Source organism: Eubacterium sp. BL-380-WT-2B (assembly GCF_009696115.1).
Taxonomy (GTDB): domain Bacteria; phylum Bacillota; class Clostridia; order Eubacteriales; family Eubacteriaceae; genus Eubacterium; species Eubacterium callanderi.
The window spans coordinates 1-56,908 of the sequence record NZ_VUMP01000006.1 but is presented as its reverse complement, the minus strand read 5'-3'; the positions used below and the strand labels follow the sequence as shown (position 1 = coordinate 56,908).

The 56,908-nt window shown below is 44.0% G+C and carries 54 protein-coding genes, 1 rRNA gene, 1 other RNA gene, 1 pseudogene and 1 riboswitch (1 of these 58 cut by a window edge); of the genes and pseudogenes, 40 read left to right on the top strand and 17 right to left on the bottom strand.

The window, feature by feature from the left end; translation table 11 throughout:
* Positions 1–242, top strand: partial view of an ABC transporter permease gene (locus tag FYJ53_RS12720; protein ID WP_013381282.1) — the 3' end only. The gene continues 553 nt to the left of window position 1, outside the view; only the last 242 of its 795 coding nucleotides appear in the window; its start codon lies off the left edge, out of view; its stop codon occupies positions 240–242.
* 87 nt (positions 243–329) lie between these two features.
* Positions 330–1,130, top strand: coding sequence for an ABC transporter permease (locus FYJ53_RS12715; protein WP_013381280.1), 801 nt, complete (start codon positions 330–332; stop codon positions 1,128–1,130).
* 29 nt (positions 1,131–1,159) lie between these two features.
* Here the strand turns inward: FYJ53_RS12715 and FYJ53_RS12710 are convergent, their stop codons facing one another.
* Positions 1,160–1,654, bottom strand: a complete 495-nt coding sequence (locus FYJ53_RS12710; protein ID WP_013381279.1) for a class I SAM-dependent methyltransferase — start codon at positions 1,652–1,654, stop codon at positions 1,160–1,162.
* Positions 1,655–1,801: 147 nt separating this feature from the next.
* Here FYJ53_RS12710 and FYJ53_RS12705 point away from each other — a divergent pair, with 147 nt between their 5' ends.
* The 5 genes from FYJ53_RS12705 to FYJ53_RS12685 all read left to right on the top strand — a co-directional run bounded on the left by FYJ53_RS12705 (position 1,802) and on the right by FYJ53_RS12685 (position 6,141).
* Positions 1,802–2,308, top strand: coding sequence for a YcxB family protein (locus FYJ53_RS12705; protein ID WP_013381277.1), 507 nt, complete (start codon positions 1,802–1,804; stop codon positions 2,306–2,308).
* 65 nt (positions 2,309–2,373) lie between these two features.
* Positions 2,374–3,285, top strand: coding sequence for a DUF2268 domain-containing protein (locus tag FYJ53_RS12700; protein ID WP_013381276.1), 912 nt, complete (start codon positions 2,374–2,376; stop codon positions 3,283–3,285).
* 242 nt (positions 3,286–3,527) lie between these two features.
* Positions 3,528–4,361: a DNA-formamidopyrimidine glycosylase family protein gene (locus FYJ53_RS12695; RefSeq protein ID WP_013381275.1), complete on the top strand. Its 834-nt coding sequence runs from the start codon at positions 3,528–3,530 to the stop codon at positions 4,359–4,361.
* 88 nt (positions 4,362–4,449) lie between these two features.
* Positions 4,450–5,067 carry a transglutaminase family protein gene (locus tag FYJ53_RS12690; RefSeq protein ID WP_148427973.1) on the top strand — a complete coding sequence of 206 codons (618 nt, stop codon included), beginning with the start codon at positions 4,450–4,452 and terminating at the stop codon, positions 5,065–5,067.
* A 12-nt stretch (positions 5,068–5,079) separates the two neighbouring features.
* Positions 5,080–6,141, top strand: coding sequence for an alcohol dehydrogenase (locus FYJ53_RS12685; protein ID WP_207639658.1), 1,062 nt, complete (start codon positions 5,080–5,082; stop codon positions 6,139–6,141).
* Positions 6,142–6,151: 10 nt separating this feature from the next.
* On the opposite strand, the gene FYJ53_RS12680 is transcribed toward FYJ53_RS12685, so the two are convergent.
* From FYJ53_RS12680 to msrB, 3 genes and pseudogenes are all read right to left on the bottom strand, one after another.
* The gene (locus FYJ53_RS12680) at positions 6,152–6,412 is read right to left on the bottom strand and encodes a hypothetical protein (protein WP_013381272.1); all 261 of its coding nucleotides are present in this window, start codon (positions 6,410–6,412) and stop codon (positions 6,152–6,154) included.
* A 125-nt stretch (positions 6,413–6,537) separates the two neighbouring features.
* A complete protein-coding gene (locus tag FYJ53_RS12675) occupies positions 6,538–8,532 on the bottom strand; it encodes an alpha-amylase family glycosyl hydrolase (protein ID WP_013381271.1) in 1,995 nt (664 codons plus the stop codon).
* Between the two features lie 81 nt (positions 8,533–8,613).
* Positions 8,614–9,060, bottom strand: a pseudogene (gene msrB, locus FYJ53_RS12670) (peptide-methionine (R)-S-oxide reductase MsrB); the annotation flags it as partial.
* A gap of 196 nt (positions 9,061–9,256) precedes the next feature.
* A riboswitch (M-box (ykoK) riboswitch) is annotated at positions 9,257–9,415 on the top strand.
* A gap of 272 nt (positions 9,416–9,687) precedes the next feature.
* Here msrB and mgtA point away from each other — a divergent pair.
* The 3 genes from mgtA (at position 9,688) to FYJ53_RS12655 (ending at position 14,233) form a co-directional block, all read left to right on the top strand.
* The gene (gene mgtA / locus FYJ53_RS12665; protein ID WP_013381268.1) at positions 9,688–12,339 is read left to right on the top strand and encodes a magnesium-translocating P-type ATPase; all 2,652 of its coding nucleotides are present in this window, start codon (positions 9,688–9,690) and stop codon (positions 12,337–12,339) included.
* A 209-nt stretch (positions 12,340–12,548) separates the two neighbouring features.
* Positions 12,549–13,355: a helix-turn-helix domain-containing protein gene (locus FYJ53_RS12660; RefSeq protein WP_013381267.1), complete on the top strand. Its 807-nt coding sequence runs from the start codon at positions 12,549–12,551 to the stop codon at positions 13,353–13,355.
* Between the two features lie 11 nt (positions 13,356–13,366).
* A complete protein-coding gene (locus FYJ53_RS12655) occupies positions 13,367–14,233 on the top strand; it encodes a PhzF family phenazine biosynthesis protein (RefSeq protein WP_073383568.1) in 867 nt (288 codons plus the stop codon).
* 55 nt (positions 14,234–14,288) lie between these two features.
* Here the strand turns inward: FYJ53_RS12655 and FYJ53_RS12650 are convergent, their stop codons facing one another.
* From FYJ53_RS12650 to FYJ53_RS12640, 3 genes are all read right to left on the bottom strand, one after another.
* Complete coding sequence (locus tag FYJ53_RS12650; RefSeq protein ID WP_148427975.1) at positions 14,289–15,545, bottom strand: MFS transporter; 1,257 nt, start codon at positions 15,543–15,545, stop codon at positions 14,289–14,291.
* 138 nt (positions 15,546–15,683) lie between these two features.
* Positions 15,684–16,334, bottom strand: a complete 651-nt coding sequence (locus FYJ53_RS12645) for a TetR/AcrR family transcriptional regulator (RefSeq protein ID WP_013381264.1) — start codon at positions 16,332–16,334, stop codon at positions 15,684–15,686.
* An 84-nt stretch (positions 16,335–16,418) separates the two neighbouring features.
* Positions 16,419–17,051 (bottom strand): CatB-related O-acetyltransferase, encoded by a 633-nt coding sequence (locus FYJ53_RS12640; protein WP_013381263.1) that lies wholly within the window; start codon positions 17,049–17,051, stop codon positions 16,419–16,421.
* A 140-nt stretch (positions 17,052–17,191) separates the two neighbouring features.
* On the opposite strand from FYJ53_RS12640, the gene FYJ53_RS12635 reads away from it, so the two are divergent.
* Complete coding sequence (locus FYJ53_RS12635; protein WP_013381261.1) at positions 17,192–17,746, top strand: GNAT family N-acetyltransferase; 555 nt, start codon at positions 17,192–17,194, stop codon at positions 17,744–17,746.
* 2 nt (positions 17,747–17,748) lie between these two features.
* Complete coding sequence (locus FYJ53_RS12630) at positions 17,749–18,261, top strand: GNAT family N-acetyltransferase (RefSeq protein WP_200805556.1); 513 nt, start codon at positions 17,749–17,751, stop codon at positions 18,259–18,261.
* 30 nt (positions 18,262–18,291) lie between these two features.
* Here FYJ53_RS12630 and FYJ53_RS12625 read toward each other — a convergent pair whose 3' ends face one another.
* A complete protein-coding gene (locus FYJ53_RS12625; protein WP_013381259.1) occupies positions 18,292–18,648 on the bottom strand; it encodes a helix-turn-helix domain-containing protein in 357 nt (118 codons plus the stop codon).
* 208 nt (positions 18,649–18,856) lie between these two features.
* On the opposite strand from FYJ53_RS12625, the gene FYJ53_RS12620 reads away from it, so the two are divergent.
* On the top strand, positions 18,857–19,015 hold the full coding sequence (locus tag FYJ53_RS12620) for a hypothetical protein (protein WP_013381258.1): 159 nt from the start codon (positions 18,857–18,859) through the stop codon (positions 19,013–19,015).
* The gene (locus FYJ53_RS12615; RefSeq protein ID WP_013381257.1) at positions 19,012–19,344 is read left to right on the top strand and encodes a helix-turn-helix domain-containing protein; all 333 of its coding nucleotides are present in this window, start codon (positions 19,012–19,014) and stop codon (positions 19,342–19,344) included. The genes FYJ53_RS12620 and FYJ53_RS12615 overlap by 4 nt, the downstream gene beginning before the upstream one ends.
* A 70-nt stretch (positions 19,345–19,414) precedes the next feature.
* Here FYJ53_RS12615 and FYJ53_RS12610 read toward each other — a convergent pair whose 3' ends face one another.
* Positions 19,415–19,630: a hypothetical protein gene (locus FYJ53_RS12610; RefSeq protein WP_090415326.1), complete on the bottom strand. Its 216-nt coding sequence runs from the start codon at positions 19,628–19,630 to the stop codon at positions 19,415–19,417.
* 174 nt (positions 19,631–19,804) lie between these two features.
* On the opposite strand from FYJ53_RS12610, the gene FYJ53_RS12605 reads away from it, so the two are divergent.
* Positions 19,805–20,320 (top strand): PadR family transcriptional regulator, encoded by a 516-nt coding sequence (locus tag FYJ53_RS12605; protein ID WP_013381255.1) that lies wholly within the window; start codon positions 19,805–19,807, stop codon positions 20,318–20,320.
* Between the two features lie 151 nt (positions 20,321–20,471).
* Positions 20,472–22,013 carry an MDR family MFS transporter gene (locus FYJ53_RS12600; RefSeq protein WP_041689897.1) on the top strand — a complete coding sequence of 514 codons (1,542 nt, stop codon included), beginning with the start codon at positions 20,472–20,474 and terminating at the stop codon, positions 22,011–22,013.
* A 270-nt stretch (positions 22,014–22,283) separates the two neighbouring features.
* Here FYJ53_RS12600 and FYJ53_RS12595 read toward each other — a convergent pair whose 3' ends face one another.
* Positions 22,284–22,538 carry a hypothetical protein gene (locus FYJ53_RS12595; RefSeq protein WP_148427977.1) on the bottom strand — a complete coding sequence of 85 codons (255 nt, stop codon included), beginning with the start codon at positions 22,536–22,538 and terminating at the stop codon, positions 22,284–22,286.
* Between the two features lie 1,343 nt (positions 22,539–23,881).
* Here FYJ53_RS12595 and FYJ53_RS12590 point away from each other — a divergent pair.
* The 9 genes from FYJ53_RS12590 to FYJ53_RS12550 all read left to right on the top strand — a co-directional run bounded on the left by FYJ53_RS12590 (position 23,882) and on the right by FYJ53_RS12550 (position 31,171).
* On the top strand, positions 23,882–24,463 hold the full coding sequence (locus FYJ53_RS12590) for a hypothetical protein (RefSeq protein ID WP_013381247.1): 582 nt from the start codon (positions 23,882–23,884) through the stop codon (positions 24,461–24,463).
* Positions 24,464–24,531: 68 nt separating this feature from the next.
* Positions 24,532–25,383 (top strand): TlyA family RNA methyltransferase, encoded by an 852-nt coding sequence (locus FYJ53_RS12585; RefSeq protein ID WP_013381246.1) that lies wholly within the window; start codon positions 24,532–24,534, stop codon positions 25,381–25,383.
* Complete coding sequence (locus FYJ53_RS12580; protein WP_013381245.1) at positions 25,373–26,269, top strand: NAD(+)/NADH kinase; 897 nt, start codon at positions 25,373–25,375, stop codon at positions 26,267–26,269. The genes FYJ53_RS12585 and FYJ53_RS12580 overlap by 11 nt, the downstream gene beginning before the upstream one ends.
* Positions 26,270–26,274: 5 nt before the next feature.
* Positions 26,275–26,727 carry an arginine repressor gene (locus FYJ53_RS12575; RefSeq protein ID WP_013381244.1) on the top strand — a complete coding sequence of 151 codons (453 nt, stop codon included), beginning with the start codon at positions 26,275–26,277 and terminating at the stop codon, positions 26,725–26,727.
* Positions 26,728–26,775: 48 nt separating this feature from the next.
* Entirely contained in the window at positions 26,776–28,479 is a 1,704-nt protein-coding gene (gene recN / locus FYJ53_RS12570) for a DNA repair protein RecN (RefSeq protein WP_148427979.1), read from the top strand.
* A gap of 132 nt (positions 28,480–28,611) precedes the next feature.
* Positions 28,612–29,271, top strand: a complete 660-nt coding sequence (gene pduL / locus FYJ53_RS12565; RefSeq protein WP_013381242.1) for a phosphate propanoyltransferase — start codon at positions 28,612–28,614, stop codon at positions 29,269–29,271.
* Positions 29,272–29,294: 23 nt separating this feature from the next.
* Positions 29,295–30,074, top strand: coding sequence for a prolipoprotein diacylglyceryl transferase (gene lgt / locus FYJ53_RS12560; RefSeq protein WP_013381241.1), 780 nt, complete (start codon positions 29,295–29,297; stop codon positions 30,072–30,074).
* 164 nt (positions 30,075–30,238) lie between these two features.
* Positions 30,239–30,619 carry a BMC domain-containing protein gene (locus tag FYJ53_RS12555; protein ID WP_013381240.1) on the top strand — a complete coding sequence of 127 codons (381 nt, stop codon included), beginning with the start codon at positions 30,239–30,241 and terminating at the stop codon, positions 30,617–30,619.
* Positions 30,620–30,634: 15 nt separating this feature from the next.
* Positions 30,635–31,171, top strand: coding sequence for a EutP/PduV family microcompartment system protein (locus FYJ53_RS12550; protein ID WP_013381239.1), 537 nt, complete (start codon positions 30,635–30,637; stop codon positions 31,169–31,171).
* 37 nt (positions 31,172–31,208) lie between these two features.
* On the opposite strand, the gene FYJ53_RS12545 is transcribed toward FYJ53_RS12550, so the two are convergent.
* The gene (locus tag FYJ53_RS12545; RefSeq protein WP_143074450.1) at positions 31,209–31,826 is read right to left on the bottom strand and encodes a homing endonuclease associated repeat-containing protein; all 618 of its coding nucleotides are present in this window, start codon (positions 31,824–31,826) and stop codon (positions 31,209–31,211) included.
* Positions 31,827–32,102: 276 nt separating this feature from the next.
* On the opposite strand from FYJ53_RS12545, the gene FYJ53_RS12540 reads away from it, so the two are divergent.
* Both FYJ53_RS12540 and FYJ53_RS12535 read left to right on the top strand, forming a co-directional pair.
* The gene (locus tag FYJ53_RS12540; protein ID WP_013381237.1) at positions 32,103–34,844 is read left to right on the top strand and encodes a PAS domain-containing hybrid sensor histidine kinase/response regulator; all 2,742 of its coding nucleotides are present in this window, start codon (positions 32,103–32,105) and stop codon (positions 34,842–34,844) included.
* Between the two features lie 171 nt (positions 34,845–35,015).
* Positions 35,016–35,267, top strand: coding sequence for a hypothetical protein (locus tag FYJ53_RS12535; protein WP_013381236.1), 252 nt, complete (start codon positions 35,016–35,018; stop codon positions 35,265–35,267).
* A gap of 1,276 nt (positions 35,268–36,543) precedes the next feature.
* On the opposite strand, the gene FYJ53_RS12530 is transcribed toward FYJ53_RS12535, so the two are convergent.
* Positions 36,544–37,548 (bottom strand): LacI family DNA-binding transcriptional regulator, encoded by a 1,005-nt coding sequence (locus FYJ53_RS12530; RefSeq protein WP_013381229.1) that lies wholly within the window; start codon positions 37,546–37,548, stop codon positions 36,544–36,546.
* Between the two features lie 350 nt (positions 37,549–37,898).
* On the opposite strand from FYJ53_RS12530, the gene FYJ53_RS12525 reads away from it, so the two are divergent.
* The 9 genes from FYJ53_RS12525 (at position 37,899) to FYJ53_RS12485 (ending at position 47,010) form a co-directional block, all read left to right on the top strand.
* On the top strand, positions 37,899–38,969 hold the full coding sequence (locus tag FYJ53_RS12525; RefSeq protein ID WP_013381228.1) for an Ldh family oxidoreductase: 1,071 nt from the start codon (positions 37,899–37,901) through the stop codon (positions 38,967–38,969).
* A 31-nt stretch (positions 38,970–39,000) separates the two neighbouring features.
* Positions 39,001–39,810, top strand: coding sequence for a creatininase family protein (locus tag FYJ53_RS12520; protein WP_013381227.1), 810 nt, complete (start codon positions 39,001–39,003; stop codon positions 39,808–39,810).
* Between the two features lie 159 nt (positions 39,811–39,969).
* The gene (locus FYJ53_RS12515; RefSeq protein WP_148427981.1) at positions 39,970–40,794 is read left to right on the top strand and encodes an SDR family NAD(P)-dependent oxidoreductase; all 825 of its coding nucleotides are present in this window, start codon (positions 39,970–39,972) and stop codon (positions 40,792–40,794) included.
* Between the two features lie 27 nt (positions 40,795–40,821).
* Positions 40,822–42,249, top strand: coding sequence for an L-fucose/L-arabinose isomerase family protein (locus tag FYJ53_RS12510; protein ID WP_148427983.1), 1,428 nt, complete (start codon positions 40,822–40,824; stop codon positions 42,247–42,249).
* Between the two features lie 22 nt (positions 42,250–42,271).
* A complete protein-coding gene (locus FYJ53_RS12505) occupies positions 42,272–43,162 on the top strand; it encodes an SMP-30/gluconolactonase/LRE family protein (RefSeq protein WP_013381223.1) in 891 nt (296 codons plus the stop codon).
* Between the two features lie 11 nt (positions 43,163–43,173).
* Entirely contained in the window at positions 43,174–43,947 is a 774-nt protein-coding gene (locus FYJ53_RS12500; RefSeq protein ID WP_090415344.1) for an HpcH/HpaI aldolase/citrate lyase family protein, read from the top strand.
* A gap of 97 nt (positions 43,948–44,044) precedes the next feature.
* Entirely contained in the window at positions 44,045–45,085 is a 1,041-nt protein-coding gene (locus tag FYJ53_RS12495; protein WP_013381221.1) for a TRAP transporter substrate-binding protein, read from the top strand.
* Positions 45,086–45,099: 14 nt separating this feature from the next.
* Positions 45,100–45,717: a TRAP transporter small permease gene (locus FYJ53_RS12490; RefSeq protein ID WP_013381220.1), complete on the top strand. Its 618-nt coding sequence runs from the start codon at positions 45,100–45,102 to the stop codon at positions 45,715–45,717.
* Positions 45,718–47,010 carry a TRAP transporter large permease gene (locus tag FYJ53_RS12485; RefSeq protein WP_148427988.1) on the top strand — a complete coding sequence of 431 codons (1,293 nt, stop codon included), beginning with the start codon at positions 45,718–45,720 and terminating at the stop codon, positions 47,008–47,010.
* A 39-nt stretch (positions 47,011–47,049) separates the two neighbouring features.
* Here FYJ53_RS12485 and FYJ53_RS12480 read toward each other — a convergent pair whose 3' ends face one another.
* Entirely contained in the window at positions 47,050–47,925 is an 876-nt protein-coding gene (locus FYJ53_RS12480; protein WP_148427990.1) for an AraC family transcriptional regulator, read from the bottom strand.
* Between the two features lie 261 nt (positions 47,926–48,186).
* On the opposite strand from FYJ53_RS12480, the gene FYJ53_RS12475 reads away from it, so the two are divergent.
* From FYJ53_RS12475 to FYJ53_RS12465, 3 genes are read left to right on the top strand one after another with little or no spacing between them, the layout of a single operon-like run.
* Positions 48,187–49,392, top strand: coding sequence for a uroporphyrinogen decarboxylase family protein (locus tag FYJ53_RS12475; RefSeq protein WP_013381217.1), 1,206 nt, complete (start codon positions 48,187–48,189; stop codon positions 49,390–49,392).
* 15 nt (positions 49,393–49,407) lie between these two features.
* Positions 49,408–50,043: a corrinoid protein gene (locus FYJ53_RS12470; protein ID WP_013381216.1), complete on the top strand. Its 636-nt coding sequence runs from the start codon at positions 49,408–49,410 to the stop codon at positions 50,041–50,043.
* A 13-nt stretch (positions 50,044–50,056) separates the two neighbouring features.
* Complete coding sequence (locus tag FYJ53_RS12465) at positions 50,057–51,490, top strand: four-carbon acid sugar kinase family protein (protein ID WP_148427992.1); 1,434 nt, start codon at positions 50,057–50,059, stop codon at positions 51,488–51,490.
* Between the two features lie 893 nt (positions 51,491–52,383).
* On the opposite strand, the gene ssrA is transcribed toward FYJ53_RS12465, so the two are convergent.
* From ssrA to FYJ53_RS12445, 4 genes are all read right to left on the bottom strand, one after another.
* Positions 52,384–52,780, bottom strand: a transfer-messenger RNA (tmRNA) gene (gene ssrA, locus FYJ53_RS12460).
* Positions 52,781–52,799: 19 nt separating this feature from the next.
* Positions 52,800–53,258 carry an SsrA-binding protein SmpB gene (gene smpB, locus FYJ53_RS12455; RefSeq protein ID WP_013381200.1) on the bottom strand — a complete coding sequence of 153 codons (459 nt, stop codon included), beginning with the start codon at positions 53,256–53,258 and terminating at the stop codon, positions 52,800–52,802.
* Between the two features lie 89 nt (positions 53,259–53,347).
* On the bottom strand, positions 53,348–55,501 hold the full coding sequence (gene rnr / locus FYJ53_RS12450) for a ribonuclease R (protein WP_148427994.1): 2,154 nt from the start codon (positions 55,499–55,501) through the stop codon (positions 53,348–53,350).
* A gap of 122 nt (positions 55,502–55,623) precedes the next feature.
* Positions 55,624–56,259: a flavodoxin family protein gene (locus FYJ53_RS12445; RefSeq protein ID WP_013381198.1), complete on the bottom strand. Its 636-nt coding sequence runs from the start codon at positions 56,257–56,259 to the stop codon at positions 55,624–55,626.
* Between the two features lie 449 nt (positions 56,260–56,708).
* Between FYJ53_RS12445 and FYJ53_RS12440 the strand changes: the two genes are divergently transcribed.
* Positions 56,709–56,908 (top strand): 16S ribosomal RNA (locus tag FYJ53_RS12440); the annotation flags it as partial.

Sequence of the window (56,908 nt, the reverse complement as noted above, 5' to 3'; positions counted from 1 at the left end):
TGGGGGGCTTTGGTGTCGCGAGTACCAGCTTTACAAGCGGAAACTTCACCAATCCGCTGCTCACCATTCTGCCTGTCCCGCTCATCTGGCGCTGGCAGGTGCTGGCCATCCAGGGCGGCGCGGCCGCGGCGGCGGTCAAAGAAACGGCGGTTTCCCTGCCTTTGGCGGCCGGAGTTGTCGGTCTGATCGCGGTGCTGTCCATCGTGGGTATTCTGTTTATCTACGGAAAACGTGAAAGTTGAGGTGCGCTGTGAGAAAACTAAAGTGGATTTTGTGTGTTGCGGCGGTTTTTATTTTTATTTATTTGACCGGCGGGAGGGAGAAGAAAAATGCTGAAATTGATTAAGACAGAATTACTGAAGCTCAAGCGCTACCCCATTGTCTGGGTGGCGGCAGCCGCCATGCTCTGCGGCCCGCTGCTTTCCTGGTTTACCATCTCCATGGATACCAGCGGAACCTATGCCTTTCCGGATTTCTCAGACAATGTTATCTGGACAAATTTTGACGCGGTCAATCCTCTGGTTTTTACGCTGTTGGCAGGTTATATTATCTCCAGAGAGTGGACAGATGATACCCTTAAAAACCTGCTGACCATACCCGTCCCCTTCAGTAAGCTGCTGACCGCTAAGCTTTTGGTTATCGCGGCTCTGGTGGCGCTGTCGGGAGTCGGCAGCTTCCTGGTAACCGTACTGTTTGCCGGAATATCCGAGCTGGAAGGCTTTACGGCAAATCTGGCAGTGCAGTCGCTTGTGCAGATGGTGGTCATGAACCTGTGCGTGTATATCGCGGTACTGCCCATCATTGTTTTTACCAGTAAAAAGCCGGGCGGCTTTGTCGCGGGCGTGGGCTTTGCCTTCTTTTACGGGGTCTGCGGCGGTCTGGTGGCAGGCCACGGACTCGGAAATGTGTATCCGCTCACAGCGGGCTTTGCCCTTATTAATTACAGAATTGATCCAGGCGCCTTTTCAGAAGGCTTTGCCTATAACCTGCCCCTGTGCTGTACGGTGCTGGCGCTGACACTGGTTCTATCCATTGTGCTGATGCTGAGAACCGGTAAGCATGTGCAGAAAAACAGTCATCGGCAGAGGGCGGCGGCTGCGGCAGTTGGTTCAAAAAGCAAAAAGAGATGATGCGGCGTTTCGCCGCATCATCTCTTTTATTATTTTCTGGTGATCTTTGTGCGGGACAGATTTTCACGAATGGTGCTGCGGGTTATTTCAAACTGCTCTTTTGGCAGAATATCCTCAATATAGGGGAGGGAAGGGGCGTAAATAAAGGAGCCGCCCTTTTTAAGCGCTGTCAGAATAGATTTATAGCATTTTACCCATTCCAGGTCACTGCCGTCCTGTGCGGCCATGGCGGCAGACATTTCTTTAATAAAGGCCAGGGGGGAGAGAATACTGCCCCAGTAGTCCTTACCATAATCGACATGTAAAAAATCGGATGCGCGCGTAACATCGGTATCCTCTGCGCTGGGGTCAATGCCGCAGGCGCGGTGGCCCTGTGCGTTTAAAAAGAAGACGAGGTTCCCTGTAGCGCCGGAACCCACCACTAAAATGGGGTCTTCCAGCTTATCCATATCTAAATCCAGGAGTTCAATCTGAAAGCCTGCGGAGTATTCAGAGTTCAAATTGATGGTATTGTTGTTATCCATGATCTTTCCTTTCTGAAATTGATGATGTAAAACTTATACCCATTATAACGAATTTAGGACGGAATGCCCAGATAAAAATTAAATTTACCATTTGGGGAAAAGTTGGTGTATAATAAAGCCATTATCGAAAAAATAGAAGGATAAAAAATGAAAATTTTATTTGAAAACACAACCATTTACAGCAAAAAAATTTATCTTGAGGCGCAGGGAAAATGGTATCAGAAAAACGCTCTGAAAAAACGCTGGTTCTATTTACTTATGGCTGCTTTTTGTTTTGTTTGCGCCTATTATTATCTGTCGCGAGCGTCCTGGCCGGCAGGCGTGATATTTATAGTGATGGGAATACTGCTGGTGCTTGTCTATTTTCAGGGATACCGCTTTTCGGCAGAGAGAGCCTACAATGAGCAAAAAGATATTTTTCCGGCCAGTGGCTTCAAATGGACCATCACCAAGGATAAGATGGTTTGGAAAACAGCTGAGGCAGAACGGCCTGTTTTTTACAAACAGATTGAAAAAATCTATGAGACAGGGCATACCTTCGTGCTTGTGGCTGGCGGAAAAATGCATATTCTTGACAAGGATGGCTTTACGGCCGGCAGTGCTGCTGATTTCAAAAGTTTTTTAATGAAGAAATGTCCTCAGGCTTTTAAATAAAGCTTGACCCTTACGCGGCGTTATCCCTTAAACTGAGATTAAGACACGAAAGGAGATGACGTTTTATGAAAATCAATGCCATTTATTCTGGAAAAATTTATGAAAAGATGATGAACGCTTCTGACGGAAAAAGAGATGACCTTTACCGTTATGAGATGATGAAGCCTTTTGAGTACAAGTGGGCATGTATCAATGTGCCGATTAAGGCTGCCCGGAAAGGCGGCTACGATGTGGTGATGGCCTCTGAAATGATGGGGCTTTTCCCACCAGAAAGGGTGGATCATTCACAGAAAGAAGCGGTGGAGTGGCTTAAAGAAGAAAGTCTTTGGTCTGCCAGTGAGGAAGCGATAAAGAAATCCCTGGATTGTTTTGTAAAGGCGGGTATCGAACTGCCGGTTCAGGAATACTTTTTTACCCTTCTTCTGGCCAATCCGGATAATCCATATACACAGATGAGTGAGGGGTACTGCGGGGACGGCGGCATTCCAGGCTATATTTTGGGCTCATTGGTGCCGAGTGAAACGACGGTCGCCAGGATGCCTGCGGCCCTGGCCCATGAGTGCAACCACAATGTGCGGTTTCAATTCCAGAAATGGCGGCCGGATATTACGCTGGCCGAAATGATGGTAAGTGAGGGACTGGCCGAAAATTTTGCCGCGGCTCTCTACGGCGAAAAAGCCGTTGGTCCGTGGGTAACTAAAACAGATGCGTCAGTTTTGGAAGAGGTGATAAAACCAAAGATTGTTGAAGCCTTTGATGTAACCGGCTTTGACGGTATTACACCCTGGCTTTACGGTGACGAGATAGCAGAGATACAGCATTTCTTCCCGGTGGGGATGCCCTATTGCGCGGGGTATGCCTGCGGTTATCATATGATCCGCCATTATCTCAAAAAAACGGGCGTCCCTATTGCGGAAGCAACCCTGAAACCAGCCGCTGAGATTATGGCAGAATGTTCAGATTTTTGGGGGCATTGACAGGGAAGCCTGGCCTTTCTATGATAAAAGCAGAAAAAATAAAAGTGATGTAAGGCCGTGGACATTGTCTGTCCGCGGCCTTTTTCAATGGTTTAAAACAGAGTCCGGGGATGAGATGCTCTGCCACCGTTAATTTCAGCGGCTTTGGGCATTTATTTACTGCAAAAGAGCAAATTTCAGTGAAATATGACAAAACCTGTCAGTATTTATAGGGTATAATACAGGAAAAGAGGAGGTGCAGTATGCTGGAATTACCAGAAAGCTATACCATAGCTGGACAATTAGACGAGATCGTTAAAGGAAAACAGATTGAGCAGGTGGTTGCGGGAGCATCACCACATAAATTCGCCTTTTTTAATGGCGAGCCGGAAGCCTGCCGTGGGCAGCTTCTGGGGATGAAAGTAGACAGGGCCACGTCGTACGGCGGCTATGTTGAAATTGAATTTGGGGATAAGCGGCTTTTGCTGGGGGACGGTGTCAATATACGCTATCTGGAGGCAAAGGAAAAAAAGCCCAAAAAGCATCAGCTGCTGCTGACCTTTGAGGATGAGAGCGCTCTGGTCTTTTCGGTGGCGATGTACGGGGCAATCTGGGCATATACAGAAGGAGAAAATGACAATTATTACCATCAGGTTGCCAGAGAAAAGCCATCGCCCTTAAGCGGAGAATTTAACTGGGAATGGTTTGAAGGCATTGTGGCTGCGGCTAAGAAGAATACCAGCGCAAAGGCTCTTCTGGCAACGGAACAGCGGATTCCCGGTCTGGGCAATGGCTGCCTGCAGGATATTCTTTTTAACGCTCGAGTGAACCCCAGAACAAAGCTGGAATATCTGACGGAAGAGGAACTCAGCCGTCTGTTTGACTCTGTTAAAGCCACTCTGCATCAGATGACTGTAAAAGGAGGGCGGGATACCGAGAAGGATATTTTTGGCATGAAGGGCGGCTATAAAAGCATTTTATCCAAAAATACTTATAAAGCGCCCTGTCCGGTCTGCGGCGGTGCCATTGTCAAGGAAGCCTATCTGGGCGGCAGCGTTTATTACTGTCCAAACTGCCAGCCCAATAAAAACTGTTAAAGCAAAAGAAGTAAAAGACCGGTTGTTCCGGTCTTTCTATGCTATAATATTTTCAATAGATAGGGAAGACTAAACTTCGGGAGGCGAAATGAAACTCATACCGAAAAGCGGAAATTTGAAAGATTATTTAGAAGAAAGTTTTTATGTTAATTACAGTGACAGTACCATTGTGGATAAGTCAGAAAGCCTGTACAGGCTTTCTGAAAATAAACTGGAGTATATTGAAAAGGTTTTTCTTTTTGTTCGGGATACCATTGATCATTCCTGGGATATTCAGGGGCACAGGGTAACACGGACGGCCTCTGAGGTGTTGGAGGCTGGTGAAGGTATCTGCTATGCTAAATCGATGCTGCTGGCGGCTTTGCTAAGAGTAAAAGGGATACCGTCCGGCTTTTGTTATCAGCGTCTGACCATTGGTGACACACCGGATACCGGCCATTGTATACACTGCCTTAATGGTGTGTACCTGGAGGGAGAAAAGCTGTGGATACGTATTGACGCTCGGGGAAATACCTTTGGAAAGAATGCTCAGTTTAATAAAGCGCATCCAGAAAGGGAGCAGTTAGCTTTTCCTGTCCGACCAGAGTGTGGTGAGAAAGACTATCCAGAAATCTATGTCAGCCCGGCGCCTGCTATCATAAAGGCTCTCGAAACAAATGAGGATGCTCTTGATATGATCTTACATGGCCTGCCAGAAGCTATATGAGGGAGGAATAAAATGAAGTCAGAAAAAATGATGAAAGGGCTTGTCTGTCATAAGGACGGCGCCATCGAGCTTTTGGATATGCCGTTTCCAAAGCTTGAGGAAGACACTGATGCCATTGTCCGTGTGACACTCTCAACCATTTGCACCAGCGATCTTCACATCATGCATGGAGCAGTTCCAAGGGCTGTTCCAGAAAAGGTGCTTGGCCACGAGTTTGTGGGTGAAGTTGTTGAGGTGGGGAGAAATGTTAAAAAGTTAAAACCAGGAGCGCGCGTTGCGGCCAACTGTATCACTTTCTGCGGAGAGTGTGCGTACTGCCGGCAGGGCTTTATCAACAACTGTGAAAAAGGAGGCTGGGAGCTGGGATGCCGGATTGATGGCTGCCAGGCCGAATATGTAAGAGTCCCCTTTGCAGATATGGGGCTGACTGAAATACCAGATACCGTCACCGACAAAGAGGCGTTGCTGCTGGGAGATATTTTGTCAAGCGGCTACTTCGGGGCGGAGCTCTGTGAGATAAAACCTGGTGATACCATTGCGGTTATCGGAGCCGGACCGGTGGGGCTCTGTGCCATGGGCTGCGCGCGGCTGTTTGGCGCCGCCCGGATTATCGCATTGGATATCCAGGATGAACGTCTGAAATTGGCGGTAAAGCAGGGATTGGCAGATGAGACCGTCAACCCGTTTTCAGAGGACGCTGAGAAGGCGGTTGCAGCCTTAACGGATGGCCGCGGGGCAGACGGTGTGATCGAGGCAGCTGGCGGCGAGAACACATTTGAGCTGGCCTGGAAACTGGCGCGGCCCAACGCTGTCGTCGCCCTGATTGCCATGTACGAAAAGGCTCAGACACTTCCGCTTGAAAAGATGTATGGAAAAAATCTGATTTTCAAAACCGGCGGCGTAGACGCTGTGCATTGTGAGCGCCTTATGAAGCTTATTGAGGCCGGACGGGTCAATACAGAATTCCTCATAACGCACGAGGCCCCTCTCAATGATATTTTAGAGGGTTACCGTATATTTGAGAAGAAGCTGGATCACTGCATTAAATGGGCAGTGACACCTTATCAACGCTAGCTTTGGTTATTTATAGATATTCGAGTATACCATATGGAGTAAGAACGATGGCGCCAGCAACGATAAGCTGTTCAGTGCCCTTTTGCAAAGCGCTGAGAGAGTCACAGCCACCGTCTTCTTCCAGCATCAGGGCATAACCTTCTTTCTGCATGCCAGGGTACAGAATAAAGTCTACGCCTTCCTGCTTTATCGAAAGCTTAGGATCAACCGCAGCGATGATTTTTTCCTTGAGCATGTTTTTCTCATTGGAAGATAAACTAAAAGTTTTCATAAAAGCGCTCCTTTCACAATAAGGAAATGATGCGGCGTAACGCCACATCATCTCCTGCAACTATAACATGTGTGGGATCAAAATACAAGAAAGTGCGGATTGCGCATTGTAATATCCGTTTTTTCTTAGCGTGCCGGGGCGTAGACGGCGGCTGAGCGTTTTGGAATATATAGGGTGGTAAGCCGACCGGGGCAGTTTGCCTTAGCGTCAATGAGGTCAGGCTCTGTGTCCATCCAGCCGCCGAAATCGCGGGATTCTGTGTTGAGAAGGGGCTGATAGCCGTTGCTGTCAGGAAGTGGGATGAAGCCATTGAAATCTTTTGTGGGATGGAAATTAAAGGCGAAGAGGTAAGGCCCCTTTGAATAGAGCAGCAGTTTTGCCCAGGTGTCAATGAGCAGAAGCTCAGACGGATATTCAAGCAGCTTTGTCTCCTTGACAAAATGAATCATGGCTCTGTCAAAATCCTGGAGATAGCGGTATCGAAGGTTGGTGTCTTCTGCCAGATGCCACTGCCGGCGGGCATACTGGTAGCTCCAGCCGTTTTCCTCCCGGGGAAAATCGATCCATTCGGGATGCCCAAACTCGTTGCCCATAAAGTTCATATAGCCTTCGCCAGCGCAGGTACAGGTGATCAGCCGGATCATTTTATGTAAAGCCAAGGCGCGTTCAATAACAGGGTTCTGGTTAAAAACATTCATATCGCTGTACATATCCTGATCAGCCAGCCAGAACATGATGGTTTTATCACCGACAATGGCTTGATCGTGTGATTCAGCATAGCCAATGACCTTTTCACCCGGCCGCCGCTGTGTAAGCTCATGCCAGAGTGCGTTTAAATCCCAGTCCTCGTCTCTTAAATCCCTTAATGTATGAATCCAGAAATCAGGGAGGCCCATGCCCAGCCGGTAGTCAAAGCCAAGGCCGCCCTGGGAGACGGGAAGTGCCATGCCGGGAAGCCCGCTCATATCCTCAGCGATGAGGAAACAATCCGGCTTTATTTCCTTTGCAAGGGCAGAAGCCATCTGGAGATAGGTAAGACCGGACATATCCGTATTGGATGAAAAGTACTGATCGTATGAATTAAAGTTTACGCCAAGGCCATGGTTATGGTACAGTATAGAGGTAACACCGTCAAAACGGAAGCCGTCAAAATGGTATTCGTCCAGCCAGAATTTTATATTGGACAAGAGAAAATGGAGAACCTCGGGCTTATCGTAATTAAAAACCTTTGAACCCCAGGCAGGATGATCGCCCTCCGGGCCGGCGTGAAAAAACTGATAGTCCGTTCCGTCAAATTCTCCGATACCGTCCAGAACATTGCGTGAGGCGTGGGAGTGCACTAAATCGAGGATAACCGCGATACCGAGATGGTGCGCTGTGTCAATGAGCGCCTTTAAGTCCTCGGGAGTACCAAAGCGGGAGGAAACCGCAAAGAAATTAGAAACCTGATAGCCAAAGGAGGCGTAATAAGGGTGCTCCATGATCGCCATAAGCTGGACAGCATTGTAGCCAAGTCCGGCAATATGAGGCAGCGTGTTTTGTGTAAACTCTTTGAAGGTCGAGACCTCTGGAGACTCTCCGGCGATGCCGATGTGAGCTTCATAGATGAGCGGCGGCACGGATTGATCGGGGTGAAAGGCCTTATCATGCCATTTGTAAGGCTGTTCGGGATTCCAGATCTGCCCGTCAAAAGCAAAGGTGTTTTTATCCTGTATCACACGCTTACAGTAGAGCGGTACCCGGTCAAAGGACTGATCCTTGGTTTTAATATGTACTTTAACCCGTGAGCCATGTGGCAGCGCTTTTTTTCCGGGGAGAAAGACTTCCCATCTGCCGCTGCCCAAAGGCTTTAGGGGGGTAGCGTCTCTGTCCCATCCGTTAAAATCACCAATGAGAAAAACAGACTTGGCGTTCGGAGCCCACTCACGGTATACCCACCCCTCGGCCTTTTGGTGAAAGCCGAAATAGAGGTAACCGTCTGCAAAATCAGAAAGGCTCTTTTTATTCTTTAAAAGAGCCTTTTTTTTCATATTAAACCGGTTGTTTCGCCATTCGATTGCAGATTTATAGCGTTCTAAATAGGGATCTATGTTTAAAATTTCTAAATTATCTGAAGACATTTAATCAACTCCTTAACTTGCTTTATAAATACCCTTTTGAGTAAAAAATAAAACAACTGAGAGAAGAATTATAGTCTGAAATTATGCTAAAACAGAAAGAAGCCAGCCATAGCCCTCCGCCTCCATTTGATCCTTTGGAATAAACCTGAGCGCAGCACTGTTGATGCAGTAGCGTTCACCGCCAAGGTCAGCGGGTCCGTCCTCAAAGACATGTCCTAGGTGTGCGTCGCCCGTCCGGCTGCGCACTTCTGTCCGGACCATACCGTAGCTGGTATCTTTATGCTTACGGATCGTGTCCGGATCAATGGGCTTTGAAAAAGAAGGCCATCCACATCCGGCGTCAAATTTATCAGATGAAGAAAAAAGAGGTTCGCCGGTGGTGATGTCCACATAAATTCCCGGTTCAAATTGATCCCAGTATTCGCCGGCAAAGGCGCGCTCAGTCATGCTGTTTTGTGTCACCTCATAGGCTTCGGGCGATAGCGTCTCTTTTAAGGACTGGTCGTCAGGCTTTTTATATGTATCTGGTACTTTAGCTGATTTTAGAGTATGTTGTTTCATCATAAAACCTCCTTACATGCGATGATTTGATTATACCCAATTCGACACAAAGCATGCTTAAATGAAACAATTGAGAGGCTAATGAGATATTTCTGTTGACAAACTTAAGAAATCAATAAGCAGCTTGACAAAGTGAAACAAAAGAAGTAAAATAGCAAAGAAATAAATATTTCGGTAGGTGAGGCTACCACAGGGATATGGATTACTGCCGCAAACTAGTGGAGACACTACAAGATGGTCAACAGTTTATGTCGAACGCAAGGCATTGACTAATGTAATTTCACCGCCCTGTGAAGCTAAAGCTTGAACGGTGAATAGATTAAGAGACGATTTTTTGATAGGTTGTCCTCTGTCATTGCTTGGGCTTTGGCAGAGGTTTTTTTATTGCAATAGAATAAATATAAGGTCGAAAAGGCAGGTGAGAAAAATGGACGTTGGACGAGAGAAAGGCATAGGTCCCGGAAGGGCAGAGGAAGCAGTGGAGGAACCGTGCAAACAAAAGAAATGGGTTTGTTTTTCCACCTCTGGCAGCTGCCTTTACTGAGGCTTGTGTCTTAACAAAACTGATAAACAAAAATTCAGGAGGTTAAGACAATGAAAATGATTTTAAATAATGTAAAAAACAGACTGTTGGAAGCGGCCGTTACAGAGCAAAACACTCTTGTAAAGACTTACAGTGCCGGAAGCTACACAGAAGAAAAGGTTGCTGAAATGCGTGAGGCCTTTGGTGAAAATAAACTGAGCCGCCATCAGAATGATTCTGTCCTGAAGCGAATTTTTGAGGCTTTTGTCAATCCCTTTACAGTTATTTTGATTGTGCTGGCATTGGTTTCATTTATTACGGATGTCGTGATGGCAGCCCCGGGAGAAAAAGATCCTGTGTTTGTGATGATTGTCGGAATCATGGTGCTGATCAGCGGATCACTGCGTTTTTTTCAGGAACAGAAATCAGACCGGGCAGCCGAACGGCTTGGCGAAATGGTCGAGACAACCGCTGCGGTCGACAGGAGTCCGGCCGGAAAAGCAGAGATCCCTCTGGATGAAATTGTGGTGGGGGATATTATCTATCTGGCGGCTGGTGATATGGTTCCAGCCGATGTCAGAATACTGAACGCGCGCGATCTTTTTATCAGCCAGTCCTCCTTGACAGGAGAGAGTGAAGCGGTTGAAAAGTATGGAAATCCGGTAAAAAATACGCAGGGTGATCCGCTGTCCTGTAATAATCTGGCTTTTATGGGAACGAACGTTGTCAGCGGGTCAGCCAAAGCGCTGGTACTGGCAGTTGGCGATGATACGATTTTTGGCTCTCTGGCCAGCCAGCTGAGCCCAAAGCGTCAGGATACAAGCTTTGATAAAGGGGTTAATTCTGTTTCATGGGTTTTGATCCGCTTTATGCTGGTCATGGTTCCGCTGGTATTTTTAGCCAATGGACTGACAAAAGGCGATTGGCCTGAAGCCTTTTTATTCGCGATTTCAGTGGCAGTTGGGTTAACACCGGAAATGCTGCCGATGATCGTCTCGGCAAATCTTGCGAAAAGTGCAGTGGCCATGTCGAAGAAAAAAGTCATTGTCAAAAATCTGAGTGCTATTCAGAATTTTGGCGCCATGGATGTTTTGTGTACCGATAAAACAGGAACCCTTACGCAGGATAAGGTGGTTCTTGAGTACCCTTTAGACATTCATGGCAATGAGGACGACCGTGTCATGCGTCATGCTTTCCTGAACAGCTGGCACCAGACAGGCCTTAAAAACCTGATGGATCAGGCGGTCATTAATCATGTTGATCTGGGAACTGCCGCTGTATTAAAAGAAGAATACCGGAAAGTGGACGAAATTCCCTTTGATTTCAACCGCCGCCGTATGAGTGTGGTGGTAGCAGACGGCACTGGCAAGACCCAGATGATCACAAAGGGTGCCATTGAAGAAATGCTGAGTGTGTGCAGCTTTGCAGAGTACAAGGGTAAGGTCGAGCCCATCACCGAAGAGGTTCGGAATGAAATCCTCGAGCAGGTACGGCGTTATAATGACGCCGGCATGCGGGTTTTGGGTGTGGCGCAAAAGACAAACCCAGCACCGGTGGGGCTGTTCTCGGTCGCGGATGAATCCGACATGGTGCTGATCGGCTACCTGGCTTTTCTCGATCCGCCAAAAGAAAGCACCGAAGCGGCCCTGAAGGTTCTTAAAGAGTATGGTGTGGGTGTTAAAGTGCTGACAGGTGACAATGAAGTAGTGACAAAAGCAATCTGCCGCCAGGTCGGTATGCCGGCCCGGGAGATACTGTTAGGCTCAGATATTGAAAAAATGGACGATGACACCCTGGAAAAAGCTGTTGAGAGGACCGATATCTTTGCCAAGCTCTCTCCACTGCAAAAGGTGCGGATTGTGGAGGCATTAAAGAGTAATGGGCACACCACTGGGTTTCTGGGAGATGGGATCAATGACGCTGGCGCCATGAAGACGGCCGACGTAGGGATTTCGGTCGATACCGCTGTGGATATCGCGCGCGAGTCCGCGGACATTATTCTGCTGGAAAAAGACCTGATGGTGCTGGAGGAAGGTGTGGTAGAGGGCCGTAAAACCTATGCCAACATCATTAAATATATTAAAATGACCGCGAGCTCAAATTTTGGCAATATGTTTTCTGTTCTGGCGGCCAGCATTTTTCTGCCTATGCTACCTATGCTGCCCATGCAGCTTTTGGTGCTCAACCTGATTTATGACATCTCCTGCACGGCTATTCCGTGGGACAATGTCGACCCGGAATATCTGAAGGTTCCAAGAAAGTGGGATGCCTCCTCCATTGTTAAATTTATGCTCTGGATGGGGCCTGCCAGCTCTGTGTTTGATATTACCACCTATTTGTTTCTGTTCTTCTACATTTGCCCTATGGTTTTCGGTGGCGCCTTCCATACCCTTGACCAAACGTCTCAGATCGGGTTTATTGCGCTGTTCCATGCCGGGTGGTTTGTCGAGTCCCTTTGGACTCAAACACTGGTCATTCATATGATCCGTTCGCCAAAGTTGCCCTTTATCGGGAGTCATGCTTCCTGGCAGCTGACAGGATTAACCACCCTGGGAATTGCCATCGGCACGCTTCTGCCCTTTACCTTTATTGGAGCAGCTCTCGATATGGTGCCGCTTCCGGGAATGTATTTTCCGTTCCTCATAGTCACAGTGCTGATGTATATGGTTCTGGTGACAATGCTGAAAAAATTTTTTGTCCGCCGCTATGGCGAACTGCTTTGAGCATACTGGAAACCTGTGCAGACGAAACGTCCCGCACAGGTTCTTTTTATATCGAGGTCACAGCGGTTGTTTCCGGGCGCGTTAAATGATAAAATGTCTGGAAACAGGCTGAAAATAAAGAATGCAACCGTTGGTTGACAAAATGTAAAAAAGGGTTGGTAGCCTGATAAACCATGCCTTTGCTAAAATAGGAAACGGAGGTGGAAAGAATGACATTTCAAGAAAGACTGTTTCAGCTTAGAAAACAAAAAGGGTTTTCACAGGAAACGCTCGCAGAGCGTATGGGCGTTTCCAGACAGGCCGTTTCTAAATGGGAATCGGGACTATCCAATCCGGATATCAATAATCTTGTTTTTCTGAGTGAAATTTTTGAGGTTTCTTTAGATGAGCTCATAAAAGGCGAGGCGCCGCAGGCTTCTGAGAAAGAGGAGACGATAAAAATTGTGGAAGTTCCCTGCAGCCGGCATTATGAATATAAAAGCCGGCATCATATTGGCGGTATTCCTCTGGTTCACATAAATGTTGGATGGCGCGGCGGACGTTTCAAGACGCATTTCAAGGCAAAGGGCATTATCGCAGTTGGAAACATTGCGACAGGACTTATCTCCATTGGCTTGATTTCAGTGGGACTTTTTTCTTTTGGGGCGTTGAGTTTTGGTCTGCTGGCGCTCGGAGGGTTAGCTCTGGGGCTTATGCTCGCCTGTGGCGGCATGGCTGCAGGGGGAATCGCAATCGGCGGCGTTGCTTTAGGAGTCTTTGCGCTCGGTGGACTGGCGGTAGGGATGTTTGCCAGCGGCGGATGTGCCATCGCTTCCCATATAGCAGTGGGCGGTTATGCAAGAGGGCATATTGCCTGTGGCGACATCGCCAGAGGCGTGCGAATTATTGAGCGGCATATCAGTGGTAGCGGCACTGTCATTGACAGTGAGATGATGATATTAGCCATCAGGCAGGAATTTATAGGAATGTGGGCGCCTTTCCGGGAGTTTCTGATAATGCTTTATGGGGGATGGTAAGGAGTTGAAAAATGAAAATATATATAGTTGATTCATTCACAGAAAAGCGGTTTTGCGGGAATCAGGCAGGCGTTGTTCTTCTCGAAAATGGAGAGGATTTCCCCAATCCTGATTTTATGCGTTTGCTGGCCGCAGAGCTGCGCTATTCTGAAACCGCTTTTGTAAAGAAACTGGAGAGAGAAGCCTTTAAATTGAGGTATTTCACACCAGCGCAGGAGGTTGAGCTCTGCGGGCACGCGACCATTGCGGCCTTTACGGTTTTGCGTGAGGAAAGCGTCATAAAAGTTGGAAGCTACAGGGCTGAGACAATGGCCGGTTCCCTTGAGATCGAAGTGTCCGGTAAAGATATCTGGATGGAAATGGCCGCGCCAAGAACGATTAAAATTTTTGAGCGGAAAGAAAGCGCGGCCCTTTACGCTTCCCTGTCGCTTGACAAATCTGACGTACCCGAAACGTTGGTGCCTCAGATTATAAACACAGGCCTCAGCGATATTATGCTGCCGGTAAAAAGCCAAATGGCTTTGGAAAAAGCGGTATTAAATGCTCAGGAGGCTTCTCGATTGTCTGCTGCTTATGATGTGACAGGGATACATCTTTTTTGTCTGGAGGAGGCGCTGGAAGTCACGGCCCGCTGCCGTAATTTTGCGCCAGCCTGCGGGATTGATGAGGAATCCGCCACAGGCACCTCCAATGGCGCGCTGACTTGGTATCTCAGGCGGCATGGCCTTATAAAGCCCGGTGAGATCAATTGTTTTATTCAGGGGGAGGCTATGGGAAAGCCTTCAATGATTAAAACAATTTTTGATGAGAAAGAGGAAAAGCCGCGCATCCGGGTTGGCGGCACAGCAGTCATTGTGCTTAAGGGAGCGCTTGTTTAGATTAACATAGAGTAAAAGAGATGATGTGCCGTTTTTGCCACACCATCTCTTTTTTTTAATTTTCCTCTGCTGGAAGGAGTTCAATGCTTTGAAAAATTTTGCGTGAAGCCAGAGTGATGACAATGGCAATAAGACCAGTGCCAAAAATGACTGTCCAGGGAGCACTGTCGGATATTTTAAATAGAAAACCATACAGTGCCTGCCCGATGGGCTGTGAACATACTGAAATTGCCATGATAAAAGACATCACCTTTCCAATTAGGCTTTCCGGTGTAATGATCTGCACATAAGACATCATCATAACGGTAAAAATAGAGGCCAGTGCCATGAGCGACATTCCAAAGAAGGTGATGACCGCGTAGCTGATCATTGACGGCAATCCGAGCAGAAGCACGAGGCCCATTGGAAGAACACAGAGAGCAGAACCAGCCAGAATGAGGTGTGCTTTATCCTGGGTGAGCTTGTTTGAAAGCAGGCTGACAAGAACGCCGCCGAGAAGCGCTCCGGCCATCATGATCCCTTGAGCGATACCGTAAAGCTGGCTGGAAAGGCCAAGATTGATGGTGATGACTGTAGGCATCCCGATAATGAACATAGAGGTGATAAAAAGGTTAAAGGCACAGACGACAAGCAGGGCTTTAAAAATAACGGGCTGTTGATGCAGAATAAAGCTAAGGCTGTCCCGCATATCGCCTTTGACAATGGAAAAAACAGAGCTCTCGGCTGGCCGCTTTTTATAGGGCATGTGAATAAAAATTTCCATGACTGCAGAAAGGAAGAAGCTGATGCCGCCAATAAAGATAATGGGGGTAAGACCAAAAAAACCATAGAGCATACCACCGAAAACAGGTCCTAAAAGCGAGGAGAGAGACTGTACCTGGTTGACAACAGCGTTGGATTTCATCAGGTTTTCGGGTGAAGAAAGCATGGGAATGCTGGACTGGACCGAAGGGCTGTAAAAGGACTGAATAATGGAAAGCAATACCATCATAACGCCAATCAAAACCACTGCATGATCAGGGACAAAAATAAGGCCGAAAATAATGACAATTCCTGAGGTGATAAAATCCAAAATGACCATGATGTTCCGGCGATTCACACGGTCTGCAATAATACCGCCGATAGGGGACAGCAGGGCCATCGGAATCATTGATATGGCCATGATCGAGCCAAAAACAGCCGAAGAGCCTGTAAGATTAAGCAAATAAAGCGGCAGGGCAAAACGTAAAATCGCATTCCCGAACAGTGAGATAATCTGCCCGAGAACGACCAGGGTAAAATCCCGGTTGAAAAGTTTTGAGTTGGTATTCATGGTAAAAACCTCCAAAAAAAATTTAATACCGACCGATGGTATGTAAAAAGCTAAAAAATGCTGCTCCTTTAAGGAGCAGTATTAATACCACATCCCCAATGTATTAACTAAGCACTGGGTATGTGGTGATGCTTGAATTTACTCTTCAGAGTAAACGGCGTCGGCAAAGACGTCGATGGCTTTTTTAACAGCCTCATTGATAAGGTTTAATCCCTGAGAAGAAAGAAGGGTATCAAGAAACTTAATTTTTTCATAAAACTCTTCCCGCGTTTTGGTAAACAGCGCAGGCGTAATCCAGAGATTCGACAGCAGAATTAGGGTTTCTGCCAGCTCTTTCGGATATTGGGTATGAATCGAGCCGTCTGCGACCCCCTGCTCAATTAGGACTTGAATGGCGGGGGCGGTGTCCTCCATTGAGGTTTTAACCTGCATGACCAGCATCCGCGCGTTTTTTAACAGGTCGGGAACCATGTGATAAACCGCGTGGTTAAAGGGGCTTTCCAGCGATATAATCATACACTGCTGCAGGCGTTCCAAACCAGTTTTATTTGTCGGGTTCTGCGTCATTACATCCGAAAGACCCTGCTCCTTGTAAAAACGGTCAGTCACAGCATCGAGAATTTCTTCCTTGCTTTTAAAATGGTGGTAAATTGCGCCCTTGCTCAGGTCGCCGAGCGCATTGACGATATCTTGAATCGTTGTGGCTTCATAGCCTTTTTCCATAAATAATTCCCAGGAGGTGTCCAGAATACGGTTAATTGTTACCTCGGGATGTTTGTTTCTAGCCATAGCTACTTCCTTTTTAGATACATTCGGTTGGTATGTAAAGATGATACCATCACATTTTTTTATTGTCAAGCTAATCGTTATAATTTAAGCATTCTTCATAAGGGCGTCAATATTTCCAGATGTAATGTCTGTCAGGTATCTCTGAACTTTCTCGGCAGGCCAGTCCCACCAGCTTATTTTAAGCAGTTTATCAATTGTCTTTTCATCAAAGCGTTTTTTTAACGGTTTAGCTGCAACACCGCCGACAATGGTGAAGGGCTCTACATCCTTTGCGACAACGGCTCTGGAACCTACGATGGCGCCATGTCCGATATGGACGCCGGGAAGAATGATGGCCTCATAGCCGATCCATACATCACTTCCGACAATGGTGTCGCCTTTGTTTTCCCAGCTATCCTGAATTTGAAGTGGCATGTCCCAATCATCGGAAAAGAGAGGGAAAACAAAGGTGGATAACGAGTCCATCGCGTGATTGGCGCCGTTCATAATAAATTTTGCGCCACAGGCGATGGATCCGTATTTTCCGATAATTAAGCGGTCATGATTGATGGGATAGTGGTAGAGAACATTATTCTTTTCAAAATTGCGGGGATCATTGACAAAGTCGTTATAAACGGTAAAGTCCCCGACTTTAATTGCGGGGTCTGTTATGGCGTTTTTGAGATAAATACTGTTTATATCACCCTTTCGGGGATACATTTTATTTGCGTTTGGCATTCTGTTTCCTCCTTAAGTCTTTTAATGATTATACCACAGGATATAAAATTTAACCGAAGTGTAAAACGTAAAAAGGCTTTTCTTTTTCCGAAAAAGGTGTTAATATTAAAGACCCTGATTACGAGATTGGAGGACGGTGAATGATTGAGAAAATACTTTTTACGGATCGGCTGGTCCTGAGACGTTCAGAGACAGTACTCTCTGGAATGGTAGCCGAGTATTTTATACGAAACGCCGATTTTCTGAAAGCCTGGGATGCGGCGCATGACTCAGAGTTTTATACAGAAGCTTACCAGAAAAAAGTTTTGGAACAGGATGAAAAAAATTTTTTTCAGGGGCAGAGTTTAAGGTATTGGCTGATGCCTGAAAATGAAAACGTGGTTATTGGTAACATTTCTTTTAACAATATCGTTATGGGACCATTTTGCTCATGCTTTCTCGGTTACCGGTTGGATGAAAAAAGGCAGGGAAGAGGGCTTATGACAGAAGCCCTGAGGAAAGGGATTGAAACAGCCTTTGGACCGCTGGGACTTCACCGAATTGAAGCCAATATTATTCCCAGAAACAGAGCGTCTCTGCGGGTAGCCGAAAAACTTCATTTCAGGAATGAAGGCTTATCCTCAAAATATTTAAAAATTAACGGTGTATGGGAGGACCACATTCACATGGTTTTATTGAACGAGGAGATGGAATGAACATGATTTTAGAAACAGAACGATTATCACTCAGAGAAATGAATGACGATGACTTTGCAGACCTCTGTGAGATGCTTCAGGACCCTGTTGTTATGACGGCCTATGAACATGCTTTTGAGGATGAAGAAACAAGACAGTGGCTGGAGAATCAAAAAAGACGCTACCGTGAAGATGGTTTTGGTTTATGGGCCGTGCTGCTCAAAGAAACCGGAGAAATGATCGGGCAGTGTGGCCTGACCCGGCAGTGTGTGGGCGAAAACTGTGTTTTAGAGATTGGCTATCTGCTTAAAAAGGATTTCTGGCATGAAGGTTATGCAACCGAAGCAGCCACTGCCTGTAAACAGTATGCCTTTGAGGTTTTAGAAGCTGAGGAGGTCTTTTCCATTATACGGGATACGAACACCGCCTCACAGGCCGTAGCAAAACGTAACGGAATGACGTTGAAGGGAGAAATACTCAAGCACTATTATGAAATGGATATGCCCCATTTACTTTATTCAGCAGTGAGAAAATAAAGAACTCCCCTTTTGGGGAGAGGTCAGCATTTAAGATTCTTTATCAAGGGCAATCCGGTGCTTTTCATAGGTTTTTATCATATCCAGCACATAGATTTGTTCCTCTGGGCGGAGATCAACCAGAATTTCATGAATCTGTGTTAAAATCTCATTGGCATTCCACTCGGGGAGCGGATAGGCCATCGGGCCCTCCTCGCGGAGCAACCACTCTTTGCTGATTTCCAGTGTTTTACAGATTGTATCGACATAAGAGACTCGCGGATGCTCTGTTTTGTCGCGTTCGATATCTGTAATAACCGTACGTGAGGTGCCTATTGCTTCAGCCAGTTTATCCTGAGAAAATCCTTTTGCTTTGCGCGCTTCTTTCAACCGTTCTCCGATACTCAATAGTCAACCCCCTTTTATAGTATTTGTTTTTTAATTTACCATACTTGAGACCCGCTGTCAATCAGTGAATTAGGGATATAAACTCCTCTGTTACCAGTGTTTTAAATACTTAGTTGACATTCAGAGTGAATTAATATAAAATGAATTTAATAAACGAAAAAGAATATAAAATACATATACTTAGACCTGATGAATGGAGGAGATTCCAGTGAGTAAAGAAAATGCGGTTGTTGAGGAAATTCTCGAGCATTTGAGTCAGGCCACACCTGAATTTCAAAAGGAAATTCTTTCGGTGGTAACAGAGCTAAAGGCGACCTCGGATCCCGATGATACAGCTTCTAAGGAAAGAAAGGAGCACAGGCAATGAAGGAACTTGACCACAAAGCCATTGGTTTGAGAATCCGAAAACAGCGGATACTTCTAAAAATGAGCCGTGAAGAGCTGGCGCAGAAAATAGGAGTTTCCACTACATTTTTGACAGATATAGAGTTGGGAACAAAAGGATTTTCACTTAAGAGTCTGAACCGTTTTTCTCAGGTACTCAAAATGTCGGCAGATGCTATTTTATATGGACCAGAAAATTCTGGTAAAACGACGGGTTTGCTGGATGCAATGGCTCAGTGCCCTGAGGAGATAGTCCACTGCGCAGAAGAGATAATTCTGCTTTTCCTTTTAAGCCACCAACGCGAACAATAAATTAAGCAGCATGATAATAAAAGCAAACAGGGACCCTTTGGCAAAGGCCTCTGTTTGCTTTTATTTTAGGTCAATATTCTATTTTCTGAGGTGCAATGCCGGCCAGGTCAGATTCATCTAAATAAATTGAGACTTCGCCACATTTTGGGCAGACCGCAGCCTTTGGCTTTCCGATCGTTTCGCCAAATGTACCCTCTTTTGTAACTTTTAAGCCATTACCTGAGCTGTCAATTTTAATGTCAAAGCTTTCGCTCATTTCATATTGACAATGTGGACAAATTCGCATTTGTTACACCTCCAATTATATTATATGGTCTTATTATATCACATTGTATGAAATTGGTGAAGCTATTTAAGTATGTTTGTAAAAGACTATGCTCTGAATTTGGGATTGACTTTTTCTAAAAGATGGTCTATACTGATACTAGTCTCGATTATACTAGTTGTCGAAGGAGAAGTGATGTCGACAGTAAATTTATTAATTCTGGGTGTTTTAATGGAACAGCCCATGAACGCTTATGAAATGCAAAAAGTTATGGACAGCCGCTATATCAAACGGTGGACTAAGATCAGCACCCCCTCTATTTATCGAAATCTTGTGACACTCTGCGAACGGGGATATATTGATGGAGAGGTGGTTAAAGAAGGGGAAATGCCGCAAAAAACCATCTACACCATAAACGAAAAAGGAAAGGCCTGCTTTTTCGATTTGATGGAGAAATGTATTGATAAGCCCGAAACGGTCTATCTGCCTTTTACGGCATTTATTGCGAATATTGAAAAGCTTGATGATGCGACTGGAAAAGCAATGCTTGATCAATTATATCAGACTTTTTTTGACAAAGCGCATCGGCTTGAAACAGTGGCAAAGGGACCTTTGGTATATCAGGGAACTTCGGTCATTGATTTGAACCGTAGAATGTACCTGCTGTTTTGTGATTGGATTAAAGAATTTAAAGAGAATTATTACGGATGACTGGCATTACCGTTTATCCGTTTGTTTTTAACTTTATAGTATATTCGATAGTAGTATAAAAGAGATTATTCCGCCTCTAATGCGGTTTTATTTTAAGTTTAATAGTATCGTTGATACTAGTATCAAGTAGATGAAAGAAGGATTTATTTTAATGAAAAAAACAGATAATACATCAACTACATTGATTTTGATCGGTGTAATGGTCAGCCTTTTGCTGGCAGCCCTTGACTCGACAGTTGTCAGTACTGCGATGAAGCCTATTATCGAGGATTTAGGCGGTATGGCTTATTATGCATGGCCTTTTACAGCCTACATGCTTTGCTCAACAATGGCGACATTAATCTGTGGCGGTATTGCGGATATTTATGGTCATAAGCCACTTTTTATGAGTGGAATCATTGCTTTTAGCCTGTTTTCAATGCTTTGCGGAATATCTCAGAATATTTTTCAACTCATTGCGTTCAGAGGTCTCCAGGGGATTGGTGGAGGTTTAATTGCAGCGAGTGTATTTACTGTGATTGCGGATGTATTTCCACCACAAAAAAGAGGGAAATATATGGGGATCGTTTCATCAATGTATGGACTGGCCAGCGTCATAGGACCTCTGGCTGGAGGGTTCTTTTCAGATCATTTAGGCTGGCGGTGGATTTTTTATATGAATTTGCCCATTGGTATTGCAGCCGCTGTACTGATTGGCATAGCGCTTCCAGGAATTAAAAACAACCGTAAAAGCTTGGATGTTTTGGGAATTTTTCTGTTAGCTATGGGTGTGATTCCTCTGCTGTTGGTTTTGAGTCTGGCAGGTAAGGAAATTGGCTGGTTTTCTCTTCACATGAATCTGGCACTTTTGTTCTCGGTACTGGTACTGATCGGATTTGGATTTCATGAGAAAAGGGCTATGAACCCCATTATACCGCTGTCATTTTTGACTAACAGGGCCATCAGCTTTTCTTTTGCGACCGCCTTTTTAGCTCAGTTTGTTATGCTTGCCGCCATCGTTTATCTGCCCTATTATGCCCAGGGCGTTATGGGAATTTCAGCAACGGCATCGGGCATTACGACCATTCCCATGATGCTGGCTCTGTTGATTGCCAGTAATTTTACTGGCAGAATGATTTCGAAATACGGAAAAGCGCCAAGATTGTCAGTTGTATCTTTTGTCATTCTTTTGCTTGGTGCGTTTCTGCTTTCGCACATTGGGGCAGGCACGCCTTACGTGTTGATAGTTACGTATATGTCGATCCTGGGTTTTGGCATTGGCATGAGCATGCCCATCGCGAATGTCAACGCTCAAAATGCCTGCCCTCCGCCCCAGATAGGAACGGTGACTTCGTCAGTGCTGTTTTTTAGAAATATTGGCGGGACAGTGGGATCTTCGATGTGCGGGGCAGTCATGAACGAAGGACTGACAAAGGGAATGTCAAATCTGGATGTGGGCAGCCTTCCGGATACAGTCACGGCGCTCCTGAAAAATCCTCAGGTTATTATTAACGCAGATGCGGTCGACCAGATTCGCACAGGTATACCGGCAATCCTTGTCGATGGTTTTAATACGCTGCTGGGGCAGGCTAAAGAAGTCATTGCGATGTCGGTAGATCATGTTTTCCTGATCTGTGTGGCAGCAGGTATTCTGGGCATTGTAGCCTCGTGTCTTATGAAGGAAGCGCCTTTGCTTTGGAAAACAAAGCCATAAAAAGAGCAGCCGCTTTTAATGCGGCTGCTCTTTTTGATGTTGATATTGGCCGACAGCTGTCACGTATGAGGACCAGGTGGCATGTGGACACCGCACTCTGTGCCTGTTTTCAGAACTTCGTAATAACCGTCAATCCATTCAGACAGGCCTTGAAGCATATGGTTTTTAATCATGTTTTGAGTGTTCGGATTTTTAAACATTTTCTGCATGGCCAGGGAGATGATGGGAAGAGGAAGTTTAAATAATGGCGCAGAAAAGATATTTTTAAGATCAACCCAAGAGAAGCACATATCTGAACCCTTTTTCTGTAAGCTTTAACATCCGGGCTATCCTCTTTGGTGAATGGGCAAAACGGTCATAGGTGCCGACCTCTAAGATAGCGCCTGCATTGACATAATGTTGGAGATAGTGGACCCGGATCCAGTCAGTTATATCCGCCTGAAGCCTGATGCGCAGGGAGCTGCAGCCAAAAACTGCCTTTAAAACAATTAAGCGGTCGATTATCTGGCCGCTGCTTTCACCCAACAGGGTGTCTTCAGAAAAGACAATAGTCTCAACCGACGAATCGGAGCTTCCTCCCCGCTCACCTGTGATGGAAAAGCCAACAGATATTCCGCTGGTGCAAAAAAGGGTTGGAGCTCTGACTCAATGACCCAGTGGTTCTGCATAAAAATTAAGAGAACGTCTCCTTTTTTATCTTTTAATTCTGGAATAATGGCTGGTAGCTGGAAGCGGTTGACAGTAACAAAGATCAGATCATAATTGTCTTTGAGCCCGGTAACGATTTGGGGATGTAGTGGAAACGCTTCAGTATTTCCAGTTTTTCACATTTATCGATCAGCATGAGATCATAGCCTTTTTTGAGCTTCTCTGATACGTTGAGAGCGGAACAAGACATCGACTTGTTGCAGGCTGGATAAAAGCCAGCTGTATACCAGACCGATGGTTCCGGCGCCGTCGATAAGTCTTTTCATTGTTTAACAACCTTTTTGTGCTTTGATTATTACATTTTACCACAGGGGCTTTAAGAAAAACGAAATACCTGTATTACAAAAGTTTGACGATAAAAAATGGGGAGAGCGAAATATGATTTTAGAGGATGCTCTGGCGCATATACACCCAATATTCACGCATTTTGGGAAAAGCAGCTTAAATATTGTTTAATCTTTACATATTTATACAGTTTTTCGCTTGTCGTAAAGAAAGGAAGGTGATATAATCTTATACAGGTGGTGCAGTATTCTAGTCGGCACTGTTGATCACCAGGGCGGGCCTAAAAATCCGTCGAAGGGCATATCGATGAAGTCCCTTGTGAATGCTTTTGACGCCCAGTTGGGGGTGTTCACCGGGGGTTAAGGAAGATGGGGCAACCTGCAATGGCATGTGGGCTTCTGACCCTGCTTCCGTGGAGACCTGTCTAATGATAGGGAAAACCTGTGAATGTGTTTCATTCTGTAGTGGAATGGAGTACTGAAACAGTGTAGCCTGCCTTGAGTGGCTTAGGTGGATGGGCTGACAGTTTTATAATTTCCAGGGCCCGGAGAGTATAAAATATTGCGTTCGAAACCTAATCTGCAAAAGAGGCTAAGGATCAATGGGTGTTGTCGAGGAAAACTCCTAGACTGCTCGCAAGAGGTATAGTGGGGATTATAGTGCACACTTAGTGGTAATTCAGTCCTGCATCCGGTGACGCTGCAGACTACATGTAAAGGGAAACCGCTTTGACGGCGACGTCTTAGTCATGTTTTGGGAAATCCTACTGAACCTATGTCGCAAAGTTTACTCATTATGCTACCACCCCATGAAAGAATGTGAAGGAATTATGCGTCGCATAATTCCTTTCTTTTTAGTTTAAAACTGGAGAATTGATGAAAACAAACAAGAAAAATTTGTCTAAAAAGGAATTAAAAGAGCGCAAGCACCGCCATTGGGTGATCGGAGTTTCCATTGGAACCTTCTTTTCGACCATGCTGGTCACTTATATTTCGGATACGCTTTTAGCCCATACGGGTCTTCTGATTTCTTTCCTTATTTTATTTGCCATTATTGCTTTTGGGATACTGGCGGATATTGTGGGTGTGGCCGTGACAGCGGTTAATATTGAGCCTTTTAATGCCATGGCCGCCAAAAAGCTAAAGGGTGCTAAGACAGCGGTCTCTTTGGTCAGAAATGCTCCGCGGGTGTCAAATGTCTGTAATGATGTTATCGGGGATATCTGCGGCATTGTCAGTGGCGCTACGGGCGTCAGCATTGCCACACAGCTTCTGCGCTTTTATCCGCTCTTTAACGCGGTTGTTTTGAGTCTGGTAATGAGCGGGTGCATTGCCTGCCTGACGGTTGGCGGCAAGGCTCTTGGCAAGGACCTGGCAATGAAGAACAGTACCTCGATTATCCACGGCTTTTCAGTGCCTGTGGCAACCGTTAAGATTTTATTCAAGGGCTGTGAATAACAGCCCGGTTTTGATGGACTTATTATGCCGGCAGACCGGTATCATTTTATAAATAGAAAGTAGAATGTATGAAAAAAGAACGATTTGATAAATATCTCGTTGATCACGGCTTTTTTGATTCTCGGGAAAAAGCTAAAAAAGCCATTATGGCCGGGCTGGTTATGGTGGGCGGCCAAGTCAAGGATAAAGCAGGGGATCAGCTGGCGGTGGACTTAGACCCATCCGTTATCGAGATCAAGGGCAATCCCATCCCTTATGTGAGCCGGGGAGGACTCAAGCTGGAAAAAGGACTTTCGGTTTTTCCGTTTCCGGTACAGGATGGTATTTTCCTTGATATCGGTGCATCGACCGGGGGCTTTACAGACTGTCTGCTGCAAAATGGCGCCGCAAAAGTATACTCGGTGGATGTAGGATATGGCCAGCTTGACTGGCGTCTCCGAGGAAATGAACGGGTAGTGTCCATGGAACGCACGAATTTTAGAAATCTGGAAAAAGGCGCGATCCCGGATAGTGTGGACGGAACGGTTATGGATGTCTCCTTTATTTCAATCACAAAGCTTCTGGACGCGATCCGCTTGTTTTTAAAGGATGGTGGAAAGGGTATCTGGCTTATTAAGCCCCAGTTTGAAGCAGGGCGCGATAAGGTGGGTAAGAAGGGTGTTGTCCGGGATAAAAAGATCCATCAGGAGGTACTGGACAGGACACTTACACAGATTATGGAAAAGCATTTTAAGGTTTTGGGGTTAGATTATTCACCTATACAGGGGCCTAAGGGGAATATTGAATTTCTCTGCTTTGTCGAGAAATTGACAGAATCTGAGACTGCCGGGCTTGAAAACCGTGAACAATTGATTGAGCAGGTAGTCAATACAGCCCACAGCGCCTATAGCAAGAAAGATGGGGAAAGCAATGATGAATGAAGTTGGCATCTATCTCAATTGTGATAAAAGCGATAGTGTGGAAATGGCTGCTAAGTGTATCCGCTACCTAAGAAGGCGTGGAATACAGGTCGCTCTGCTCAATCATCAGATGGAGCCGGATGGAGATCCTGGGGTGAGCATCTATTCCAAGGATGAATTTTACAAGAAGCCGGACTGCATCGTGGTATTGGGCGGAGACGGAACACTGCTGTCTGTTGCCAGGGCATCCTGCATTTACGACATGCCCCTTTTCGGCATTAACCTTGGAAAGCTGGGCTTTTTGACAGAAGGAGAGGCTTCCAACTATGAGCACCTGTTAGAGGCTCTGTGCGATGGCGAGTTCTTCCTTGAAAAGCGGATGATGCTGTCCTCTTCTATACATCGGCCAAACGGCAAGTGCGAGACCTTTCTGGCGCTCAACGACGTTCTTGTGAAAAATACCGGCTTTAGAATGATGGATATTAAAGCATACGCCGGGAAAGAGGGCGAGAACATGATCGACTTTTTCAGAGCAGACGGGATGATCATTGCAAGCCCGACCGGTTCGACCGCCTATTCGCTGGCGGCTGGCGGACCGGTGGTGGCGCCTGGAACAGACGTCATGATCGTCAATCCTATCTGTCCGCACCGGCTTCACGACCGTGCTTATGTGATTGCCGCAGAGGAAGATATCACCATTCGTTTTGATGAGCGTGAGCGGGATATTATTGTAAGCTTTGACGGGCAGAATATTATCCCCATTGGCGCGAGGGATGAGGTTATAGTGAAAAAAGCACCCTATACGGCCAATTTAGTCCGGCTCAACAATGTGAATTTCTACGATCGTCTGAGGAAAAAGCTTTCTGACGATGTGCTTAGCAATATCAGCAATAAAGACAGGAGGTAGACGCCGTGAAAGTAGCAAGACAGACTAAAATCATTGAAATCATTGAAAATAATCAGATTGAAACCCAGGAAGAGTTGGCCGAGCACTTAAAACAGAGTGGCTACAAGGTGACTCAGGCTACGATTTCGAGGGATATTAAGGAGCTTAAGCTTATTAAGGTCATGGGGCAGGACGGACGCCAGTACTATTCCTCCTTAAAAGATATGGGAACCATATACGATGAGCGGGTCGTGGCAGTTTTCAGGGAATCCGTTTTGACGGTTGATACAGCAACCTTTTTAGTAGTGCTTCATACGTTGCCTGCTATGGCCCAGGCGGCCGCTCTGGCCATTGATTCCATGGAGTGGAGTGAGGTGGTCGGCACTGTGGCCGGAGACGATACCATTTTTGTCGCCGTCCGGGAGCAAAATGATGTCAATGAAATCGTAAGCCGCTTTAAAAAATTGATGAAGCCCTGACGGCATCGGGTAAAATAGCCGACAGATTAAAGCACAGGAGAGGTTTTTATGCTGTTAAATATCGTCATTAAAAATTACGCTCTGATCGAGGCCTTGAATATCGACCTGGATCCGGGGCTCAATGTGATCACTGGGGAAACCGGTGCCGGTAAATCCATTGTCATCGACGCGCTTACGCTACTGCTGGGGCAGAGGGGCAATAAGTCCAATATCCGATACGGTGCGGATAAAATGGTGGTACAGGGGCTGTTTGATATTGACGGAAACCAGGCAGTTGCCGCCAAGCTGGCCGAATTTGGTATTGAGCCAGAGGATGGGCGTCTCATTTTGACCCGTGAAATTGACACAAAGGGGAAGAATGTGTGCCGGGCAGACGGGATGATCATCACCGTAACACAGCTCCGGGCCATCGGTGACAACCTGATTGATATCCACGGACAGCATGAGCATCAGTCACTGTTTCAACGGGAGAACCACCGTCATCTTTTGGATGATTTTGGCGGTGATCCAGCCAGGGAGCTGCTGGGCACTGTGGCGGAAGATGCTGCGAGGCTTAAGGAGCTCAGTCAGAAAATCCGCGGTCTTGAAAAGGATGAGCGGGAAATGGAACGCCAGAAGGAAATGTTCTTGTATGAGCTCAAGGAAATTCGGGCCGCAAAGCTGATCGACGGTGAAGAAGAAAGCCTGGAGAGTGATAAAAAGATTCTTGTCAACAGTGAACAGCTTTTCAGAAGCGCCAATGAAGCCTACCAGGTTTTAAATGGTGACGAAAACGCCTACCAGACCGCCCTCTTGGCATTGTTGACCGAGCTGGGTGACCGCATACGGGACATTTCGGAGATTGACAGCGGCTTTAAGGCCTATGAGGCTGTGGTGGAATCGGCTTACCAGGAGCTTGAGAATCTGTCCTTTGAAATCCGCAGCTATATTGACGGTATTGACTTTGACATGAATAATCTGGATGAAGTGGAAAAGCGTCTTGGCGTGATCACCGGGCTCAAGCGAAAGTATGGAAGCTCGATCAAAGAGATACTGGATTATGGTACGATTTTGGAAGAACGGCTTTCTGGCCTTATGAACCGCGATGAGCAGATCGAAAAATTCCAGAAGCAGTATAAAAAAATTCTGAGGGACTATGAAAGCCGGACCACTGCGCTTCATGAAATGCGCAAAAAAGCCGGACAGGTATTTAAGGAAGCCCTTGAACGTGAGCTGAAGGATCTGGCTATGGAAAAAACGGTGGTACAGGTACAGATCAGTCAGGAAAAGAAGCTGATCTCGCCTAAAGGACAGGACCAGGTTGAATTTTTAATCTCAGTTAATCCTGGAGTGCCTCCCAAGCCGCTGCGCAAAATTGCCTCGGGAGGGGAGATATCCCGTATAATGCTCGGTATCAAAAGCATTTTTGGCGACCGAGACCGGATTCAGACTATGATTTTTGACGAGATTGACACAGGCATCAGCGGAAGGACTGCCCAGGCAGTGGCGGAGAAGGTTTTTGAGCTCAGCAAGACCCACCAGATTATCTGCATTACTCATCTGCCGCAGATTGCCTCGATGGCGGATAAGCATTTTTTGGTTGAGAAAAAATCAGACGATGACGGCGTTGAAGTGAATTTTGGACCACTTGGAGAACAGGAGCGCCAGAATGAACTGGCCCGGATGCTCAGCGGCGCAGAGGTGACTCAAACGACTCTCGATCATGCCGCTGAAATGCTGGAAATGACCAAAAAACTAAAAAAGACAAAATAGTAGCAGTCTTTAAAATGCGAAATGCGCAAAATGAACAAAATAGTGCATTAACAAGTGAATAATTTTTAGGTAGAATAAAGCAAGGTAGAGAAACTTAAAAATTAATGGTTAATGAAAAGGAGATTAGTATTTATGGAACGCAGAGTACCATTGGGATTATCAAACAAACACATTCATTTGTCCCAGGAGGATTTAGAAGCTTTATTCGGTGAAGGCTATGAGCTGACACCGAAAAAATTTCTGGTTCAGCCTGGACAGTTTGCAGCGGTTGAAAAGGTCGATATTGTAGGACCAAAGAACACACTGGCAGGGGTTCGTGTTTTAGGTCCGGTTCGTCCAGAGACACAGCTGGAATTAAACATCGCAGATGGTGTTAAATTAGGAATCCATCAGGTTCCGATCCGCTTATCCGGGGACCTGGAAGGTACACCGGGCTTTACCATTATCGGACCAAAGGGTAAAGTAGTTAAGGAAAAGGGGATGATCGTCGCTGAAAGACATATCCACTTATCCACCGAAGAAGGTGCTAACTACAATCTGAAGGACGGCGATATTGTTTCGGTTCGTCTGAAGGGTCCTCGCGGCCTTGTTTTCAATAATGTGCTGGTTCGTGTTGGGGATAAACACAAAATGGAAATGCACATTGATATCGAAGAAGGCAACGCAGCCGGCGCGCGCAATGGACAGCTGGCCTGTATCGTCGATAAGGAAACCGCTACAATTGATTATCTGACCATCTGTGATGACGGAAGTCCACTTCCGATGGTTGGCGATCTGCCAGAAAAAGAATAAATTAAAATTATTGGAGGAATGCCATGCCAACACCGAACCCTACAGCGTTTACGATTTTCAATATTGAGGTGAAATGGTACGGAATCCTCATTGCCGCAGCCCTGGTAATCGGGATGGTAATTGCAGTTAAGCGCAGTTCAAAATACGGCATCAAGAGCGATGACATCATGGATTTTTTTCTGTTCCTGGTTCCATCCATTATCGTGGGCGCGCGGCTTTATTATGTTATTTTTGAATGGGGCTACTATTCAAAACACCTTAATGAGATTATTATGACGCGCTCCGGCGGACTGGCCATACACGGCGGTATTATCGCCGGAGTGATCGTCGGGATTATTCTGTGCCGGGTAAAGAAGATCAATTTCTTTTCTCTGGCGGACACGGTGATCCCTGCATTGCCGCTGGGGCAGGCCATTGGGCGCTGGGGCAATTATCTTAACCAGGAAGCTCATGGCACCATCACCGATCTGCCCTGGGCCATTACGGTGAACGACCCGATTCTGGGGATGATTCGTGTTCATCCCACCTTTTTATATGAGTCCATCTGGGATTTGCTCGTTTTTGGATTCTTGTTCTTTTATGAAAAGAAATTCAAAAAAGTCAACGGCGAGCTGCTGTTTTTGTACCTCGCACTGTATTCTGTAGGACGCTTCTTTATTGAAGGCCTGCGGACGGACAGCCTGATGTTTATGAACATGCGTGTAGCCCAGCTGATTAGTCTGGCGCTCGTGATCGTAGGGTTTGGCGGCATCATTGTCCTCAGAAAAAAATTTGGCGGCGAGCACTTAAACAGTGGCGAATAAGTCTTTAAAACACTCCTGATCAGGGGTGTTTTTTGGGTTAAAATACAAAAAATAGCTTTATCAAACAAGTATTTCCATGTTTTGCTTAAAGATTAAATGTTACAATACATAGTAATACAATAATAAAAAATGAAAAGTTATGGGGATTTTTAGGAGGGACTTCAATGGATGTGAACAATATACTGGGATCAAACGAAGGCAAACTTCGTATCATACAGGAAACCGTACCGGGAAAACAGGTTACACTGGCACATATTATCGCGGGTCCAGACCCGATCGTTTACCAGAAGCTGGGTTTAAACCCAAGTGTGGATTATAATAAGGCAGCCATTGGTATTTTAAGCATGACACCAGCGGAAATTGCTGTTATCGCAGGGGATATGGCCATCAAGACCGCCCCGATTGACATGGGTTTTATTGACCGTTTCAGCGGCACCTTAATCTTTACAGGCCGTATTTCCGATGTTAAATCAGCGGTCAATGCAATTCTGAGCTACCTTCAGGGAACATTAGGCTTTACCATCTGCGAAATTACAACAACATAGAATGAAGGCGACTTTATGAAAAAGATGATTTTGGTTGGCAGGAGTGAATGCGGAAAAACCACGCTGCGCCAGGCGCTGAAGGGCGATACCATTCAATATGAAAAAACGCAATATGTCAATCACTTCGATGTAATTATTGATACACCGGGCGAATACGCCGAAACAAATACACTGGCGCGGGCACTGGCCCTCTATTCCTATGAGGCGGACGTGGTAGCTCTTTTGATTAACGCGACCGAGCCCTATTCCTTATATCCGCCCAACGTCGCACCTGTGGCAAACAGGCCGGTGATTGGGATTGTTACGCAGATCGACCATCCCTGCGCCAATACGGAACAGGCCATCGAATGGCTTAAACTGACTGGCGCTGACCCGATCTTTCCGGTGAGTTCTTATACGGGAGAAGGAATCTGGCAACTTTTAGAATACCTGAAGGAGCCGGGTGATGTCCTTCCCTGGGAAAACCAAGAGGAGGCTGAACAGGAAAGAAACGTAAAATCCACAAAATACGAGATCCAGGAATTTGGTCAGAAGGATTTTGAATTTATCTAAAAAAAGATGGTGTGCCAAAAGGGCGCACCATCTTTTTTTAGAGATCTTTTAAGATTTCATCCCACACATCACCGATTCGGGTTGTGCCGAAATAATTAAGACAGGTCGAAACTGTTGGAAGATTTTTGTTTGCGTCTATTTCCTTACGGGTTGGTTTTTTACCGAGGCGTTTAAACTCATCCAGCAGCATCTGTGTGATAATGCTCTTAGAGTAACGGCGGCGTCCCTGGGAAGCAGCTTCTTCGGCGGGTTCAGGATCATTGGCGACTGCTTCAGCAGATTCGGAAATTTCGGGGACGGCAGGAGCTTTCTCCTTGACTGACGTTGGAGTAAGGGCAGAAGCACTGATGCCGGAAGCTTTGACTGCCTTTTCCCATTTCTTGAAAAAGCCAAGATAAGCTTTTGCCGGGGGATCAATCATATCTTCAGGAGCGGGTACACGTCCTAATTCAACGGCTCTCTTTTGTAATTGCTCAATGAGTGTCTTTTTTTCGTAATATTTTCCCATGGTTACCTTCCCTTGATTAACAATAATTTCAAAATTATAAACGGTTATTATTATAGCATAAAACAGTGTAAATACAAGTGAAAATAGACCTGTAAAGTAATAAAAAATAAAACTTCTGGCAATAAAAAACAGGCGGGATAAATCCAAAGCCTGTTTGGTGCTAATTCAGTCGTACTACAGCAAATTTTATACAATAATACAATAATTTACCGTATTGATTATACCACAACGTCATGCAGATGTAAAATAAAGTTTTCAAATTCGCCACGTAAAAAAACATTTAAAAAAATAACAGTAAAAAAATTCGCAAAAGAATAGTGGCAATACTGGATTATTAATTGATTTTAAAAAGCTGTTAAGATATAATGTGAACAAGTGGTTATATTATGATTGAAAGCGACCATGAAGGAGTGAATGGTATTAATGAAAGATAAAAATGAAATAAAGCCGGAATCAGCCGGTGAGCGGATGATGCTGGATGGTATGGGCGTCGGGATATGCAGACTCCTTTTGAGTGAAGAACTACCAGTGCTTTGGGCAAATACAGAGTTTTACAGAAGTATTGGTTATACAGAAGAAACATACCAGGCGCAATTTTCAAATCTCAGGCATTACTATCAGGCCTATCCTGAAGATTTTTATATGCTTAAGAACGCGTTGTTTCTGGCTTTTGATTCTGGGAAGACCCGCGCGAAGGCAGTCTGCAGGATGCCTGTTTTAGAGGGAGAGGCATGGTTTCAGGTGACTGCGACAATGGCAGAAGCTGGGCAAGAGGATGAACCAGTGATTAACGCCGTATTTGTTGAAGTTACAGATATTGTTTCGCTGCAGGAGCAGCGAATGCATTATTTCAAATTAATGATGGATGAATATGTCGGAAATATTTATATCAGCGATATGTCTACCTATGAGCTTTTGTATGTGAACAAAGTATCCTGTGAAACACTGCAGCAGCCAATGGAGAAAATTATTGGGAGAAAATGCTATGAGGTGATACAGGGGCGGTCGACACCCTGCCCTTTCTGTACTAATGACCGTTTAACTGAGGATTCCTTTTATGAATGGGAATTTTTCAATCCGATTTTGGATAGGACCTTTATGATTAAGAACCAGATTGTGAATTGGTATGGACACAAAGCCCGGATTGAGCTGTCTCATGATATGTATAGCGCAGAGTACAAGCTCGCGAAGAAAGACCGTGAGCGTGAAGCTCTGCTCAGAACCATTCCCGGTGGCTTTGCACGTCTGGACGCCCGGGATTTCAAGACTGTTCTTTGGTATGGCGCGGACTTTTTAGATATGATTGGTTATACCAAAGAGCAATTTGAAAAAGAGCTGCATTCCCAGTGTACCTACATATATCCTGACGATCATGCCCGAGTGAAAAAAACTATTGCCGAGCATCAGGCTACAGGGCAGAATACCGTGTTTGAGGTTCGGATCAAAAAGCGGTCAGGTGAACAGCGTATCCTGACCATTACCATGTGCTATGTGGATGGTTTGGACAGCTGGGATGGTATTCCTTCCTTTTACAGCGTCGGACTGGATATTACAGAGGAAAGGCAAGAGCAGCAGAGGCAGCGTATAGCTCTGGAGGACGCCTATCAGGCAGTGCGTGTAGCTAACTCCGCCAAAACTGATTTTCTGTCGTCCATGTCCCACGATATCCGGACGCCTATGAACGCAATCATGGGCATGACAGCCATTGCCAGGGTAAACCTGGAAAGTCCGGAAAAAGTTGGGGATTGTCTGAATAAAATTAATGTCTCCAGCCGGCATCTTCTCAGCCTGATTAATGAAGTTTTGGACATGTCGAAAATCGAGAGCGGGAAGCTTGACCTGTCCTTTGAAGCCGCTGAACTGCCAGAGCTTATCCAGGAAGCGTCGGATATGTGTAAAGCGCTGTTAACTGAGAAAAAGCATGATTTCAGAGTGATTGTCGGACAGGTGCAGCATGAAAAGGTCATCACCGATGGAGACCGTCTGCAGCAGGTCTTTCTGAATCTGCTGTCCAACGCCATCAAGTATACGCCGGAGGGCGGGAAGATCACTCTGCTGATTAACGAGAAGCCTTCGATTATTCCTAAAAAAGGCCAGTATGAATTTATTTTTACGGACAATGGTATCGGAATGGAACAGGAATTTCTTACACAAATTTTTGAACCCTTCTCTCGAGCTGAGGATTCGCGTATCAGTAAAGTTCAGGGAACTGGTCTTGGCATGGCCATTACTGAAAACATTGTGCATATGATGAATGGTACTATTGATGTAAAGAGCGAGCCAGGAAAGGGCAGCCAGTTTATTGTGACGGTACCGCTGGAGCTGCAGATTGAGGAAGAGCAAAGCGACGACGCGCTGGCAGGACTGCCGGTGCTGGTGGTAGATGATGATCAGATCGTGTGTGAAAATGCCGCGCTGCTGCTGAATGAACTGGGGATGCGCGGATATTGGGTTTTATCCGGGGCAAAGGCGGTCCAGAGCGTTCGGGCCGCCCATGACCGCGGTGAGGATTATTTTGCGGTCATCCTGGACTGGAAAATGCCTGAAATGGACGGCCTTGAGACAGTCAGAGTGATCCGGGAGCAAATGGGGGAAGAGGTACCTATTATCATAATTTCCGCCTATGATTTTTCGGATATCGAAGACGAATTTCTACGCGCAGGAGCAGATGCCTTTATCACCAAGCCACTATTTAAATCTAAGATGCTGCACGTGCTCCAGCTATTTTGCTGTACGGCCAAGACAGAGACTGAGAATACCAGAGAAGAAGAGGCCCATGACAGACTTTTGGGTAAACGTCTTTTATTGGCTGAGGATAATGACCTCAATCGTGAGATTGCCGTTGAACTTCTTAAAATGCAGGGAATTTTGGTGGAGACTGCGGAGAATGGAAAACAGGCAATGGAGATGTTTAAAACGTCAGAGCCTGGATACTATCAGGCGATCCTGATGGATATTCAAATGCCGGTTATGGACGGTTATGAGGCGACAAGCAAAATACGGGCGATGCACCGGACGGATTCGGATATACCAATTTTTGCGCTCACTGCTAATGCTTTTGTGAGCGATATAGGTAAAGCCCAGAGCGTAGGCATGAATGATCATGTCTCAAAGCCCATTGATATGGAAAGGCTTACAGATATTTTGGAGCAGTGGATCGGGTAATTAACAACAGGCGTGTAGGGAAAGCTTTTTGCACGCCTGTTGTGTTTTTGTATAAAAAACAAAAAATATTGATTGAAAAATATTTTATTAAAAATTAAATCGTAAATAGAGTTGGCAGATTAACTTTTTATCCAGAGAGTTAATCTGTTTTTTGTTGGAAAGGAGAGTGAAATGTATAGCGATGATCAAATCATCTTCGTCAATCAAATGAGTATTCTTGTCTATGCTCAAGCTGCCGGTCTTGGACTGGATTATAAGCTGAAGCATGTTTTAGTCAAAGGTGTTGACAGTCGTGAAATTACTCTCGATGATGGAGAATGGTATTATCACTATATGGGTATCAGAGGTAGAATTATCCAGTTCGCCACATGGCTCCAGGATATCAGATGGAAAGACCCCATGCAGCAGAACTCAGATTATTGACGTTACAGTACGCCTGAACAAATCAGGATACCAACAGGCCTGCTAGAGGATAAACCGATTACAAAGGAAAAAGAAATACCGTTTTCCTTTGCGCCGCCTAAAAAAGAAGCCCTACCGGAACCTTTTTGCCTATCTGATTAAAATCCGGAAGATCAGTCAGTCCGTTGTCTAGCATTTTATCGAACAGAAAAAACTTTACATAGATGAGCACAACAACTGCGTTTTGCTAAGCCTCGATGAAGAAGACCTGCCGGTCTCCGCCTTTCGGCGCAATACTTATGCAGAGTGTTTTCAGGAATGCGATCATTTTTACAAGCATATTCCAACCCTTGAAGACTGTAACGATGACCTGAGACAAATGGCCGAAAAGCAGGAAAAATAAAGGCAACAAAAGAATCAATCTGAAAAAGAAAATCAAGAAGGCTATTTATAGTTCGGCCAAAATCTATGAGAAGCAGTTGTTTGAAGAAGTTAATCAGGACTGGGAAGATTACCGGATATATAAAAGCATTTCCTTCAATTGCGAGCGCTGTCCTGATGAAAAGCGACAGCAATGTATCGGAAGCAAGTCCTTTGAAAAGATGGCCGATCGTCATGTTTGGGGAGATTACCTTTAAATAATGAGTAGCAATAAATGGGCAGTTGCAGATTTTCAGCCTTAATTCGTGGAGAGAATATCTGAGTCATGACTATCAGTTGGAAACCTTATTTCTTTACTTAAAAGTCAATTATTTATCAGACGTCCGGTAAGCAAATATCATTCAAACAATTGGGCTGTGAGAAGTGTGGAGCTATTAGGGGGTTGAGTTGAATGGTTCCCCGATGTTTTCGGATAATGAGAATAATTTTTCGATCAGTCTTGGTTTAAGAAATTGAATGATCCGTTATGACAGTGATGATAACAGGTTTAGCATATCCAAAAACTGCTATCTGAACCAGTATACAGATAGCCTAATTTTAATCTATCCTGTATCAATCTGCACCAAACCGAAAGAAAAGACGTAAGCGGATGTCGCTGTTCATAGAAACAAGTCGGATCATCACCGATTACGACCTTGGTTTTCAGAGTAATACAGTTTTTGTGATATTATTTGTATCTGGAAAGACAATAAAATGGGTTGAAAAAGAGCTGAATATTTCAGACGATGTTTTTTTACTAAGGAACAAGCTTATTTATAAGCTGGCTAAAACGGACATTAGCGGTCCGTTTTAGCCTATGGGAAATGAGGTTTCCAGCAACGAATGTCCTTTAAAAAAAGAGCAGGTTTAAGCCTTTTTATGTTGTCTTTCGCTCGATTATCTCACAGGGATATAGAAATAAATGCCGTTCAAGATCTGAATCACTCGGATTTATGATGAGTTGAACGGTTTTTTTGATCATATCTTCCAAAGGCTGAATAAAGGTCGTTAAATTGTAAGAGGGATAGGCAGATAAATCAATATTGTCAAATCCAATGATAGCTAAATCTTTAGGGAGATGGAGGTTATATTCATAACGCGCAACATCCATACATCCTGCAGCTATGAGATCATTGGCGCAAAAGATAGCATCGTATTTTTTTGTTTTGTGAGAAAGTATATCTCGCATAATCTGCTGACCCGCCTCATAGGAAAAGGTGCATTTATAAGTGTCGCAGACTGTGAAGCCCTGTTCTTGTAACCGATCCAAAAATCCTTTCTGTCGGTCAATGCTAGTAGAAACATCTTCAATTGATCCGATATAGGCAAACTGGGTATAACCCTTTTTTATAAGATAATCAGCGCAATGACGACCGGCCTCTACATTATCGCAACACACAGCGGTAACGTTGTGGTTATTGGAATAACGATTGAAGAGTAAAACAGGAATATCAAATTGGGCACAATTATCAATCCAGTCAAAAGAAATTGGTGATGACGTTAACAGGATGGCATCAACTCGGTATTGTAGAACCTGCTGCATAACGGCATCGCTATTTTTTTCATCCTCAAGGTTAAAAAAAAGGATTTGTTTATTATATTTTTGAAAAGCGTTGGAAAAGGATGTCAAAATTTTTGCGTAAAAAGGATTAGTAGGGTTTTTCATAATAACGGCAATGATATCTGTCTTATTAGAACTCATACTCCTTGCAATGGCGTCAGGCGTATAATTGAGCTCTTTGGCTGCATCAAAAACTTTTTTTCGCGTTTTATCTTGCATTTTTGAGTTTGGATTAAAGGCACGGGAAACTGTAGCCTGAGAAACGCCTGCCCGTTTGGCTACTTCTATAGATGTGACTCTTTTTTTATTGATAGTTTGCATTTAAAATACTTCCTTGCTGCTTTTATCGTTTTTTAATACGTATTCATCTATGGAGTAGTATGCCATATTTTGTTAGAAAAGACAATCTATTTTTTTGTTAAATCTTAAAAAATAAAAATATTTTTATATTTTTTATAAATTTCAGTTGACAGGTAATAAAAATGAGTGTATTATTAAAAACATAAAGAATACGTATTCACAGAACGTTTCTAATAAAGTGAAAGATAAAAAAATATAAGTTTTTTCAATCTAAATATAGCTTTTAAAAAGAAATAATAATATTATTTTATATTTTTTTAACAATTAATGAATACGTATTAATTTTCAACAAACAAGAAAGAAGGAGAAAAATGGAAGAGGCAAAAACAAAAAAAATCAGCGCTGAAACTTTAGAAACCTTTATTACAGAGCTCTTTGAAAAAGCAAATATGTCGAAAAAAGATGCGGTCTTTCATGCGAAAGCTCTTGTGAAAAGCAACCTTTGGGGGGTGGATTCACATGGTGTCATTCGTGTGCCAGCTTACTTCAACCGAATGCTGAACGGAGGCATTAATACAAAGCCGGATATTAAAGTGGTCCGTGGTGAAGGCAACATGGAAGTCATTGATGGCGATGGCGCAGCAGGCTTTATTGTTGCGAGAGAAGCCATGAAGCGTGCCATTGAAAAAGCGCGGGTTGGCGGCATTGCTGCCGTTGGTGCGGTTAATAGCAATCACTTTGGTGCTGGCGGTCTTTATGCCAGAATGGCAGTCGAAGAAGGTATGGTGGGGATTGCAATGACCAACGTAAAGCCTTTGATTGTGGGTCCGGGTGCTAAAAAACCTGTTGTTGGAAATAACCCCATAGCTTTTGGTATTCCAACTTATGGTGATTTTCCGTTTATCCTTGATATGTCTCTTTCAAAGGTTGCTGGCGGTAAGCTTACACTGGCCATTAAGAAAAAAGAAAAAATTCCAATGGACTGGGCTACGGATAAAGAAGGCAAACCAACGGATGATCCACAAAAAGCTTTCGATGGATATTTGATGCCGATGGGCGATTATAAAGGCCTTGGTCTTGCTTATGTTGTTGATATTCTTTCAGGTGTTATTTCAGGCGGTGTGTTCTCGCATCAGATGAAGAGCATGTACGCAAATCCTGAAGAGCCAAGTTTAACAGGCCATTTCATGATTGTTTTGGATATTTCAAAAATTATTCCAAAAGAAGAAATGAAAAAACGGATGAAGGAATACTATGACACTTTAAAAGCAACGCCAATGCTTGAAGAAGGTACAGAAATGTTTTTGCCAGGCGAAATTGAATACCGCAAAGAGCGGGAGCGTTTGAGAGATGGTGTGCCAGTTCCGGAAACTACAATTGAAGAATTAAAAGAATTAGCTGAAAAATACAATGTCAATAAGCCGTTAACGGTTTTAGAATAAATAATATGATTAATAATAAGGAGAAATTAAAATGTTAAAAAGAAAACACTTATGGTGGGACGAGCTCTCAAAAGAAGAAATCCTGGAAGATGTAAAAAATTGTGATATGGCAATCCTGCCAATTGGTGCTACTGAACAGCACGGACCTCATTGCCCTTGCGGATGTGATGCTTACAATGCAAAAGGTTTAGCTGAAAAGGTTGCTGAAAAAACTGGCGCCATGCTTTTACCACTGCTTCCTTATGGTTCTCATCCATACCATCACTGGTATATGCCTGGGACCATTCCTTTGGGATATGAAACACACACAAACGTACTTTGTGATATTATCCGTGGTGCTGCCAATGCTGGCTACAAAAAATTCTTTATCCTTTCCGCTCATGGTCAGGTATCCACAACATTAGTTGCAGTTCATAAGCTTGGCCTTGAAGGTTACTTTACCCTTTCTGCTCACTGGTATGATCTTCTGAGAGATAATCAGACAGCCCTTGAAACGCCAATGACCCATGCCGATGAAGCTGAAACTTCCATGGCTCTTTACCTTTATCCACAGTACATTGACATGAGCAAGGCTGTTGATGATGGCGGCGAATGTCTCATTAATGATGAATTCATGATTAAACCGGGTATGACTCCAAAGCCAGGTCAGATGTACCACTTTGAAGGAACCTTTGCTCGTCCAGAATATATTGAACTGAAAAGCGGTGTTATTGGACATCCAACACTGGCAACCGTTGAAAAAGGCGAAGCCATTGTTGAAAAAGCAGTCAGCCTGATTTCTGACATTGTTGAAGATGTTATGGAACGTTTCCCGGCTGGCGTTCAACCTCCTGTAAAATAAGAAAAATTTACTGATAAAAAACCCTCCCCCTTATAATGTATTAATGGTTCAGCTTCAGCCAAGGCTGGGCTGTGTGCAGAATTCATTTCTGCGCACCTCGGAGTACAGATTTGAAGCTGTATTGCGAAGTGTACAGAAATAAGCAATAAAGGAGTAAAAATGAAACTAAAAAATAAGGTCGCCATTGTTACAGGCGGTAGCAAAGGAATTGGATACGGTATTGCAGAAGAGTACCTAAAAGAAGGTGCGAAAGTAGTCATTTGTGCCAGAAATAAAGAAGAAGGAGTAAAAGCAGTTGAAGAGCTAAAGCAATTTGGGGATGTTTTCTTTGTACCTTGTGATGTATCGATACAGCAATCCAACGAGGCACTGGTAGCAGAGACAGTAAAAAAGTTTGGCCGTGTGGATATTTTTGTTGCCAATGCTGGAATTAATGATCCTGACAAAACACATTACTTGAATATTACCGATGAGCAGTATGAACGAATCATGGGAGTCAACCTCAAAGGTGTATTTTTTGGTGGGCAGGCAGCAGCGAGACAAATGGTTAAGCAGGGAGATGGTGGAGCTATTGTCAACGTATCCTCAGTTAATGCTTATCTTGCTTTAGATAGCCAGATGCTTTATACCACCAGTAAAGGCGGTGTAGGTCAACTGACAAAAGTGCAGGCTGTAGCCCTGACAGATTACAATATTAAAGTCAACGCTATTTGCCCAGGGCCCATTGATACAGAATTGATGCGCCGTGTCGGCTCTGATCCACAGCTCTTTAATACCGTTATTTCCAGAACCCCCATTGGACGTGTAGGAACGCCGAACGAATGTGGCCGTCTAGCTGTTTTTCTGGCTTGTGACGACTCAAACTTTGTTTTCGGACAATCTATTTTTATCGATGGTGGCCGTGGTTTCCAGGCATTCCCGGTACCAGGCTACAAGACAGTAACCGATGAAGAATTCGAACAGCTTCAATCAATAAAAAAATAATTTATAAAAATCAAGGAGTAAAATACTATGAGTTTACCAAAAGTCGGGATGATTACCTTCGGTGATCCAAGAGAGCATGAATGGCGTACAGTATTCAGTAAAGTAGCAATTCCAAGACATGAACAGGCATTGGAATTTTTCAAACAATTTGATATGGAAGTCTTTACCTGCGGCAGTGTCGCCTGTAATGCTAAAGACATTGAAGAACAGGCAAAGGAATTAAAGGCAAAAGGCGCAGAAATTTTCTTAGGACACATTCCCTGCTGGACTTGGCCTAATTTAGTTGTCCGTGCCGCACAGGCCATGGATATGCCAACAGTTTTAGTCGCCAATGACGATCCAGGAACCCATGCGACAGTTGGTCTTTTGGGGGGCGGAGGTGCCCTGACTCAGGTAGGCATTGACCACGTCCGTATCAGTAGTGATTTTGAAGGACCTAAAAAAGGATTATTTGAAAAAAAAATGATGCCTTATATTAAGGCTGCCAGCGCAGCCGGCCGTTTGAAGGGCAAAACTTTCGGTTTGTTTGGCGGACGCTCTATGGGTATTGATACTGGAACCTTTGACCCAATGCAGTGGAAGCGCATGTTTAAAATTGATTCAGATCACATCGACCACGAAGAAATCATCCGTCGGGCAGAAGTTATTGACGAAGTCAGAATTGAAAAAATGTTTGACTGGCTCACCTCCAATGTGAAAGCAGTTAATTACAATGAAAAATTTACAAAGGAAAAATTAAAGTACCAGATTGCCTGTTATTTTGCCACAAAGGATATTATCAGTGACCGAAGCCTGGATTTTGCCGCCATTAAGTGTATGCCGGATATGACTAACTTCAGAATCCCACAATGTATTTCTACAGCCTTCCTAAACAGCGGCTACGATGCAGACGGAAATTTTGAACCCTTTGCCATTGCCTGTGAGGCGGATGCAGACGCAGCATTGACAATGGAAATGATGAAGCTTTTAACGGACGGAATGCCAACTATGTTTGCAGATGTTGGACATGTGGACTATGAAAATAATTTGATTTTTCTGCCAAATTGTGGCTCGATGTGCACTTGGTTCGCAGGACGCCACTGTGATGGCTGTGAAAACCTCAAAAATGTTGAGTTGATGATGGCGAATCGTCCAACTGGCGGTGCAGTAACCTACATGAACCCATCTCCCGGTAAAATTACTTTGGCAAGGCTTTGTAGAAATACAGGAAAATATGAAATGATTATCATGGAAGCTGAATTCGTTATGCCGAATCAGGAAATTGTTGATGGTTTCAAAAAAGCCAGAGGTATCCATCAACTGCCGGTAGCTTTTGTTCATACCGATTATGATATAGAATCTTTTATGGATCAGTTCAATTCAAACCATATTACAGCAGTTGCTGGAAAGCATGCAGCGGAACTTGTTCAGTTGTGCCGGATTCTTGGTATTGAAGCAAAAGTAATGGAGGCATAAAGCCTATAAACAGGAGGGTGAGATGACTCTGAAGTTAAGAAAAGATAATGCAGGCTTGGACAAAATTCTTGATCCTTCACAGACTTTGCAGATTGAGGCACAGGGATTTACCTTTATTGAAGGTGGTGTATGGAATAAACAGAAAAAAAGTCTTATATTCAATGATATACCAGAAAGTAAAACCTATGAATATTTCCCTGGGCAGCCGCCGAGGCTGATCCGGGAAAATACGCACAAAGCCAACGGCAATGCCTATGATTTAGATGGTAATATCGTTGTCTGTGAACACGTTCGTAGTTGTATTTCAAAGTTAGATGTTCAAACAGGTGATGTGCGAGTTTTAGCATCACATTATGAAGGGAAAGAGCTTAACAGCCCGAATGATGTTGTTGTCAAAAGTAATGGCGTTATCTTTTTTACAGATCCGCGCTTTGGAAGAAATCCATCATGGGTTGGATTGGAAAGAGAGCAAGAGTTGGATTTTCAAGGCGTTTTCAGCTTATATCCTAAGACTGGAAGACTAAGACTTTTATGCAGAGATTTAGATAATCCAAATGGACTTTGCTTTTCTCCAGATGAGCAGTATCTGTATATTAATGATCCACCCAAAAGTCATATTCGTCGCTTTAAAGTAAGGCTAGATGGTAACCTTGAGGAAGGAACTGTATTTGCAATAACTAAGGGTGAGGGAAAGGGAAAACCCGATGGGATGAAGACAGATGTAGAAGGTAACCTTTACTGCTGTGCCCAAGGGGGAGTTCATATTTTCAACAAGAAAGGCATATGCCTTGGTGTAGTGAAAATACCGGAACAATCAGGCAACTGTGCATTTGGAGGGGATGACATGAAGACATTGTATGTTATGGCGACAGATAAGCTTTATAGTTTTAGAACAAAAATAAAAGGAAATTAAGGATTTATAAAATGATACGTAAAAATAAAGTAAAACAAATCTTAAGAGAAGGTGGTTCAGCCATTGGTACCTTTGTCAAGACAACAGATGCCAGTGCTGTAGAAATTATGGGAATGTGCGGTTTTGATTTTTTTGTTATCGATAGTGAGCATGTTTCTTATAACCCTGAAACTATTACAGATTTAGTGCGGGTTTCGGATATTTCGGGTATAGTACCAATTGTCAGAATTAAAGAAAGTACACCAGTTAACGTCATGCAGGCCCTTGATCAGGGTGCTTTAGGTTTCCATGCTCCGAATGTCGATACCTATGACCATGCGAAATGCGTTGTGGACAGTGGACGGTATGCACCTCTTGGTAACCGTGGCTTTGCACCAACTCACAGGGCCGCAGGTTACGGATTGATGAATAAGCAGGAATATATTAAAATGGCAAATGAAGAAATTTTAACCATTCTCCATTGCGAAACCATGGAAGCTGTTTTAAATTTAGATGAAATCCTAACGCTTCCAGAGCTGGATGTCATTTTTATTGGACCCATGGATTTGTCACAATCTCTTGGAGCAGAGGTTATGGGAAATCGAAATCATCCAGAGCTGTTAAAGGTTATTGATACAATTATTGAAAAGGTTAACACAGCAGGCAAGGCAGTAGGAACGGTTGCAGGAGACGCTAAAATGGCCAAAGAGCTCATTGAAAAAGGTGTTCGATATGTGCCCATTAGCTCAGATCAGGGCATGATGGCAGACATGGCAAAGCTCATTATTAAAGATTTAAAAGCATAATTCTGAAAAATAAAGATGAACGTGAACGGATAACTTGATAAATAACATTATTAATGGCAAAGTAAAACTTGCCAAATAAAATGCTGGGGGAATAATAATGAAAAAACGATTGATCTGCGTTGTTCTAGTGAGTTGCTTGCTCACGGGACTTTTTGCAGGCTGCGGTAAAGAAAAAAAAGTCGATGCCAATGGAAACCCCATAACGGTTATTCGATTGGCTCATGATAATAATGTTAATACTCCGGTTCACAAAGCATTTTTAAAATTCAAGGAAGATGTGGAAAAAGCTTCCAATGGAAGCATTGAAGTCATGATTTTCCCAAGCGCCCAGATGGGGAGCGTTTCGGACACCTTTGAACAGGCACGTCGCGGCGACATTGAAATGAGCGCCAGTACAACTTCCAATTTTACAAGTACCATTCCAGAGTTTTCGGTTTGGGAAAGTTACTATTTGTTTGATGATTCTGAGCACGCTGCCAGAGTACTTGATGGTGATGCAGGTAAAAAGTTAATGGAGCCTTTGAATGACCAAAACCTGGAGGGGATCGGTTATATGGAAATTGGCTTCAGAAATTTCTCGAACAGTAAACGACCCATTAATCAGGTTGATGATTTGTTTAATCTGAAAATCCGTGGTTACAATCCACTGCAGATTAAAGCATGGAGTGCTTTGGGTGTTACCCTTAGTGCAGTTAGCTTTAATGAGCTCTATACTTCCCTGCAACAGAACCTGATTGATGGTCAGGAATGTGCAACCTCAAGCTTTTATACTGAAAAATTTTATGAAACACAAAAGTATTGGTCTTTAACCAAACATCTTTACACCAATTTCCTATGGTATGCCAATAAAGACTTTATGGACGGTCTCTCTGAAGAAAATCGTGCAATTATTACAAAGGCAGCTAAGGAGTGTATTGACTATGAACGTCAGCTGGTAGCGGAAACAGAAGAAAGTTCACTGAAAAATATTGAAGAAGCAGGCGTTCAGATTAATGAAGTACCAACGGAAACAAAGCGTGAAATGGCTCAGAAAATGAATGACAGCATTAAAAATGATATTATAAAAAACTGCGGTCAGGATATTTACGACTATGTCATGGAACAAGTTGAGCTCGAACGTACGAATTCAGCACAATAGTTGGGGGAAGCAAAATGAAAAAAGTATTAAAATGGTTAGACGTTAACTTTGAACCTTTGCTGATCGCGGTTCTATTTACGGCGTTAATTTTGTTGATTACTATACAGGTTATCCTGCGTCTTTCACCTTTAGCGGGCTTTTCCTGGGGAGAAGAAATTTCCCGTTTTATGTTTGTATGGCTTATGTATTTTAGCTTTAGCTATGCAACACGAAATAACCGACACATTCGTGTATCCTTTTTTGTGAAAAAATTACCAGAAAGTGCACAAAAGGTTATTCTCTTTATTTGTGATATTCTATTTCTGATTTTTTCAGGTTTTGTTCTGGTAGCATGCTTTAACATCTGCATGACTGCAAGCCGTTTTAACGACATGGCAGTTACACTGGATATTTCTATGAATGTACTTTATGCAGCAGGCGTTGTGGGATATGCTCTGATGGTTGTCCGAATTATTCAGGGAATCGTTTGGAAGGTTAAACATTGGGGTGATAGTGCTGAAATTTTTGAAAATTTTGGCGGTGAATTCACGCCGGATAATAGAGTCTTTTTTGACACCATGCCCGAAGGGGAATTTGCTGCAGAAGTTGATCGGGATTTAGAAGAAGTTATTGAAAAAGAGGAGGGGAAATAAATGGTTACCGCTGTATTATTTATATCCTTTGTTGTACTGCTGCTAATCTCAGTACCAATCGGGATTGCGCTTGGCCTGGCCTCATTGGCAACCATTCTGTTACTGGATCCAATCAGTATGGAGACATTTTCACAATCCATGGTACAGGGTCTGAACTCCTTTCCGCTTATCGCCGTACCGCTCTTTGCTTTTGCGGGCGATATTATGGGTAAAGGTGGATTGTCCAAACGCTTACTGGATTTAATTGGTATTGTCTTTGGACGTTTTACAGGTGGTCTTGGGATTGTCTCTATTGTAACCTGCCTGTTCTTCGCAGCGATTTCAGGAACCGGTTCTGCTACAGTAGCAGCCGTTGGCTGCATCATGCTGCCATCCATGTTTGAAAAGAAATACGATAAGGTTTTTTCATCTTCACTTATCGCAACTGCCGGTACAACTGGGGTTATTATTCCGCCAAGTATTTGCATGGTAGTATACGCAGTAGCTGCCGGCGTGTCTGTTACGGGGCTCTTTACAGCTGGCATTCTTCCCGGTATTGTCATTGGTGTTGCTTTAATCATTTATACGATTTTTCGCTCTAAAAAAGAAAAATACGTTGGTGAAAAGCGTACCTATACTGGAAAAGAAATTGTACGAATAATTATCGAAGCCATTCCGGCACTGCTGGTACCAGTCATCATCCTCGGCGGAATTTACGGTGGTATTTTTACACCGACTGAAGCTGCTGCTGTAGCTTCGATTTATGGTGTCATTGTTAGTGTGTTCATCTATAAAGAAGTTAAAATCAAGGATTTGCCACACATCATGTTCAATTCGGTTTATATGTGTGCAACGGTTCTTATTATCATTGGTATATCTGCAGGGTTTGGACGTATTTTAACAATTACTCAGGCGCCGATTGCTATTGCAAACGCCATTCTCAGCTTTACTTCAAGCAAAGTTTTGATTTTAATCTTAATTAATGTGCTGTTGTTAATTGTCGGAACATTTATGGAAACAAACTCAGCTATTATTATTCTGACACCAATACTTCTGCCAATTGTAACACAAATTGGTGTAAACCCAATTCATTTTGGGGTCATTATGGTACTGAATTTAGCCATTGGGTTCATTACGCCGCCGCTCGGGGCGAATCTCTTTATGGCAAGTCAGGTAGGGAATGTTAAATTTGACAATATATGCAGGGGGATCATCCCTTGGATTCTTGTAATGATCGTTGTATTGATGATTATTACCTTTGTCCCAGAAATCACTTTAGCATTGCCGCAGATGATGAATATTCCAATTAAATAAGATAAAACACCCCGCATATTCAATGCGGGGTGTTTATTTTTAGAAAGTTTCAAGTTTGCGGTATTCTTTTGGTGTAAGGCCCGTGTGCTTTTTAAATTGTCTTGAAAAGTAATTGGCGTCTTCGAAACCCGTTTTTACAGAAATTTCTGAGATAGAAAGGTTGGTGCTTTTTAAAAGGTAACAGGACTCCTTCATACGAAGGTTTAAGCAGTATTTTTTTGGTGATAGGCCATATTTTTCGGTAAAAAGTCGCCGAAACTGGCGTTCTGAAAGGCAGGCAAGCGCTGCTAGATCCTCAACAATCAGGGGTTCAGTATAGTGGTCTTCAAGATAGGAAATGACTTTTTGAAACTTTTGCTTCTGGCTGTTTTGAGAATCGTTTTTTTCATAAATTCTGGAAAGATAAGTAATGAGAATCATAAAATAGGAATGAACCATAACCTCATAACCATTTTCAGAACAGCTGACCTCCTCCAATAAGTGGTCACATATATTCGAAATATAGTAAAGCTCATCGTAAAGTAAATGCAGCACATTCGTTAAATCCATGCTTTCGTTCAAGGTAGCCTGCAACACGAACAGGGATTGAAAGCCCTCGTTTTGCTTAAGGGTTCCCGCATATTTCATTAAATCGTCGGCATGGAAAAGCAGATGAATAATTTCTAGCCCCTCAACCTCATGAAGATGGTGGGGAGTAAAGCTGTTGATCACGTAAACACAGCCCTCTGTCAAATTTTTTTCGTAATTATTTACGATAATTTTCCCCCGGCCTCCTGTCACAATTGTTAATTGGGAAAACTCATGAATATGGGCATGATCCGACTCAGTCAGCTTGAGCTTTTCAATGCAAAAGGGAATACAGTTGAAGAAAATATTCCGTTTTTCGTTTTTACTGATAAGTTCGTATTGTCTCATAGATTAATTATATACGCTTAGGCAGTAATTGCAAAGGAAAACTTTTTAGTAAGATAAGTAAAAAAACGAATAAATGTCCGAAAAATGCTATTTTCATTCCGAAAACTTCTAAAAAATGTTTTTTTATGCTAATGAAAGGCCATTTGATGAATAGGAAGATCTTGTAGAGGCTGATATAATTATATTATCAAGTTATCCGTTTTCGATAAAAGGCAGTTCACCGTTTGTAATAAAGTTTTCATTTAATCAAGGAGAGATAAAATGGCAGAAATGAAATCAAGAGAGCGCGTTATCCGCGCCATCGAACATCAGGAAACAGACAGAATACCCATTGACATTGGAGGCTTATCAAACATTACAACTATGCATAAAGATGCATACCGTAAAATGCAGAAATACTTGGGACATGAAGGGGAACCTTTTGAAATTTCTTCCATGCTTTCACAGTCTGCTAAGCCGGATGAATATGTGAGAAAACGCTTTAAGGCAGATTGTTATCCCATTTATTCAAGTGGTCCCGAAGGATATATGAAGATACTTCAGACAGACCCGGTTGACGGCTCAACCTTTTATTATGACGATTTTCAGGTTAAGTGGGCTTGCCCTAAAAATGGCTTTTTCTACGATCCAGTGGGACATCCGCTGGCAGAGATGAAAACCATTGACGAAATGGAAGCCTTTGACTGGCCAGATCCCTATGACAAAACCAATATTAATGGTCAGGGTATTGTTGGCCTTGGCGATAAAGCAAAGGATTTATACGAAAATACTGATTATGCATTGGTAGTAGGCGGTATTTTTAACGGCGGCACCTTTGTACCGATAGAACAGCTGCTGGGTTATGAAAAATTCTTTAAAATGCTGATGAAAAAACCAGATACGGTTCGTTATCTTTTGGATAAGATTTTGACCTACGAAAAAGCCCATTGGGATATGCTTTTGGATGAAGTGGGCAAATATGCCAGCGTTGCGGTTTTATCTGACGATTTAGGCTCACAGATTGCACCAATCATGCGCCCATCCATTTACCGGGATGTGATTAAGCCTTATCATAAGGAAATTGTCAATTTTATTAAATCTAAATGCGATCATATTAAAATCGTCTACCACTGCGATGGTGCAATTTCAGAATTTTTGCCAGATATGCTCGATATTGGTTACGATGCCTGGAACCCCGTCCAATTTTCTGCAAATGGCATGGATGATACCGCAGCTATTAACCGGGAATACGGCGATAAAATTGCTTTCTGGGGTGGAACCTGTGACGCACAGGGCGTGCTCTCAAGAGGGACGGTTGAAGAAGTCAAAGAGGATGTTAAGCGCAGAATTAAAGATCTGGCACCAGGCAGTGGCTTAGTCCTTGCATCCGTACACAACATTCAAAGAGAAGTGCCCATTGAAAACATGGTCGCGCTTTATGATTCGTTTTACGAATACGGCACTGCTTTTATGCAGGGCAAATTATAATCAGGGAGAAAAATAATGGAAGAAATTTTAAAAGAAATCACAGATTTAGTTGTTGAAGGCGAAGATGAGGAAGTGCCAAAGGTGGTACAGAAAGCTCTCGATGCAGGCATTGATGCAAATGTTATTTTAAGAGAAGGCTTAGTTACTGCAATGGATGTTGTGGGGCCGCGAATGGCTTCCGGTGACATGTATGTGCCGGAGGTTCTCATGTGTGCAGACGCTATGCGCGCAGGTCTGGAAATACTGAACCCAATCCTTGCAGAAGGTGATAATGCCTCTTTAGGTAAAATCATCATTGGTTCGGTTGAAGGAGACCTTCACGATATTGGAAAAAATCTTGTAGCCATGATGTTGGAAAGCTCCGGCTTTGAGGTTATCGACATTGGTATTAATCAGTCTACCCCAAGATTTGAAATGGCCATTGAAGAGCACGATCCAGATATTGTTGCGTTATCGGCATTGCTGACGACAACCATGCCCGCTCTTAAAGAAACAACTAAGGCACTTAAAGAAAAGGGCTATCGTTCAAAAATTCTAGTTGGCGGAGCACCTGTAGATCAGGCCTACGCCGATGAAATTGGAGCGGACGGCTATGCAGAAGACGGTGCCGGCGCAGTAGTGTGCTCGAAACAGCTTTTAAATATCGCATAAAGAAGGCAGAAAAATGGAAGATAAACTTAATGTATCCATTCTTGACAGCTTTTCCAAGGTTGATGAAAAAAATATTGACCAAAAGCTGAAGGAAGCCCTTCAAAGCTTCCACAAAAAAATTGTTGTCCTTGATGATGACCCTACTGGGGTTCAAACCGTACACGATGTGTCCGTTTATACGGATTGGTCAGAGGAAAGTATCTATGATGGTTTTGCTGAAAAAAATAGTATGTTTTTTGTCTTGACAAATTCTAGAGGCATGACAGTACAGGAAACCGAAGCAGTTCATAAAGAAATCGCCCAAAATATTTTGAAGGTAAGTGCACAAACTGGTAAAGAATTTCTGGTTATCAGCCGAAGTGATTCTACCTTAAGAGGTCATTACCCCCTTGAAACAGAGACTCTTAAGGAAACCCTTGAAGCTGGCTTAAATATGAAACTGGATGGCGAAATCCTGCTTCCGTTTTTCAAAGAAGGCGGCAGATTTACAATTAATAATGTCCATTATGTTATGGAAAGCGATAATCTCATCCCGGCAGCACAGACTGAGTTTGCAAAAGATAAATCCTTTGGTTACAAGGCATCGCATCTTGGGAAATGGTGTGAAGAAAAAACCGGCGGTCGATTTAAAGAAAAAGATGTTACTTACATTTCGTTGGAAGATTTGAGAAAATGTGAGACCGAGAAAATTACAGAAGCTATGTGTGAAGTAACGGACTTTAATAAAATTGTCGTCAATGCTGTTGATTATATTGATATAAAAGTATTTACTATAGCTTTGATTAATGCCATGAATCGGGGAAAGAACTTTATACTCCGCTCTGCAGCGGCAATTACTAAGGTTTTAGGCGGTGTTTCAGATAAACCACTGCTCGCTCACGATGATCTTATCCTGGAAGAAAATAAAAATGGGGGCATTATCATTGTTGGCTCCCATGTTAACAAGACCACCGCACAACTGGAAGAACTCAAAAAATCTAAAGCACCAATTGAATTTGTTGAATTTAATCAGCACCGCGTGCTAGAAGATAAGGGGCTTGAAGAAGAAGTTAAGCGTGTTGTCAGCATTGTAGATACCCTTATTCAGGAAGGGAAAACTGCTGCTGTTTACACTAGAAGAAACCGCTTTGATCTGAAGACAGACGATAAGGATGAGCAAATAAAAGTATCTGTCAAGATTTCTGACGCTGTTACCAGCATTGTCACAAATCTCACAGTACGGCCTAATTTTATCGTTGCTAAAGGTGGCATTACTTCCAGCGACGTGGGTACAAAAGCCTTAGCGGTGAAAAAAGCCAATGTTATGGGTCAAATTAAGCCAGGTGTTCCTGTGTGGATGACGGGCTCTGAAAGTAAATTTCCAGGGCTCCCTTACATTATCTTTCCAGGAAACGTTGGCACTAATGAAACCTTGAAAGATGTAGTAGAAAGATTAATGGGAATGTGAAGATATATAAGAAATCTTATACAAAAGTCTACGATCTATGGTACTAAACTCCATCTCTTTAAATATATTTTTCAGAAATACTTAGACTGGGAAAAAGCCAAATCTCCTCATAAGATAGCTTCACATAGTATTACTATAATGCTATGTGAAGTTTATTTTTTTAGATGCTTTTTCACTCACTACTAAGGCATAATAAGAAGAATCAAAAGACAATAAAGGAAGCTCAAAAGTGTTTTTATTTACATAGCTTAGGCCGGTATTGATTTACTTAAATATAAACAAAACATCGTTAAAATAATATAATTTGTTTATAATCATTTGTTTTCTATTCTGGTAGACTCATTAAAACATGAAAGAGATGATTCTGCCTCGTTCAACATAACAATGTAAACAAGCCGCCAATTAATCCAATGGATGAATGTTGTTTTTTTAATTGTCAAAAACAATAATCTTATTGAAGCTACAACACTGACTGAAAATCTTTTTGATTATCTTTGAAGAGAAGAGATCAACACTGTATTGGAGACTGTCAAATCATAATATTTATATCCGATAGTTTATATCGCCATTAACTATGGATTTAGACCAGGAGAATTATTAGGATTAAAGTGGCAATCAATCGATTTAGAAAATGGTAGGACGGACATAAATTTTAGTGCTGTTCAAGTCGAACATAACCTACAATAACCGTTAAAAAACAAATATATTCAAAGGTCTTTTGTGCTGTCAGAGGATTCGATACATATTTTAAAAGAAGTAAAGGTCGAGCAAGAAGAAAACCAAAAATATTGTGGAAACTGCTATTATAAACAGGAGCATGCCTTTGTTTTCTTACAGGAAAATAAAAACAGTTTAAACCATCCGAAAATGGCTTAAACTGGCGGTTCCATGAATGGTGGAGACGGTGGGAGTCGAACCCACGTCCGAAAATGCATTCACAGGAGCTTCTCCGAGCACAGTCATTGATTAATATTCGCCCTGCGGGATCTCCAATGACAAAGATCCTGTAGAACTAGCCTCTTATGCGTTTGCGGACCGAGGCCCTTCCTCAAACGGTTCCCTGCTGTTATGAACGCTGATCTCCAAATCGCAGGTTAAATGGAGGAGCGTGCAGCAATTATTATGCTGCGGTAAGTCTTAATACGGGTTTAGACTGCAATTAAGCAGCTAAAGCCATACCGTAACTTCTGTTTTCTTTTGCGTTTATATTTAAGTGCCACTTTTAACGATGATCAGCGCATCGGCTCGCTACTCAAGCTTCAACATCCCCGTCGAAACCTTTACGTCCCCATTTGGGTATTTCTGAAAGCTAAACGCTGTGCCGCAGATTTTTCTGGATACGCCGGTTAGCGTCCCGCTCTGCGATGGTGTGCCGTTTATCATAGAGTTTTTTGCCCTTTGCCAGTGCCAGCTCAAGCTTAACCCGCCCGTTTTTAAAATACAGGGACAGAGGCACCAGGGTATAGCCCTCACGCTGCTTAAGCCCAATCAGCTTGCGGATCTGCTGCTTATGCAGGAGCAGTTTTCTCGGACGCAGGGGGTCTTTGTTATAGATGTTCCCGTGCTCGTAAGGGGTAATGTTCATTTGATAAACATAAACTTCGCCGTCTTTGATGTCGGCATGGCTTTCTTTCAGGCTGGCCTTGCCCTGGCGGAGAGATTTAACCTCGGTTCCGGCAAGGACGATTCCGCATTCATAAGTTTCTTCGATGAAGTAATCGTGCCGGGCTTTTTTGTTCTTGGCAATGACTTTGACTGAATCGGCCATAACACCCATTTCCTTTCTTTCAGATAGTATTTTATTATACCAGAACCAAAGCGATTAATCAAGGGGTAAATTTGTGCGGCAGGGGCGGCTTATGGCCGTCCCTGCTTTGGTGTCTGGGCAATTTCAAAATCTATCTGCCGGTTGTTGATGTCGGCGTGAATGAGTTTGACGGTGACATCCTGCCCCAGCTTGTAGATTTTTCCAAAACGTTCACCTACCTGCTGGTGCATTTCCTCGTCGTAATAATAGTAGTCGTCCTTCAGACTCTGGAGACGAACCAGGCCTTCGATGGTATTGGGAAGCTCTACAAAAAAGCCAAAGGAGGTCACACCGCTGATCTGGCCTGAGAAGGTTTCGCCGATATGCCTTGACATATACTCAACCATTTTGATCTTGTCCACCTCACGCTCAATATCGTCTGCCCGGCGTTCCCGTTCAGAGCAGTGCTTTGCTATTTCATCAATATGGCCCTTCAGGTATTTTACTTCCTTGGGGGTGACCGCGTGTTCCATGATCTTAGATAGGGTTCGGTGGAGAGACAGGTCGGGATAACGGCGGATCGGCGAGGTGAAATGGGTGTAATAGCCGGCGCCTAGGGCGTAGTGCCCCTTACAGTTGCCTTCGTAGACGGCCTGTTGCATGGTTCGCAGCATCAGACGGGTAATGATGTTTTCCTCGGGGGAATCTTCAATATCCTTTTGAAGCCTCTGGAAATCCTTCCCCGTCACTGGCGTGTCCTCTTCACCGAGGCTGAAGCCAAAGCGTCCGATAAAGGTGCGGAAGGCTGTGAGCTTTTCGGGATCGGGCTCGGGGTGGTTGCGGAAGATAAAGGGCAGGCCGGTCTTTTCGATATGGGCGGCGACTGTTTCATTGGCAGCCAGCATAAACTCCTCGATGATCCGTTCGGAGATTCCGCGTTCCAGGGCGACAATCTCACAGGGGTAACCCTTTTTGTCCAGCGTGATTTTGGGCTCTGGAAAATCAAAATCGACTGCGCCCCGGCGGATCCGGCGTTCATTATAGAGTATGGACATCAGCGCCTCCATTTGAAAGAGCGTGCGCTCAAAAGGCTCAAGTGCTGCGGTACCTTCATCGTGGGTGCCGTCCAGCAGCCGGTTTACCTGACGATAGGTCATGCGGGCAGCCGAGTGAATTACGGATTTAAAAATATCGTAGCTCAGGATATTGCCCTTGCTGTCAATCTCCATAATACAGCTCATGGTCAGACGGTCCACGTCTGGCTTGAGGCTGCACACATTGTTAGAAAGATTAAAGGGGAGCATCGGGATTACCTGGTCGATGGCGTAAATGCTGGTGCCGCGCTCGTAGGCCTCCAGGTCAATGGCGCCCTGCTCAGTGATATAGTTGCTGACATCTGCGATATGAACGCCCAGCACATAATGCCCATTTTCGTTCATGCTCAGGGAGACGGCATCGTCAAAATCCTTGGCGTCGTCGCCGTCAATGGTAAAGATTGTCTCGCCTCTCAGGTCAACGCGGTCTTTTAACATTTCGGGTGTGATTGTGTCACTCAACATATTGGCGTCACGGAGAGTCTCCTCGGAAAATTCCATGGGTACGTCAAATTCTCTGAAGATGGACAGAACGTCAATCCTCGGGTCGTCGGCGCTTCCGAGTACCTCCACGATACGGCCCTCGGGATTTTGGCCGCCTTCGGGCCAGACCGTTACGCTTACGACAACCTTGTCATTGGTGTGGGCACCGTACATATAGCGTTCGGGAATAAAAATATCTTTGTTGAGTTTATCGTTATCTGGGATGACAAAGCCAAAGTTTTTGTGTTGCTCGAAACGGCCGACCAGCTTGCTGCGGCCGCGCTCCAGTACTTTGACAATTTCGCCTTCCGCCCGGCGGTCCTTTGCGGCTGTGAGGAGGCGCACCTCCACGCGGTCCATGTCCAGAGCGCCATTTAAGGAGCTGGGGGCAATAAAAATGTCCTGATCCATGCTCTCATCGTCCGGGGTCACAAAGCCAAAGCCTCTGGAGTGTCCCTGGAGGATTCCGGTAATTCTTTTTTCGTCCTTGATGTTGACATAGCGTTCCTGATGGTCGCAGGCGATTTTGCCCTTCCGCACCATCTCAGTCAGCAGATTGTTCAGCATCTGTTTATCTTTTTTATTGTGAAGATCCAAAAGGTATGCCAGATCCTTAAAGCGCATTGGCCTATATCTGGAGCTTTCGATTACGGACTTCACCATCTTTTTTAAGTCTTTTGTTTTCATAATGCCTCATTTTCTGTATAATATATAACCTTTATAGGTTCATTCTAACAGAGTAAAGTCTTAAACTCAATCAATTACATAAAATTAACCGCTGCTCTCAGAAGAAAACAGCGGTTAAAGGATCAATCCCTTAACGCAGAGATGGACGCAGCGATCTGGGCGGCTTTTTCAAAAATCTCGGGCTGCTTGGATAAATCGGGCTTCATATCCGGCGTGTAGATTATGCCGTCCTGCGCCATCAGCGCAAGTCCGCTCATTTCGCAGACATCACCCACACCACAGGTCATACAGGCGATGGGGGTTTGAACATTTAAAAACTCCGGCGCTGGCAGACGGTGGTAATTGACGAAAAAGTCGGTCAGGCCCTTTTGGGCAACCTCTGGACTGGTACCGGAGGAGACCACACAAATAATTTTTTTGAGCTTAAGCCTGACGCCCAGGTGGCGCAGAGCAAACCAGCGCTCCAGAAAAACATGGGTCATGGCATTAAAACCCAGAGAAAACGCGTAATAGGTGGGAAAGCCAAGAATCAGAACATCTGCCTCCATGAGACAGGACTGGATATGATCCCAGCCGTCCTGCTGTACACAGCGGTTTGTATGGACACAGCGCATACAGCCAAGGCAGGGGCGCAGTTCATAGTCGCTCAGATAAATAAGATCCTGATCGACACCCTCCAGATTATTTGAGAGGTACTCAACGACCTGGGCGGTGTTCCCGTCCTTGCGAGGAGAACCAACAACCGATAAAACCTTCATAACAATACTCCTTCTTCCTTATATAATGTAGGTATTCCTTAAAGAACAATATAGCAGAGAAGCCTTTTAAAAACAATGATAAAAAAACGTAAAAAATTTCAGAAAGGGTATTGACATTCCTAAAGCATCGTCGTATAATAATGAAGCTGTCGCAAGTGAGGCGGCAAGTGAGTGAGAAATCACCACTTAGCAAAAAGTTTTTTTAAAAAAAGTTCAAAAAGAACTTGACAGAGAAAAAACAAGATGCTAAAATATAGAAGTTCTCTCGCAAAGAGGAAACAACGATTACAGCGTAGAGTTGTAAGGGTCATAGAAAAGAGAATAGTACCATAAAACCTGAAATTCCAGCTGAATAAAATCAGCAAAGGATAAAACGCAAGTGCGGTGAACACTTCAAAAAATCATCAAATGAACCAGATCAAGAAGCCGAAAGGCTAAACGATAAACTTTTTATTGAGAGTTTGATCCTGGCTCAGGACGAACGCTGGCGGTATGCTTAACACATGCAAGTCGAACGAGAAAGTTTTGAATGATCCTTCGGGTGAAATTAGAACTGGAAAGTGGCGAACGGGTGAGTAACGCGTGGGTAACCTGCCCTATGGAAAGGAATAGCCTCGGGAAACTGGGAGTAAAGCCTTATATTATGGTT

Bases quoted from the DNA above. Each gene is read 5' to 3' on its own strand.
- FYJ53_RS12640 (WP_013381263.1), bottom strand. From the start codon at position 17,051: ATGCCAAACGCAAATAAAATGTATCCCCGAAAGGGTGATATAAACAGT.
- FYJ53_RS12465 (WP_148427992.1), top strand. From the start codon at position 50,057: ATGGAAGATAAACTTAATGTATCCATTCTTGACAGCTTTTCCAAGGTT.
- FYJ53_RS12590 (WP_013381247.1), top strand. From the start codon at position 23,882: ATGAAAACAAACAAGAAAAATTTGTCTAAAAAGGAATTAAAAGAGCGC.
- lgt (WP_013381241.1), top strand. From the start codon at position 29,295: ATGCCAACACCGAACCCTACAGCGTTTACGATTTTCAATATTGAGGTG.
- FYJ53_RS12695 (WP_013381275.1), top strand. From the start codon at position 3,528: ATGCTGGAATTACCAGAAAGCTATACCATAGCTGGACAATTAGACGAG.
- FYJ53_RS12500 (WP_090415344.1), top strand. From the start codon at position 43,174: ATGATACGTAAAAATAAAGTAAAACAAATCTTAAGAGAAGGTGGTTCA.
- FYJ53_RS12685 (WP_207639658.1), top strand. From the start codon at position 5,080: ATGAAGTCAGAAAAAATGATGAAAGGGCTTGTCTGTCATAAGGACGGC.
- FYJ53_RS12710 (WP_013381279.1), bottom strand. From the start codon at position 1,654: ATGGATAACAACAATACCATCAATTTGAACTCTGAATACTCCGCAGGC.
- FYJ53_RS12580 (WP_013381245.1), top strand. From the start codon at position 25,373: ATGATGAATGAAGTTGGCATCTATCTCAATTGTGATAAAAGCGATAGT.
- FYJ53_RS12535 (WP_013381236.1), top strand. From the start codon at position 35,016: ATGTATAGCGATGATCAAATCATCTTCGTCAATCAAATGAGTATTCTT.
- FYJ53_RS12605 (WP_013381255.1), top strand. From the start codon at position 19,805: ATGTCGACAGTAAATTTATTAATTCTGGGTGTTTTAATGGAACAGCCC.
- FYJ53_RS12550 (WP_013381239.1), top strand. From the start codon at position 30,635: ATGAAAAAGATGATTTTGGTTGGCAGGAGTGAATGCGGAAAAACCACG.
- FYJ53_RS12540 (WP_013381237.1), top strand. From the start codon at position 32,103: ATGAAAGATAAAAATGAAATAAAGCCGGAATCAGCCGGTGAGCGGATG.
- FYJ53_RS12530 (WP_013381229.1), bottom strand. From the start codon at position 37,548: ATGCAAACTATCAATAAAAAAAGAGTCACATCTATAGAAGTAGCCAAA.
- FYJ53_RS12510 (WP_148427983.1), top strand. From the start codon at position 40,822: ATGAGTTTACCAAAAGTCGGGATGATTACCTTCGGTGATCCAAGAGAG.
- mgtA (WP_013381268.1), top strand. From the start codon at position 9,688: ATGAAAATGATTTTAAATAATGTAAAAAACAGACTGTTGGAAGCGGCC.
- FYJ53_RS12655 (WP_073383568.1), top strand. From the start codon at position 13,367: ATGAAAATATATATAGTTGATTCATTCACAGAAAAGCGGTTTTGCGGG.
- FYJ53_RS12690 (WP_148427973.1), top strand. From the start codon at position 4,450: ATGAAACTCATACCGAAAAGCGGAAATTTGAAAGATTATTTAGAAGAA.
- FYJ53_RS12680 (WP_013381272.1), bottom strand. From the start codon at position 6,412: ATGAAAACTTTTAGTTTATCTTCCAATGAGAAAAACATGCTCAAGGAA.
- FYJ53_RS12485 (WP_148427988.1), top strand. From the start codon at position 45,718: ATGGTTACCGCTGTATTATTTATATCCTTTGTTGTACTGCTGCTAATC.
- smpB (WP_013381200.1), bottom strand. From the start codon at position 53,258: ATGGCCGATTCAGTCAAAGTCATTGCCAAGAACAAAAAAGCCCGGCAC.
- FYJ53_RS12470 (WP_013381216.1), top strand. From the start codon at position 49,408: ATGGAAGAAATTTTAAAAGAAATCACAGATTTAGTTGTTGAAGGCGAA.
- FYJ53_RS12585 (WP_013381246.1), top strand. From the start codon at position 24,532: ATGAAAAAAGAACGATTTGATAAATATCTCGTTGATCACGGCTTTTTT.
- FYJ53_RS12635 (WP_013381261.1), top strand. From the start codon at position 17,192: ATGATTGAGAAAATACTTTTTACGGATCGGCTGGTCCTGAGACGTTCA.
- FYJ53_RS12630 (WP_200805556.1), top strand. From the start codon at position 17,749: ATGATTTTAGAAACAGAACGATTATCACTCAGAGAAATGAATGACGAT.
- FYJ53_RS12715 (WP_013381280.1), top strand. From the start codon at position 330: ATGCTGAAATTGATTAAGACAGAATTACTGAAGCTCAAGCGCTACCCC.
- FYJ53_RS12700 (WP_013381276.1), top strand. From the start codon at position 2,374: ATGAAAATCAATGCCATTTATTCTGGAAAAATTTATGAAAAGATGATG.
- FYJ53_RS12660 (WP_013381267.1), top strand. From the start codon at position 12,549: ATGACATTTCAAGAAAGACTGTTTCAGCTTAGAAAACAAAAAGGGTTT.
- FYJ53_RS12675 (WP_013381271.1), bottom strand. From the start codon at position 8,532: ATGTCTTCAGATAATTTAGAAATTTTAAACATAGATCCCTATTTAGAA.
- rnr (WP_148427994.1), bottom strand. From the start codon at position 55,501: ATGAAAACAAAAGACTTAAAAAAGATGGTGAAGTCCGTAATCGAAAGC.
- FYJ53_RS12445 (WP_013381198.1), bottom strand. From the start codon at position 56,259: ATGAAGGTTTTATCGGTTGTTGGTTCTCCTCGCAAGGACGGGAACACC.
- pduL (WP_013381242.1), top strand. From the start codon at position 28,612: ATGGAACGCAGAGTACCATTGGGATTATCAAACAAACACATTCATTTG.
- FYJ53_RS12650 (WP_148427975.1), bottom strand. From the start codon at position 15,545: ATGAATACCAACTCAAAACTTTTCAACCGGGATTTTACCCTGGTCGTT.
- FYJ53_RS12515 (WP_148427981.1), top strand. From the start codon at position 39,970: ATGAAACTAAAAAATAAGGTCGCCATTGTTACAGGCGGTAGCAAAGGA.
- FYJ53_RS12490 (WP_013381220.1), top strand. From the start codon at position 45,100: ATGAAAAAAGTATTAAAATGGTTAGACGTTAACTTTGAACCTTTGCTG.
- FYJ53_RS12645 (WP_013381264.1), bottom strand. From the start codon at position 16,334: ATGGCTAGAAACAAACATCCCGAGGTAACAATTAACCGTATTCTGGAC.
- FYJ53_RS12480 (WP_148427990.1), bottom strand. From the start codon at position 47,925: ATGAGACAATACGAACTTATCAGTAAAAACGAAAAACGGAATATTTTC.
- FYJ53_RS12505 (WP_013381223.1), top strand. From the start codon at position 42,272: ATGACTCTGAAGTTAAGAAAAGATAATGCAGGCTTGGACAAAATTCTT.
- FYJ53_RS12705 (WP_013381277.1), top strand. From the start codon at position 1,802: ATGAAAATTTTATTTGAAAACACAACCATTTACAGCAAAAAAATTTAT.
- FYJ53_RS12555 (WP_013381240.1), top strand. From the start codon at position 30,239: ATGGATGTGAACAATATACTGGGATCAAACGAAGGCAAACTTCGTATC.
- FYJ53_RS12610 (WP_090415326.1), bottom strand. From the start codon at position 19,630: ATGCGAATTTGTCCACATTGTCAATATGAAATGAGCGAAAGCTTTGAC.
- FYJ53_RS12495 (WP_013381221.1), top strand. From the start codon at position 44,045: ATGAAAAAACGATTGATCTGCGTTGTTCTAGTGAGTTGCTTGCTCACG.
- FYJ53_RS12475 (WP_013381217.1), top strand. From the start codon at position 48,187: ATGGCAGAAATGAAATCAAGAGAGCGCGTTATCCGCGCCATCGAACAT.
- FYJ53_RS12525 (WP_013381228.1), top strand. From the start codon at position 37,899: ATGGAAGAGGCAAAAACAAAAAAAATCAGCGCTGAAACTTTAGAAACC.
- FYJ53_RS12600 (WP_041689897.1), top strand. From the start codon at position 20,472: ATGAAAAAAACAGATAATACATCAACTACATTGATTTTGATCGGTGTA.
- FYJ53_RS12615 (WP_013381257.1), top strand. From the start codon at position 19,012: ATGAAGGAACTTGACCACAAAGCCATTGGTTTGAGAATCCGAAAACAG.
- recN (WP_148427979.1), top strand. From the start codon at position 26,776: ATGCTGTTAAATATCGTCATTAAAAATTACGCTCTGATCGAGGCCTTG.
- FYJ53_RS12520 (WP_013381227.1), top strand. From the start codon at position 39,001: ATGTTAAAAAGAAAACACTTATGGTGGGACGAGCTCTCAAAAGAAGAA.